We start from the raw sequence: 57,340 nt of genomic DNA, 5'->3' as shown, positions 1-57,340 counted from the left end.
CTGGCGCTGGGCAGCGGCTGGCCCGTGGTGGTGACCCTGGGTGGGCTCTTCCTGCTGACGACCCTGTTATCGAACGTGGTCAACAATGCCGCGGCTGCGCTATTGATGGCGCCGATTGCCGCCAGCCTGGCCCAGGGCTTCGAGACCTCGCTGGACCCCTTCCTGATGGTGGTGGCGATCAGTGCGTCCTGCGCCTTCCTGACACCCATCGGCCACCAGTCCAATACTCTGGTCATGGGGCCGGGCGGATACCGCTTCGGCGATTACTGGTGGCTGGGGTTGCCGCTGTCGCTGGTGGTGATGGCGGTGACACTGCCCATGGTGCTGTGGGTCTGGCCGCTGTAGGTGGGGTGTGAATAGTGAGGAGTGAAGAGTGAAGAGTGAAGAGTGAAGCGTTAGGGGGGAGACGTGAGGTGTGAGGTGTGAGGTGTGAAGGGTAAAGCGTTAGGTGTGAGGGTGGTTAGGGAAGAAACGGGTGAGGAGAGGGGCGCGAGGCGCTGGATTTCCCTCACGCCTCACATCTTCTCTCCTCACACCTGCTCCCTATGCCGGGTGGTGGCGCAGCACCTTGGACTTGTCGGTGACGAAGGCGTCGTACTCGAAGTCGTCGACGCTGAGCATGTCCAGCACCTCGGCCTCGCGCTGGCGCATGAAGGTCGCGTCGTCTTCGTTGATCAGGCCGGCCTCCAGCGCTGCGTCGACCTGCTGCTCCGGATGCAACGCCTCGGCGGGGATCTCGCCCTTGGCGTGGGCCTTGCCGACCGTGCGATACAGCGCCTCGGCGCGCTCCTGAGTGGCCAGCAGGGCATTGTAGCGGGCCAGCGGGTTGTCCTGGGGACCATCGTCGGCGTCCCAGGTATTGGCCGTCAGTTTGTGGCGCAGGGCGCTGTCATGCGAGATGGCCTGGGCGATCCCGCGTGACAGGTCATCCTCGGGGCGCGACCAGCGACGTCCGCGGGGCATGATGATCACTCGCAGGGTGCGGCCCAGGGCGCGGTTGGGCAGGTTGTCGAAGAGCTCGACGAAGGCCTGCTCGGCGCGGTTCAGCAGGAAGCGAGCGGCATAGTGCAGCACGGCGTCCTCGCCTTCCACGCGCTCGCCCTCGTGCCACTGCTTGAGCAGCATGCTGGCCAGATAGAGGTTGGACAGCACGTCGCCGAGGCGTGCGGAGAGCATCTCGCGCTGCTTGAGCTGTGAGCCCAGGCTGGCCATGGCAGCATCCGCGGCCAGGCCGAAACCGGCCGACAGGCGCGCGATGTCCTGCGCGTAGGGAGCGGCTACCTTGTCGAAGGGCACGTCCGACTTGCCGAGGCCCAGGCCCTGGGTCAGGGCGCGGGCAGCATTGCCCAGAATCAGGCCGGCATGGCTGAAGAAGGCGCGGTCGAAGGCCTTGACGTCATCGGCGTCCTTGGCGGCCAGTTCCTCGAGCACATAAGGATGGCAGCGAATCGCTCCCTGACCGAAGATCATCAGGTTGCGCGTCATGATGTTGGCGCCCTCGACGGTGATGGCCACCGGGTTGGCACTGTAACCGATGCCCAGATAGTTGCGTGGCCCGAGCGTCACCGCCTTGCCGCCATGGATGTCCATGGCATCGGCGAGGATCACGCGCTGGAACTCGGTCAGCTGGCTCTTGAGAATCGCCGAGGGCACGGCGGGTTTCTGGCCATGGTCGATGGTGTTGGCGGTCTGGTAGACCGCGGCCTGGGCGATGTAGGCCATGGCGGTCATGCGCGCCAGGGGCTCCTGGACGCCTTCCATTTCGGCGACCGGCACATTGAATTGACGGCGGATGCGCGCGAAGCCGCCGCTCCAGCCGATGGCGTAGCGGGCCGTGCCGGTGGCGCCGGAGGGCAGGGTGATGCAGCGGCCGACCGAGAGGCACTCGACCAGCATGCGCCAGCCCTGACCGATCATTTCCTCGCCGCCGATGATGGTCGACAGCGGCACGAAGACCTTGTTGCCCTTGATCGGGCCATTGAGGAAGGGGCTGCCGATGGGATGATGACGGCGGCCGATCTGCATGCCCTCGGTCTCGCGTGGCACCAGCGCCAGGGTGATGCCGCGGTCTTCCTCGTCGCCCAACAGGTGCTCCGGGTCGAACAGGCGGAAGGCCAGGCCGACCACGCTGGCGATCGGCGCCAGGGTGATCCAGCGCTTCTCGAAGGTCAGTTCGAGGCCCAGCATCTCTTCGCCGTCCACCTCGCGCTTGACCACCACGCCGACATCCGGCAGGGAAGTGGCGTCGCTGCCGGCCCTCGGGCCGGTCAGGCCGAAGCAGGGAATCTCGCGGCCGTCGGCCAGGCGCGGCAGGTAGTGGTTCTTCTGTTCCTGGGTGCCATACTTGAGCAGCAGCTCGCCCGGCCCCAGGGAGTTGGGCACACCAACGGTGACCATCAGCGTCTCGCTGACCGAGAGCTTCTGCAGGATGGTCGATTGTGCCTTGGCGGAGAAGCCCAGACCGCCATACTCTTCGGGAATGATCATGCCGAAGAAGCGCTCGCGCTTGAGATAGTCCCAGAGTTCCTGGGGCAGGTCGGCGCGTTCGCGGGCGATGTCCCAGGCATTGCACATGCCGGCCGCGACGCTGCACTGGTGATCGACGAAGGCGCGCTCCGCGTCGCTCAGGCCGTCATCCTTGAAGTCCAGCAGACGCTGCCAGTTCGGGCGACCCGAGAAAATCTCGCCGTCCCAGGCCACACTGCCGGCCTCCAGGGCGGTGCGCTCGGTCTCGGAGACCCGGGGCGCGACCTTCTTGAACAGCGCGAAGATCCGCGGTGTCAGCCATGCCCGGCGCACGCCCGGCAAGCCGCAGGCGGCGATGCCGGCGGTGACGATCAGCAGCAACACGCCGATCACCGGGGCGCCGGCCGCAACACCGATCAGGCCGGTAACGCCGGTCACCGCCAGTGCCGGCAGGGCGCCTGCCTCACGGCGCATCACGATCAGCAAGCCGGCCACGGCCAGCACGAGCAGTATCAGGGTCAACATGAGCATCTCCGGGTGTGAGATAAGATTCGAACGTCTGTTTGAATTCTTGCAGAATAGCCCACTTTCCTGCAACTGACCAGTCAGGCAAAGGTGGTAGGGACTGGATGGCATAGCCGGCGGCAGGTCCCTGGACAGCAAAACGCCCCGTGCTGTCCTGAACTCACAGCCGGGGCGTCGTGGCGCGTGCCTGGTGGCGGCGTTATGGGGTCTGATCGAGCCGGCGCATGGGCGTCTGTTGGGCCGGGGCTCCCTCGGCCACGTAATAGGGCGCATCGCTCTTCGGCAGGGGCTCGCGGCCACGGATCTTGTCGGCCATTTTCTCGGCCAGCATCAGAGTCGGGGCGTTGAGGTTGCCGGTGGGAATCACCGGGAACAGGGAGGCATCGACGACGCGCAGGCCCTCCAGGCCATGCACCCGCCCGGCACCATCGACCACGCTGTCCTCGCCTTCGCCCATGCGGCAGCTGCCGCACGGGTGATAGGCGGTCTCGGCATGCTCGCGGACGAAGGCGTCGAGCTCGGCATCGGACTGGACATCGGGGCCCGGCGAGATTTCCCGGCCACGATAGTCGTCGAAGGCCGGCTGCTGGATGATTTCCCGGGTCAGGCGAATGGCGTCACGGAATTCCTGCCAGTCCTTGTCGGTGGACATGTAGTTGAACAGGATGCTGGGCGCCGCCGCCGGATCCCGGGATGTCAGGCGAATGCGGCCCTCGCTCTCGGAGCGCATGGAGCCGACATGGGCCTGGAAGCCGTGGGCCTCGACCGCGCTCTTGCCGTTGTAGCTGATGGCGATGGGCAGGAAGTGGTACTGCAGGTTGGGCCATTCCTCCTCGTCGCGACTGCGGATGAAGCCGGCGGCCTCGAACTGGTTGCTGGCACCGACGCCCTTGCCCAGCAGCATCCACTCGGCACCGATCTTCGGCTGGTTCCACCACTTCAGGGCCGGATACAGCGAGATGGGCTGGGTGCACTCGTACTGGATGTACATCTCCAGGTGATCCTGCAGATGGGTGCCGACGTTGTCGTTGACCAGCACCGGCTCGATGTCGAACTCGTCGAGGACATCCCGCGGGCCGACGCCGGAGCGCTGCAGAATCTGCGGCGAGGCCACGGCCCCGGCACACAGCAGGACTTCACGACGCGCCCGGACCTCCTGGGTATTGCCCTTGCGGGCGTAACGTACACCCGTGGCGCGTTTGCCCTCGAAGGTGATGACGTCGGTCATGGCACGGGTCTCGATGGTCAGGTTGGGGCGGTCCTTGACCTGGTCGAGGTAGCCGCGTGCCGTGGAGGCGCGGCGGCCATTGGGCGTGACGAAACGGTCCATGGGACCGAAGCCTTCCTGCTGATAGCCGTTGACGTCTTCGGTAGCGGGATACCCGGCCTGTTGGCCGGCCTCGATGAAGGCGTGGTAGAGCGGGTTGTTGCCGGCCTTGGGAGTGGTCACGCTGACCGGTCCATCGCCGCCATGATAGTCATTGGGGCCGATGTCGCGGGTCTCGGCCTTGCGGAAGTACGGCAGGCAGTCGGCATAGGTCCAGTCTTCCAGGCCGTCACGCTTGGCCCAGTTGTCATAGTCCAGGGCGTTGCCGCGGATGTAGCACATGCCGTTGATCAGCGAGGAGCCGCCCAGGCCCTTGCCGCGCCCGCACTCCATGCGCCGGCCGTCCATGTGCGGTTCCGGGTCGGTTTCGAAGGCCCAGTTGTAGCGTTTGCCCTGCAGGGGGTAGGCCAGTGCCGCGGGCATCTGGGTCCGGAAGTCGAAGCGGTAGTCGGGGCCGCCGGCCTCGAGCAGCAGGACCTGGACATCCGGGTCTTCGGTCAGGCGCGCGGCCAGGACATTGCCGGAAGAACCGGCGCCGATGATGACATAATCGAATTCACGAATCTGGGGCATGGGAGCCTCCCAAGGCTGAAACGGAGGTGGGTTGCGGACGTCTGCGGCGGATACGTACAGGCGGCGATGAGCGGCGGGGACAAGCTGAAGCGAGGGTCATCCGCCAGGGATGGCGGATGTAGCGCCCATGGAGGGGTTTACAGCGCCCTCGCGCAAGCTTGTCGACGCAACAGCTCATCGCGTCGCCGGTTAGCCAAGGGCTTTAGAACACCGACTCGAAGGGCCCCATTTCCACCTGCACGGACTTGGTCTGGGTATAGTGGCCCAGTGTTTCCAGGCCATTCTCGCGGCCCACGCCGGACTGCTTGTAGCCGCCAACCGGCATCTCGGCAGGGGAGTCGCCCCAGGTGTTGATCCAGCAGATGCCCGCCTCGAGGCGATGAATCACCCGATGGGCGCGATTCAGGCCCTCGGTGAAGACGCCGGCGGCCAGGCCGTAGCTGGTGTCGTTGGCGCGACGAATCACTTCCTCTTCGTCATCGAAGGCCAGAATCGACATCACCGGCCCGAAGATCTCCTCCCGGACGATGCGCATGCTGTCGTCGCAGTCGGTAAAGACGGTGGGCGCCGCCCAGGCCCCGTTGGCCCAGGTGCCCTGATCCCAGGCATCACCACCGGCCAGCACGCGTGCGCCTTCCTGCTTGCCCAGTTCGATGTAGGACAGCACCTTTTCCTGATGTTCGAAGCTGACCAGCGGGCCGAAGTTGATCGCCGGGTCCAGCGGATCACCGGCCTTGATGCGTGCCACGCGCTCGGCGATCTTCGCCTCGAAGGCCTCCTTGATGGAGCTGTCGACGAACACGCGTGTGCCATTGGTGCAGATCTGGCCACTGGAGTAGAAGTTGGCCATCATGGCGCCATCGGCGGCACGATCCAGGTCGGCATCGTCGAAGACGATCAGCGGCGACTTGCCGCCGAGCTCCATGGTCACGTCCTTGAGGCTGGAGGCGGCGGAGGCCGACATCACCTTCTTGCCGGTGCCCACCTCGCCGGTGAACGACACCTTGTCGATGCCGCCGTGGCCGGTGATCAGCTGGCCGACGCGGCCGTCACCATGCACCACATTGAAGACGCCATCGGGCATGCCGGCTTCGCTGAACACCTCGGCCAGTACCATGGCGGTCAGCGGGGTTACCTCGCTGGGCTTGAAGACCACGGCGTTGCCGGCGGCCAGGGCCGGGGCGGACTTCCAGCAGGCGATCTGGATCGGATAGTTCCAGGCGCCGATGGCCCCGATCACGCCCAGCGGCTCCGGACGCGTATAGACGAAGGAGGTATCGCGCAGCGGAATCTGGCTGCCCTCGATGGCCCCGGCCAGGCCGGCGTAGTATTCGAGCACCTCGGTGCCGGTGGCGATGTCCACGGCGGAGGTCTCGCTGATCGGCTTGCCTGTGTTGCGTGACTCGAGTTCGGCAATTTCGTCGTTGCGCTCGCGCAGCAGCGCCACGGCGCGCGCGAGGATGCGGCCACGCTCGGCACCGGTCATGGCGGCCCAGGTGCGCTGGCCTTGACGGGCCGCCGCGACGGCGCTGTCGACGTCGGCTTCGGCGGCCTGCTGAACCCTGGCCAGCAGGCTACCGTCGTAGGGATTCACGACCTCGAAGGTCTCACCGGAGGTGGCGTCCACATGGGCGCCATTGATGTAGAGGGACTGGGTATCGAGCTGTGTCATGGTGGCTCCCGTCAGGATTCGGCTTGGAGGTTGGCAGTGGGCAGCGAGGCCCGGGCCTCGGGTGCTTGCAGCAGTTGGTCAAGGTAGTCGCGTGCCAGGCGCCGGGCGTGGTCCGAGTCCAGGCCCTCCGGCGTCAGGGCGCCGCGCAGCCAGAGACCGTCGATCATGGCGGCCAGGGCTCGGGCGGCATCGCGAGCGGTTTCGCACGGCATGAGCCGGCGAAACTGGTGGCAGAGGTTGGCATACAGGCGCCGGTCGTTGACGTTCTGCAGGCGCTGCAGCTGCGGCTGATGCATGCTGCTGGCCCAGAAGGCCAGCCAGGTCTTGGCCACCGGGCCGGTTACCTGGGTGCGGTCGAAGTTGCCGTCGATGATGGCCTCCAGGTGGGCCCGGGGCGAGGGCGTCGACAGGGCACGGCGGCGCGCCGCCACGGCATCTCTCAGGTCATTGAGAATCTGGCGCATGGTTGCCTCCATCAGGCCATCCTTGCCGCCGAAGTAGTGGCTGATGATGCCGGCCGAAACGCCGGCCTGCCGCGAGATGCGCATGACCGTGGCATCCGCCAGGCCGACATCGTCGATGGCGGCCATGGTGGCCTTGATCAGCTGCTGGCGGCGGATGGGTTCCATTCCAACCTTGGGCACCTTGCTGCCTCCTCTGTGAGTGCTGATCGTTGAGCGGTGAAGCGGTTGTCGCCTTGCAACCGGGTACACCGCCATGATTAAGATAGAAACAGTCTGGCACTTTTTTATTGAATGTTCAATCAATAAAAATAACCAGTCTGGCCGATAGCCCTGCCAGAGGCATCTGTCGACTCGTCGCGGATAGCACGAGTACAGAGGCCAACGTCCCGTCCCGGACGTTCGTTCAGACTGTCCACTTTGACAAGGGAGATAGCTCGATGAACAAGATGACCAAGGGTTTGCTGAGCACGACACTGGTGCTTGCCGCCGCACCCTCGATGGCGGCCGACGAGAGTTGCCAGCCGGTGCGTTTCGCCGAGGTCGGCTGGACCGACATCACGGCGACCACGGCCCTGACCACCCAGGTCCTGGAAGCCATGGGGTATGAGACGCGCATCGATACGGTGTCCGTACCGATCGCCTATTCCGGCATGAAAAACGGCGACTTCGATGTCTTTCTGGGCAACTGGATGCCCTCCATGGCCTCGATCAGCGACCCCTATGTCGAGCGTGGCGAGGTCGAACGCCTGGAGGCCAACCTGAAGGGGGCCAAGTACACCCTGGCGGTGCCGCAGTATGTGCATGACGCCGGCGTGACCTCGGTGGAGGACCTGGCGGAGCATGCCGAGCGCTTCGACAGCCAGTTGCATGGCATCGAAGCCGGCAATGATGGCAATGAGTTGATCCAGCAGATGATCGACGACGATGCCTTCGGGCTGGGCGACTGGCAACTGATCGATTCCAGCGAAGCCGGCATGCTGGCCGAGCTCAAGGCGCGGGTCCCCGACGAGAAGTGGATGGTCTTCCTTGGCTGGGAGCCGCACCCGATGAATTCCAATTTCGAGATGGCCTACCTCGAGGGTGCCGACGATTACTTCGGCCCCAATCTGGGGGGCGCCACCGTCTATACCAATACGCGGGCCGGCTACAGCGAGGCCTGCCCCAATGTCGGCAACCTGCTGGATAACCTGCGCTTCACGCTCGAGATGGAAAACCAGCTGATGGGCACCATCATGGATGAGGGCGCAGAGCCGGGTCAGGCGGCGCGTGACTATCTGCAGGCCAATGCCGGCGTGCTGGATGACTGGCTCGAGGGCGTGACCACGCGGGCCGGCGAGCCTGCCCTGCCGGCCGTCAAGCAGGCGCTGTCCATCGAGGAATGAGGCGCAACGCGGGCTTGCCAGGTGGCAGGCCCGCATGCATAATTCCCATCTCGCTGCGGCGGGAAGCAAAAAGGCTACGTAGCTCAGCTGGTTAGAGCACATCACTCATAATGATGGGGTCCCCTGTTCGAATCAGGGCGTAGCCACCAGAGATCCTCGAGAGTCGCCCGATCGGTGTTGCCGTTCGGGCGACTTTTTTGCCGCCCCGGGCGGGTGAAACTCGTGGTCACCACTTGACGTCGACGAGTCGATCCGTATACTACGCCCCGTGTTCGAGGTCGTTCCCCGATAGCTCAGTTGGTAGAGCAAATGACTGTTAATCATTGGGTCGCAGGTTCGAGTCCTGCTCGGGGAGCCAATCACCTGATCGCTTCAGGTACGAACCAGCGCCGATGATGGCGCATCAAGGGTCATTCCCCGATAGCTCAGTTGGTAGAGCAAATGACTGTTAATCATTGGGTCGCAGGTTCGAGTCCTGCTCGGGGAGCCACCTTTGCCTTGCCTTCCGCCCGTTCCGGGCAAACAGCATCATATTCCCCGATAGCTCAGTTGGTAGAGCAAATGACTGTTAATCATTGGGTCGCAGGTTCGAGTCCTGCTCGGGGAGCCATGCTGACGCTGCTGTGCGTCGTTGCCTCGATGCCATTCGTCTGAACCGACCAGCGTGCTGGTGGCTCATCGCGTCGAGTCGCGAACCTCTTTTTCGCCCCCGCAGTAAAACGCCGACCCTGGGGCCGGCGTGATGTCATGCATCATGGTGTGGTGCGGAAGATAGCCGCTCAGTCGTCGTGTTCGGCAAACTGGATGCCGCTTTCCAGCCGCGAGTAGTCGAGCAGAATCTGGGCCGACTCGGTGAGCGGGGCGCGCTCGAGTGGCTGGGTGTCATCCTCGTCATCCTGACTGCGGCTGTCGATCCAGTCGTCCAGCGGGTCCAGGCCCAGGGCGGCGCGCCTTTCGTTCTCCAGGGCGAGCTGTTCAGCCTCGCGCGCCTGGGTCTCCTGACGCCGCTGCTCCTGGTTCAGGCTGACGCTGGTATGCTGTTCGCGCAGGCGTTCGGCCAGCGTCGCGCGCTGTTCCAGGTAATGGAAATTGGGCTGATCCTCGGCACGCTGAGCGTGGCGCTGACGCAGGGTCTCCAGGAAGCGGCGCGGCTCGCCATACTGGCGGTATTGCACCTTGCGCACGCTATCCCAGGCCAGGGCGTTGTCCAGGCTGCTTTCGCCGATGGTTTCCGGGTCGACCAGGGAGGGGAACTCGATATCCGGCGCGACGCCCCGGTTCTGGGTGCTGTCACCCGAGATGCGGTAGAACTTGGCCCGGGTCAGCTTGACCTGGCCCTGGTTGAGCTCGTTGAGCGTCTGCACCGTGCCCTTGCCGAAGGTGTTGCTGCCGACCACCAGGCCGCGTCCGTAATCCTGGATGGCGCCGGCGAAGATTTCCGAGGCGGAGGCCGAGAGGCGGTTGACGAGCACCACCAGCGGGCCGTCATAGAGGCTGCCGCTGTCCGTATCGCCGTAGAGGTTGATGCGGCCCTGGGCGTCGCGCACCTGAACCGTGGGGCCGCGATCGATGAACAGGCCTAGCATGGAGTTGGCTTCCTGAAGGGCGCCACCGCCATTGTTGCGCAGGTCGAGCACGATGCCCTCGACGTTCTGGTCACGCAGCTTCTGGACCTCCTTGGCAACATCGCGGGTGGTGCTGCGATAGTCTTCCTCGCCGGCCTGCCAGGCGTCGAAATCCACATAGAAGGCCGGCACCTTGATCACGCCGACACGGTGCGTGCCGTCGTGACGCTCGACTTCCAGCACCTCGCTCTGGGCGGCCTGGTCCTCCAGCTTGACGGTATCCCGCGTGATCTCGATGACCTTGGAGCGGGTCATGTCCATGGCCTGGCCGGGGACGATTTCCAGCTTGACCACGGAACCCTTGGGCCCGCGTATCATGTCGACCACCTCGTCGAGTCGCATGCCGACCACGTTGACGACTTCCTCGTCCTCCTGGCCGACGCCGATGATGCGGTCGGCAGGCTTGAGCACGCCGGCTTTCTCCGCCGGACCGCCGGGTACCAGGCTGGATACCTTGACGTATTCGCCGTCCGCCTGGAGCAGAGCCCCGATACCCTCCAGCGACAGCTTCATCTGGATATCGAAGTCCTCGCTGTCGCGGGGTGACATATAGGCGGTGTGCGGGTCGATAGTGTCGGTCACGGCGGTCATGACCAGGCTGAAGACATCGTCGGCCTTGGTCTGGCGCACGCGGTTAAGCTGCGCTTCATAGCGCTCGCGGAGGGTTTCCTCGATGGTCTTCTGCCGGTCACTGGTGTCGTCCGCGGCGTCGTCGTCGCGCGTCTGCCGTTGTTCGGCGTCCTGGCGGTTGATGGCCAGTTGCAGGGCGGCATTCTTGAGGCGCTTGGTCCACAACTTGTCGAGTTCGGCCGCGCTGGTGGCCCAGGGCGACTCGGCCCGGTCGAGGGCCAGGCGCTGATCACCGTCGAAGCTGAAATCCAGGCCCTGATCGAGACGCGTCAGCAACCACTCGAGGCGCGCCTCGACGCGTTGCTGGTAGCGCTCGTGGAGGCCGAAGGCGGCGTCCAGCTCGCCTTCGAGCACGGCCTCATCCAGACCGGTGCGCAGTGACGTGAAATCCTCGATGTCGCTGCGCAGCAGATAGGCACGCTGGCCATCCAGAACGTCCAGGTAGCGCTGGAAGGCGCGGCGGGACCATTCATCATCGATCTCGATATCCGCATAGTGGCCGTTGAGCAGGGAGTCGGCGACTTCCTCGGCGGTCTGGCGTTGAGCATCGCTGGGCGAGAGGTCGGCCAGTGCCGGACCGGCGACCAGCAGCAGGACCAGGGCCGATACGCGCCCCAGGGTGGCAAGCAGGCTCATCAATGAAGCACTCCCTGAATCATGTACACTCTGTCTAACTGGATGGCGACCCAGCTCCCGGGTCAGTCGACCGAACGAGCATTGTAGCAGTTCCTGTGAGATGCCAAGACCCCCTGTAGAATGTCCCTTGAATTCACCGATTTTTTGCCAGTCGCCCGATGTTTCGTGAAGAGGATCCCATGACCCAGAATGCTCGACTGGAGCGTTTGCTCGATTTCCTGCGTCGCTCGCCGACGCCCTGGCACGCCACGGCCAACATGGCCGAGCGTCTGGAAGCCGCCGGCTTCCGCCGCCTCGATGAAACGGCCGCCTGGCAGCTCGAGCCGGGCGAACGTGTCTACATCACCCGCAACGACTCCTCGCTGATCGCCTTGCAGCTGCCGCACGGCCCCCTGGAGGCCCTGCGGATGATCGGCGCGCACACCGATAGCCCCGGGCTACGGCTCAAGCCGCAGGCGCCCCGGGTCGCGGCGGGCTGGTTGCAGCTGGGGGTCGAGGTCTATGGCGGCGCCTTGCTGGCTCCCTGGTACGATCGTGATCTGGGGCTTGCCGGGCGGGTTCACGTGCGGCATGCCGATGGCCGGCTGGAAGGGGTGAGGCTCAACGTCGAGCAACCCCTGGCCATCGTACCCAGCCTGGCGATTCATCTGGATCGAGACGCCAATAACGGCCGCTCCATCAATCCGCAGACCGAGATGCCGCCGGTGCTCCTGCAGGGGGGCGAGGATGCCGACCTGGACCGTCTGTTGCGCAGCTGGATTGCCGAACAGCACGGCCTGGAGGGGGTGGAAATCATCGATTTCGAGCTGGCCCTGTACGACGTCCAGCCACCGTCTCGCGTCGGCGTCAATGGCGAGCTGATCGCCAGTGCGCGACTCGACAACCTGCTGTCGTGTTTTATCGGGCTGGAAGCGCTGCTGGACAGCGACGCTCGACAGGGCGCCGTGCTGGTCGCCAATGATCACGAAGAGGTCGGCAGTGCCAGCGCCTGTGGTGCCCAGGGCCCCTTCCTCGGCGATGTGCTCAAGCGGGTCAATGCCGCCCTCGGCGAGCCCGGGGATGAAGGCTTCATTCGCCTGATCCAGTCTTCGCGGCTGATTTCCTGTGACAATGCCCATGCCCTGCACCCGAACTTCCGGGACAAGCATGACGCGGCCCACGGCCCGGCCATCAACGGCGGCCCGGTGATCAAGGTCAATGCCAACCAGCGTTATGCCACCAACAGTGACACCTCGGCCATGTTCCGCGACCTGTGCCGCCAGGCCGACGTGCCGGTGCAGACCTTCGTCACGCGTGCCGACATGGGCTGTGGCAGCACCATCGGGCCGATCACGGCCACCGAGCTCGGGGTGCCGACCCTGGACGTGGGCGTGCCGCAGTGGGCCATGCACTCGATCCGCGAGACGGCCGGCGTGCGGGATGTCGAGTACCTGACCCGGGTTCTGACCGCCTTCGTCGAGCGGGAGGAGCTGTAAGCGCGCGAGTGGCGAGATAGCGAGAAACGAGCTTCGAGAAACGAGTAACGAGCTGTTGGCAGCCAACTCGGGGTTGGTGGCTCATGTTCGGCACTTGCTGCTCGTAGCTCAAAACGAGCCGCGGGAAACGAGTAACGAGCTGTTGGCAGCTAGCTCGGGGTTTGTGGCTCATGTTCGGCACTTGTTGCTCGCAGCTCGCTGCTCGAAACTCGTGGCGAGAAACGCAAAAAGCCCGCCGGGCGAACCAGGCGGGCTTTTCGGTGTTCTGGTGGCTACGCCCTGATTCGAACAGGGGACCCCATCATTATGAGTGATGTGCTCTAACCAGCTGAGCTACGTAGCCGACAACGGAGGCGAATGATACGCATGATGCCGGGGCTCGTCAAGCGGCTCGCTAGACATTGAAGCGGAAGTGGATGACGTCACCGTCCGAGAGCACATATTCCTTGCCCTCGAGCCGCCACTTGCCGGCATCCTTGGCGCCCTGTTCGCCGCCCAGGCTGACATAGTCGTCGTAGGCGATCACCTCGGCGCGGATGAAGCCCTTCTGGAAGTCGGTGTGGATGGCGCCGGCGGCTTCCGGGGCCGTGGCCCCGATCTTGACCGTCCAGGCGCGGACTTCCTTGACGCCGGCGGTGAAGTAGGTCTGCAGCCCGAGCAGGGCATAGCCGGCACGGATCACGCGATCCAGGCCGGGTTCCGCCATGCCCATCTCGTCGAGGAACATGGCGCGTTCTTCGTCATCGAGTTCGGCGATCTCGGCCTCGATCTGGTTGCAGACCGGTACCACCACGGCCCCTTCTTCCTCGGCGATGGCCCTGACGGTATCCAGGTAGGGGTTGTCGTCGAAGCCGTCCTCGTTGACATTGGCGATGTACATCGTCGGCTTGAGCGTCAGCAGGCCGTAACTCTTGAGCTGATGCTTTTCGTCATCATCCAGGCCGAAGCTGCGCAGTGGCTGGCCTTCGGCCAGGTGCGGGTGAATGCGGTCGAGCAGGGCCTTGGTGGCCATGGCTTCCTTGTCGCCGCCCTTGACCACGCGTGCCAGGCGCTGGCTGGCGCGTTCGACGGTATCCAGGTCGGCCAGTGCCAGCTCGAGGTTGATGGTCTCGATATCGGCCTTCGGGTCCACCTCGTTGGCGACGTGGATGACATTGTCGTTCTCGAAGCAGCGCACCACATGGGCGATCGCTTGGGTCTCGCGGATATTGGCCAGGAACTGGTTGCCGAGGCCCTCACCCTTGGATGCCCCCGCGACCAGGCCGGCGATATCGACGAACTCCATGGTGGTGGGAATCACCTTGTGGGGCTTGACCATGCTCGCCAGCTTGTCCAGGCGCGGATCCGGCATCGGCACGATACCCACGTTGGGCTCGATGGTGCAGAACGGGAAGTTTTCAGCGTCGATGCCTGATTTGGTCAGGGCATTGAAAAGGGTCGATTTGCCGACATTGGGCAGGCCGACGATACCGCAGTTGAAACCCATGAGAGCATCCTGGAAAGGTGTTCGGAAATGTAATGGCCGGTATTCTACAGTGGCTACGAGCTACGAGCTACGAGCTACGAGCTACGAGCTACGAGCTACGAGCTACGAGCTGCTCGCGTCTCGTGGCTCGCCGCTCGTCCGCTATGCTGACTTGAAGCTGTGCAACCGCTGCATGGCGCGGTGCCATTCCCCGCTGATGGCGTCGGGCAGGGTGGCGCGGCATTCGCTGATGGCGTCGTCGATGGCGTGGCGTTCCTGCTTGCCGGGGCGGTTCAGCACGTACTGGGTCACCTGGCTGGCGTGGCCGGGGTGGCCGATGCCGATGCGGGCGCGTTGAAAGGTGTTGGCGTTGCCCAGGGCGCGGGCGATGTCGCGCAGGCCGTTGTGCCCGCCATGGCCGCCACCCTGCTTGTAGCGGGCACAGCCCGGGGCCAGGTCGAGCTCATCGTGCGCGACGAGGAGTTCCTCGGGCGACAGCTTGAAGAAGTTGGTTAGGGCCGCCACGGCGCCACCGGAGCGATTCATGTAGGTGGTCGGGACCAGCAGGTGGAGCTCCTGACCGTCGACCATGGCCTTGGCATAGAGCCCCAGGAACTTCTTGTCCGGGCGCAGGCTGGTGCCGGCCTCCCGGGCGACACTCTCGACCAGCCAGGCGCCGGCATTGTGGCGCGTGGCGGCGTACTGGTCACCGGGGTTGGCGAGTCCGATCAGGGCCTTGATGCGTGCCATGGCGTGTCTCCGGCGAGGTCCTCGAGGGCGAATGAAACGCATGCTTTGCGCGCTACCCGCGGGGCAGGCGGCGGGCAAAGCAGGCGTCGAGCGAGCGGGAAGGCAAACGAAAGGGGCCACCGAAGTGGCCCCAGGAAGTCGACAGGCGCTTACTCCTTGCTGTCTTCTTCCTCGTCGTCGCCCTTGGCACCGTCGTCGGCCTGGCCTTCCTCGGCAGAGGCGTCGGTGTCTTCGGCTTCTTCTTCCTCGGTCTGCATGACCTTGGCCTTGGTCACGTTGACGATGGCCTGGTCATGGTCTTCGCCGTGGGACAGCTCGACGACGGTCACGCCGGCCGGCACCTGGATGTCGGAGAGGTGCAGCGTCGAACCGATCTCGAGGTCGGCGATGTTGACTTCGAGGTAGTCGGGCAGGTCCTTCGGCAGGCAGCTGATCTCGACGTCGTTGGCCAGCTGGTGAAGCTCACCATCCTGCTCCTTGATGGCCTTGGAATCTTCCTGGCCAACAACGTGCAGCGGGACACGCATGGTGATCTCGTGGGTGGCATCGACGCGCATGAAGTCGGCGTGCGTGACCAGCGGCTTGTAGGGGTGGCGCTGGAGGTCACGGACCACGACCTGCTGCGGCTTGCCGTCGACTTCGAGGTTGATCAGTGAAGAGAAGAAGGCCTCTTCCTCGATCGACTTGTAGAAGACGGTCTTGTCGACGGCGATGGCCTGCGGTGCCTTGTCGCCACCATAGATGATGGCAGGCACTTGTTCGTTCGCACGACGCAGGCGGCGGCTCGCACCTTTCCCCAGGTCGTTGCGAACGCTGGCGGTGAGGGTATAGTCGGACATGATGTTGCCTCTTGCTGAAAGATAACAAGAGCGCCAGAGATCGCGACCAATCTCTGACGCTCTCAGGTGCCCCGGAGGGCGCTTTCCGGCGTCATGCTGGCTGAGGATCGCCTCAGTGGAACATGGCGCTGACGGATTCTTCGTTGCTGACGCGGCGGATCGCTTCGGCGATCAGGCCGGCGACGCTGAGCTGTCGAATCTTGCCGCTGCGGCGCGCGTGTTCGGACAGCGGGATGGTATCGGATACCACGACTTCGTCGAGTACCGAGCCACTGATGTTGTCGACCGCCGGTCCCGACAGGATCGGGTGGGTGGCGTAGGCCACCACGCGGCAGGCGCCGTGGTCCTTGAGCGCCTCGCCGGCCTTGCACAGGGTGCCGGCGGTATCGATCATGTCATCGACGACCACACAGGTGCGGTCCTGGATCTCGCCGATGATGTGCATGACCTGCGCCTGGTTGGCCTGGGGCCGGCGCTTGTCGATGATCGCCAGGTCGGCATTGAGCTGCTTGGCAATGGCGCGTGCGCGCACCACGCCGCCGACGTCCGGCGACACGACGACCAGGTCGTCGTAGTTCTGGCGCTCGATGTCATCGAGCAGGATCGGCGAGCCGTAGACGTTGTCCACCGGCACGTCGAAAAAGCCCTGTATCTGATCGGCATGCAGGTCCATGGTCATCACCCGGTCGACGCCGGCCTTGACCATCATGTCGGCCACGATCTTGGCCGAGATGGGCACGCGGGCGGAGCGCACGCGGCGGTCCTGGCGGGCATAGCCGAAGTAGGGAACAACGGCGGTGACCCTGGCGGCGGAGGCGCGGCGCAGGGCATCAACCATCAGGATCAATTCCATCAGGTTGTCATTGGTCGGTTCGCAGGTTGGCTGCAGGATGAAGACATCCTTGCCGCGCACGTTCTCGTTGATCTCGACCGCGACTTCGCCGTCGCTGAACTGTCCGACGGTGGCATGACCTAATCGGTTATCCAGGCTCTCGGCGACCTTTTGGGCGAGTTCGGGGTTGGCGTTCCCGGCGAAAACCATCAATTTTGACACGCGCAGCCACCTTTGCAGTGTTGGGTCTTCAGTATGTCGGATCTGGCCTTTCCCGGCGGAAAATGGCTGGGGTAGCAGGATTCGAACCTGCGCATGCTGATACCAAAAACCAGTGCCTTACCACTTGGCGATACCCCAGCAACTCGCCGCTCCGGATCGGGCTGGCGTCGCCTCGGCGAACGCTCATGGATCCAGGGCATCCTGCAAGGGGGAGCGGTTGAGGCCGCGGGCCACGAACGCCTGCCATGACGCGGGAAGCTCGCCGGCCAGTGACTCGGCGGCTTCCCGGCAGTCCAGTCGGGCAAACACGCAGGCGCCCGTGCCGGTCAGCATCGATGGCGCTTTCGAGCCAAGCCAGTCCAGCGCCCTGGCGACGTCCGGATAGAGTCGTCTGACCGTGGCTTCGCAGTCGTTTCGCCAGCTCGCCGCTCCCCCTTGGAGTGCGCGCGTAATGGTAATGGGGGGGGTGTTCCGTGTCAATTCCGGGGCCTTGAAGACTGCCGGGGTCGAGACGCCGACGCCGGGGTGAACGACCACGAACCAGGGGCAGTCGAGCTCGACAGGGGTCAGTCGCTCGCCGATGCCTTCGCCCCAGGCGGCATGCCCGTGCACGAAGACGGGAACATCGGCGCCCAGTTCGAGGCCGATCTCGGCCAGTTCCGGTGTCGTCAGGCCGAGTCGCCAGAGTCGGTTGAGGCCATGCAGGGTGGTGGCGGCATCACTGCTGCCGCCGCCGAGCCCGCCGCCCATGGGCAATGTCTTGTGCAGCCGGATTCGGGCGCCGCAGGACGTCCCCGTCCGCTGCTGCAGCCGTCGGGCGGCGCGCCGCACCAGGTTGTCGTTGCCGGCCACCTCGGGCAATTCGGTGTCGAGGACAATCTGGCCATCGTCGCGCCACGCGAAGTCGAGCGTGTCGCCCCGGTCCAGGAACTGGAACAGTGTCTGCAGCAGGTGGTAGCCGTCGTCCCGGCGGCCGATGATGTTCAGCATGCGGTTGAGCTTGGCCGGGGCCGGCAGGGTCAGCCGGGACGGGTCAGTCATCGTCAGCGAATTCCGGCTGCCAGCGTGTCACCACCAGGGTGACGTCCAGGTCGTCATAGGTCATTTTCATGCGTCGCGGCAGCCAGAGTTCGCCGACGCGTGTCCAGGCGCGGTAGTCGATGCGCCAGCCGTCCTGTTCGAGCAGGGTCGGGAAGCCCAGCGCATCCTTTTCCATCTCGTGCGGACGGTCGGCAGGCAGGCCGCGCATCCAGTCGGTCAGGGCGGATACCGGCAGCGACCAGCCCAGCTCCTGCTGCATCAGGGCCTGGGGGCTCTCGGCTTCGGCGCGACCCTCGCCGGTGGTCAGCGAGACCCGGCCTTCGCGGCCTTCCAGCACGCTGCGCCCGCTGCCGAAGGGGCCGCTGAGCAGGATGCGGAAATAGTAGGGCGTCTGTAGCCAGTCGAGATTGGCACTGGTGGAGTCCTGCGGGGTGCGCAGGCCGGCCTTGCCCTGCAGTTCCCAGCCCTGCAGTGCGTCCAGGCGTTGCTGTTGTGCCTCCCATTGTCCCTGGCTGCGTTCCACCTCGCCGGAGGTGGGCGCCTGGCTGGCACAGCCGGCGACAAGCAGCAGCCCCAGGCTCAAGACACCCAGGCGCAGAATGCGGTATGGCATGGTGGCTTCCTTTTTTCCGTCAGGCTCGTCGTGGAGCCTCGTCTTCAGTGACAGCATGGGCGTTCGTCCGGTGCGCGGGCCAGTGATCAGGGAGCCAGTTCGGGCAGCCGCTGCAGCAGCTCATCGATCCTGGGGTGCGAGGCGAAGCGTTGCCGGGCCTGCTCGAGCAGGTCGCGGGCGCGCTCGCGGCGGTCGAGCCGCCACAGCACTTCGATCAGGTGGGCCGCGACCTCCTGGTCCTTCATGCCCTGCCAGGCGCGTTCCAGCCAGGGCAGGGCCGCTTCGGGATCGCCCTGGCGATAGCGTACCCAGCCCATGCTGTCGAGGATGGCCGGGTCGTTCGGCGACAGCTGGTGTGCGCGCTCGATCAGCTGCCTGGCTTCGTCCAGGCGCTCCTCGATGTCGTGGTCGGCCAGGGTATAGCCCAGGGCGTTGAGCGCATTGGCGTTGTCCGGCTGCTGGTCGAGCAGCCGGCGCAGATCGCTTTCCATGATCTCCAGCTTGCCCTGGCGTGCCGCCCGCATGGCCCGCTGATAACGCAACTGAGTGCTGTCCGGATGGGCCTCGATCGCCTGGTCGAGGAGGGCTTCGGCCTGGGCGGTGCTGCCCTGGCTGGCCAGCAGTTCCACTTCCAGGGAGAAGAGGCCGGGCGCCTCCCGGGGGTGGCGCAGCCGCTCGACGCGCAGGAAGGTGCGGGCATCCTGAGCCCTGTCGTTGTCGAACAGCATGCGGGCGGCGCTGGCCCTGGCCGTCAGAAAGTCCTCGCCCTCGGGGACCTGCCGGTAATAAAGGAGGGCGTTATCGATCTCGCCTTGTCGTTCGGCAATGCTGCCGAGCATCAGGAAGACACTCGCAGGCGTCGTGTCACGGCCGGCGAGTGGCAGCAGCAGGCGTCGAGCGGGGGCCGTGTGTCCCTCTTCCAGGTACAGCTGGGCCAGAGCCTGACGCAGATCCGGGTTGTCGCCATGGTCCTCCAGCAGCGCATCGGTGCTGGCTTCGGCGGCCTGGATGTTGCCTTGACGAATTTCGGCCTGGGCCTGCAGCAGGACCAGACGGGGATCGCCCGGCAGGTAGGTGAGCCCGCGGCGTGCCATGGCCACGGCATGCTGTGGCTGGCCGGCCTCGAGGGCCACGGCGGCCCGGATGCGCCACAGGCCGGGCAGACGCGGTGCGGCCTCGGCCAGGCGTGTCAGGCGCTGGCGCGCCGCCTCGTTCAGGCCATTGGCGGATTCCATGAGGGCGGTGGCCAGCTCGACGTCGTGGCGCGTCGCGGGGCTGGCGGAATGATCCCGTAGACGCTCGAGCAGCGGTGCTGGTGGCGCGCCGGCCTCCACGGCCGATTCGATGAAGGGCACCAGGGAGCGGGCGCCTTCTTCGCCGGCTTGTGCCTGCTCGATGATCGCCAGTTGGTGAGCCAGCGCGGTGTCCCAGTCACCCTGTTGCACGGCGATGTCGGCCAGCAGCCGAGTGGGATCGGTGTCATCGGGGGCCAGGCGCTGCCAGCGTTGCGCGGCTTCCTCGACGAGGCTCGGGTCATCGCTGAAGCGTGCGGCCAGAGCGGCCCGCTCGGCCAGGCTGGCTGCGCCGTAGCGCTCGGCGCCGGCCAGATAGCCGCGACTGGCACGCCCGTAATCGCCGCGCTGACCGGCCAGCTCGGCGATCAGCAGCGAAGACAGTCCCGCGGCGTCCAGGCCCTGTTCGACAGGGGGCGCCTTGGCCATCGGGTCCTCGCGCGGCGGGTCCGGGGGCAGGGTCTGGCAGCTGGCCAGCAGCATGACCAGGCCGAACGGGGCACTGGAGCGGCAGCAGGCGCGAATCTTGAAAAGTCCTCGGGACATGCGAGTCTCGGTATACGGGTCGAGCCGTCAGCATAACGGCTTGTCTGCGCTGGGCAAAGGAGGAGGCGCAAGCTAGGCGCCGTCGGTCCCTGCGCTGTGATAGAATCTGGCGCCGTGGCGACACAATGGGGTAGGCTGCGGCGCCACTCCATCTCCGGATCGCTGCCGGCTCACTTTCCGCTAAGACTCCGACGCATGACGCTTGTTGCTCTGGGAATCAATCATCGAACCGCAACGCTGGATGTTCGCGAGCGGGTCGCCTTCACGCCGGCGCAGCTCGAGCAGGCGTTGAGCGAGCTGCGCGCGCTGCCTCAGGTGCATGAGGCCGCCGTGCTCTCGACCTGCAACCGTACCGAACTGTATTGCGTGACGAGCGAGGGCGGTGAACAGGCCCTGCATGAGTGGCTGGGGCGCTTTCATGACATGCCCGTCGAGTCACTGGCCCACTGCACCTATCACTTTCTCGAGGCCGATGCGGCGCGTCACCTGATGCGCGTGGCGGTCGGCCTGGATTCCATGGTGCTGGGCGAGCCGCAGATTCTGGGTCAGCTCAAGGAGGCCTATCAGGCGGCCCGCGATGCCCGGGGCCTGGGTGGTGAACTCGAGGGACTCTTTCAGCAGACCTTTGCCGTCGCCAAGCAGGTGCGTACCGAAACCGGCATCGGCCGCAACCCGGTGTCGGTGGCCTATGCGGCGGTGAGCCTGGCGAGCCGGATCTTCGACGATCTGGGCAAGTCGCGGGCCCTGCTGATCGGGGCCGGAGAAACCATCGAGCTGGTGGCACGCCATCTGCATGAGGCCGGCGTGCGCCGCCTGACGGTGGCCAACCGCACCCAGGAACGCGCGAGCCAGCTGGCCGCGCCCCTGGGAGGGCAGGCGATTTCCCTGGACGAGATACCCGATGCGCTGAGCAGTGCCGACATCGTCATCGCATCCACGGCCTCGGCACTGCCGGTGCTGGGCAAGGGCATGGTCGAGCGCGCCCTGAAGAAGCGCCGTCACCGGCCGGTGTTCATGGTCGATATTGCCGTGCCACGCGATATCGAGCCGGAGGTCGGCGAGCTGGGGGATGTCTTCCTGTACACGGTGGACGACCTCCAGGAGGTCATCTCGGAAAATCGCCGCCACCGCCAGCTCGAGGCCGATCAGGCCGAATCCCTGATCGAGGGCGGCGTCGACCGCTGGCAGCATGAGCGTCGCCTGCGCAGCGGCGGTGAGTTGATACGGGATGTGCGTGCCCACGGCGAGTCGCTGCGCGACGCAGCCCGTGATCAGGCACTGGCCCGCCTGGCCAGGGGCGAGGATCCGGAGGAGGTGGTACGCCGTCTGGCGCATCAGTTGACCAACCGGCTGCTTCACCGGCCCACCCTGGCGCTGCGCGATGCGGCCGCGGATGATCGCCGTGACCTGATGGATGCCGCCGCGACCCTGCTGCTGGACGAACCTTCTGACCCATCTCGATAGGACCTGTAGATGAAAGCTTCCCTGCGCCAGCGCCTCGATTCCTTTGCCGAGCGTTTCGAGGAGCTCGCCGCCCTGATGGCGGACCCGGACGTGATCGCCGACCAGGCCAGCTTCCGCGGTTACTCGCGTGAGTATGCCGAGCTGGAGGAGCTGGTGGCGACCTGGCATGACTACCGGGCCGCCGAGGGGGACATGGCGACCGCCGAGGCCATGGCCGACGACGCCGACGCCGAGATGCGCGAGCTGGCCGAGCTGGAACGCGCGGCCGCACAGGACAGACTCGAGACACTGGAGGCGCGCCTCAAGCAGTTGCTGGTGCCGCGTGACCCGGATGACGACAGCAATGTCTTCCTCGAGATCCGTGCCGGCACCGGCGGAGACGAGGCGGCGCTGTTCGCCGGCGACCTCTTCCGCATGTACTCGCGCTATGCCGAGCAGCAGGGCTGGAAGGTCGAGGTCATCAGTGTCAGCCATGGTGATCAGGGCGGCTACAAGGAAATGATTTCCCGCGTACGCGGCGAAGGGGTCTATGCGCGCCTGAAGTTCGAGTCCGGGGCGCACCGGGTGCAGCGTGTGCCGGCCACCGAATCACAGGGCCGTATCCATACCTCGGCCTGCACGGTGGCGGTCATGCCCGAGGCCGCCGAGGTCGGCGATGTCGAGCTCGACAGCAATGACCTCAGGGTCGACACCTTTCGCGCCAGCGGGGCCGGCGGTCAGCACGTCAATACCACGGACTCGGCGATCCGCATCACCCACCTGCCGAGCGGCCTGGTGGTCGAGTGCCAGGAAGAGCGCAGTCAGCACAAGAACCGCGCCAAGGCCATGTCGTTTCTCGCCGCGCGTCTCAAGCAGGCGGCACAGGACAGTCAGCGTCAGCAGCAGGCCGACGAGCGGCGTTCGCTGGTGGGCTCCGGCGATCGCAGCGAGCGCATCCGTACCTACAACTTCCCTCAGGGACGCCTGACCGATCATCGCATCAACCTGACGCTGTACAAGCTCAACGACGTGGTCAGCGGCGAGGGGCTCGACGAGGTCATCGAGCCGCTGATCAACGAATATCAGGCGGAGCAGCTGGCCGCCCTGCAACAGGAACCCTGATGCGCCTGGACAGCTTGCTGACAAGCGCCACGGCCCGCTTGTCGGACGCCGGTTCGCCGAGTGCCCGACGCGATGCCGAGGTGCTGCTGTGCCATGTGCTGGGGGTGGACCGCACCTGGCTCTATACCTGGGGGGATCGTCCGGCCGACACCTTCACCCGGGCGCGCTTCGATGCCCTGGTGGCCGCGCGGGCGGGCGGCCAGCCAGTGGCCTATCTGATCGGCGAGCGGGAATTCTGGGGGTTGCCGCTGTTGACGGCGCCGAGCACCCTGATTCCGCGGCCCGACACCGAAACCCTGGTGGCGGCGGCGCTGGCACGCATGCCGGCGCACGAGGGGTACCTGCTGGATCTGGGTACCGGCACCGGGGCCGTGGCCCTGGCAGTGGCCAGTGAGCGTCCCGGCTGGCGGGTGCTGGGCATCGACCTCAATCCCGATGCCGTGCGGCTGGCGCAGCGCAATGCCCGGCGGCTGTCGATCCCCAACGCCAGCTTCGTGGTCGGCGACTGGTTCGCGGCGCTGGAGGACGACGGCCTGGCGATGATCGTGGCCAACCCGCCGTATCTGGCCGCGGACGATCCCCACCTCGAACGCGGTGATGTGCGCTTCGAGCCGCGGGGGGCCCTGGTGGCCGGCGAGGCTGGCCTGGCCGACCTGCGTCACCTCGTCGAGGCCTCGTTCCGGCGGCTGCTGCCGGGCGGCTGGCTGCTGCTGGAACATGGCGCCGAGCAGGGCGCCGCGGTCCGCGAGGCCCTGCAGGCGTGTGGCTATGAGGCCGTCATGAGCGAGCCGGACCTGGCGGGGCACGAACGGGTCAGCCTGGGGCGTCGCCCCGCCTGAGCCGGGCGGACTGGAGCCCGCAGGGTCGCCTGTGTTACATCTATTGCCAGCAAATTCTACTTCTTGTCGCCGGTCTGGCATGACGGAAGACCATGAGCCCGGCTTTTCCCCCGGCGGGTTCAGGCAGATTTTCTGTCATCCGGCGCCAGACCCGTGCCCATCGCGTGTCAGGACGATAATGAAAACCAAGGCCCGCTCGCTGGATCGCATCGATCTCAATATCCTGCGTTGCCTGCAGGACAACGCCCGTATTTCCTATGTCGACCTGGCTTCTCAGGTCGGGCTCTCGACCACGCCCTGTCTGGAGCGCGTCAAGCGTCTGGAAAGGGCCGGCGTGATCCGCGGTTACAAGGCATTGCTCGACCCCGGTGCGCTCAAGGCCAATCTGCTGGTCTTCGTCGAGATCAGCCTGGAAACGCAATCGCCCGCGGTATTCGACGAATTCCGGCGCGCCGTTTCCAGCCTGCCACAGATCCAGGAGTGTCACCTGGTCTCGGGGCAGTTCGACTATATTCTCAAGTGCCGGATTCCCGAGATGTCGGCCTACCGCCAGTTGCTCGGCGACGTGGTGCTGACCCTGCCCGGGGTCAAGGAGTCCAAGAGCTATGTGGTGATGGAAGAGGTCAAGGAAGACGTGTCACTGCATGTCCCGGATATCGAGGAGTTCGACGACAAGTGAGCACCATGAATGACCAGGCCCTGTTGCGCTACAGCCGCCAGATCATGCTCGAGTCCATCGATATCGAGGGGCAGCAGCGCTTGCTGGATGGCCGCGCGCTGGTGGTCGGGGTCGGCGGGCTGGGGTCGCCGGTGGCCATGTATCTGGCCGCGGCCGGCATGGGCCATCTGACACTGGCCGATGATGACAGCGTGGAGCTGTCCAATCTGCAGCGACAGATTGCCCATGGCATGGACGACATCGGTCGCTCCAAGGCCGAGTCGGGGCGCGCCGCCGGCCTGGCGCTCAACCCGGAGATCGAGATCGTGGCGCATGCCGGGCGCCTCGATGGCGAGGCGTTGCAGGCCGCGGTGGCCGGTGTCGATGTGGTGCTGGACTGCACGGACCGCTTTGCCAGTCGCTACGCGGTCAATGCAGCCTGCCGGGCGGCGGGGGTCCCGTTGGTCTCCGGCGCCGCCATTCGGTTTTCCGGGCAACTGGCGGTATTCGATCCACGGGATCCGGCGTCGCCGTGCTATGGTTGCCTGTACCCACCGGGCAGTGACAGCGAAACGGATGACGAGCTGCGCTGCGCGGAGAACGGCGTGGTCGCCCCGCTGGTCGGGCTGATCGGCAGCTTCCAGGCACTCGAGGCGCTCAAGCTGGTGAGCGGTGCCGGCCGGGTGCACCAGGGGCTTGCCACCTTCGATGGGCTGACCGGCCAGTGGCGGCACTTTGCGCTGCCACGCGATCCGGGCTGTGCGGTCTGTGGTGATGGCGCCTAGCGGGACCGGTGGCGGCACGACATGCCGCTCGAGCGCTGGCAACGCATGACGGAGGCGATAGGCATGCAGAGTTCTGCTTCACAAGGGCGTCCTGCCTCCTGGTATCGGGATTCGATCAGTGTCGAGCTGGCGCCCCATGACGCCCTGCAGGGCGCGCAGCATGCCGATGTGTGCGTGATCGGGGGCGGTGTCACCGGCTGCTCGGCGGCCCTGCACCTCGCCGAACGCGGCTATTCGGTGATCCTGCTGGAGGCCGAAGAGATCGGCCATGGGGCCTCCGGGCGCAGTGGCGGGCAGATTCTTCCCGGCCTGGGCACCGACATCGCCACCGTCGAAAAGGCGCTGGGCCGGGAAAGCGCGCAGCAGATCTGGGACATGAGCCGTGAGGCGGTGCGCCTGACGGCGGCGCTGGTCGAGCGACACGCGATACCCTGCGAGCTGTCCTGGGGCTACCTGCACGCCGCGGTCAAGCCGCGCCACGTCAAGGAACTCGAGGCGTTCCGGCGTACCCTGGCCGAGCAGTATGGCTATCCGGCACTGGAGTGGCTGGAGGGCCAGGCCCTGCGCGAGCATGTCGTGACCGATGCCTACCCGGCGGCCCTCTTTGATCATGAAGGCGGCCACCTGCATCCGCTCAATTATACCCTGGGGCTGGCACGCGCCGCGCAACGTGCCGGTGCCCGGCTCTGCTCGCACAGCGCCGTGCGCCGCATCCGGCGGGGCGAGCCGGCGTGCGTCGAGACCGATCAGGGGAGCGTCACGGCCGATGTGCTGGTGCTCGGCACCAATGCCTATCAGCTCGGCCTGGTCCCCGAGCTGTCCGGACGCATCATGCGGGCCGCCAACTACATGGTGGCGACCGCACCGTTGAGTGACGCCCAGGCGGCACAGGTGCTGCCCCGGGGCGACGCCCTGTCGGATGCCAACTTCGTGCTCGATTATTACCGGCTGTCGGCCGACCGGCGCCTCATCTATGGTGGCGAGGTCAGCTATGATGGGCGTGAGCCCCCCAATCTCGAGGCACGCATGGACGCCAAGATCGCCGGTCTCTTCCCGATACTGGAGGGCGTGCCCATCGAGTATCGCTGGGGCGGCGATGTGGCAATCACGCTCAATCGCGCCCCGGACTTCGGCCGGTTGGGCGACAATATCTTCTATGCCCAGGGTTACTCCGGCCATGGCATGGCGCTGGCCGGCCTGGCCGGCAAGCTGATGAGCGATGCCATCGCCGGCCACGCCCGGGGTTTCGATACCTTTGCCGCCATGCCGCATCGCCCCTTCCCGGGCGGCCCCTGGTTGCGCAAGCCGCTGCTGGTACTGGCCACGCATTTCTATAAACTTCGTGATCGTATGTGAGACGCCACTGACCCACCAGGAGGGTTCCTCCATGAGCAACAGGACTCCGGCGGCCATGGCCGATGCCGCGACGCTGGCGACGGCGGCAGATCAGGAGGCAGAGACCCGCAAGGCCTCGAGCATCGAGCTGCGCGGCCTGCACAAGCGCTTCGGAGCCGATGCGGTCGCCCTGGACGGGGTCGACCTGTCGATCCGGGCCGGGGAGTTCTTCACGCTGCTGGGGCCTTCCGGCTGCGGCAAGACGACCCTGCTGCGCATCCTGGCCGGCCTGGAGGAGCCCGATCAGGGAACCCTGGTCGTCGGCGACAAGGAACTGACCGAGGTGCCGCCGCATCGACGCAGCGTGAATACGGTCTTTCAGTCCTATGCGCTCTTTCCGCATCTCTCGGTGCGTGACAACCTGGCCTTCGGCCTCAAGATGCGCGGCCTGCCGGCCGGGGAACGTGACGCCAAGGTCGACGAGATTGCCGCCTTCATCAAGCTGGGGGATCTGGTCGAGCGGCGCGTCGATCAGCTGTCCGGCGGGCAGCGTCAGCGCATCGCCCTGGCCAGGGCGCTGGTCTGCGAGCCGGACGTGCTGCTGCTGGATGAGCCGCTCTCGGCCCTCGATGCCGGCCTGCGCGCCCAGCTGCAGGTCGAACTGCAGCGCCTGCAGAAGCGGCTGGGCATGACCTTCGTGTTCGTCACGCATGATCAGGACGAGGCGATGGTCATGTCGGACCGCATCGCGGTGCTCGACAGCGGCAACATTCAGCAGGTGGGGGCGCCGAGCGAGGTCTACGAACGGCCTGCCAATGCCTTCGTGGCTCGCTTCATGGGCCACGAGAACCTCTTTGCCATACATGCCCGGGAGGATGCCTGGGTGCAGACCGACATCGGCTGGCTGCAGCTCGTGCCCGGCGAGCAGGACAGCACCCCCGGGGACTGGCTGCTGGTCCGGCCTGAGACGCTCGAGATCAGCGATACGGTGCCCGAGGGCTATAATCACCTGGCGGGCGTCGTGCAGGAGCGGCTGTATCGTGGCAGCCGTATCGAATACGTGCTGGAGGTCAATGGCCATGCGCTGATGGTGGTGGCCAGCAACCTGGGGCAGCGGGTGCACCAGGCGGGGGATGCGGTGACCATCAGCGTGTGCCCCGAGGATCTGGTCACCGTCGCCGCGTGAGGAGAATGTCATGCCCGGAACATCGCCACACCTGATGCGTCGGCGGGCCGTGGTCGCCGAAACGCGCCACCTGCTGTTCAGCGTGGGACCGGGGGCGCTGTGGATCACGCTCTTTCTGGTGCTGCCCAGCGCCTATTTGATGGGCGTGGCCTTCATGACCAATGGCCCCTATGGCTTGCCCGAGATGCCCTTGACGCTGGACGCCTTCGAGCGCCTGGCGGGCTTCGGTTTTCTCGGCTGGAGCCCGGGCAACCTGTATACCCTGTTGCGTTCGCTGTGGCAGACCCTGCTGTCCACGACACTGGTCGTGATCGTTGCCTATCCGATTGCCTACTACATCACCACCTGCCGCGAGCGCTGGCGGCCGATCATGCTGCTGGCCGTGGTGGTGCCGTCCTGGACCAACCAGGTGATCCGTACCTTTGGCTGGATGAACCTGCTGGCGCCGGGCACGCCGCTGTCGGAACTGGCCGAGTGGCTGGGCCTGATCGCCCCCAACATGGGGCTCTATCCGTCCAATTTCGCGGTCACGCTGGGGCTGGTCTATAACTTCCTGCCGTTCATGGTACTACCGCTGTATGCGGCCTTCGAGAAGCTGGATGGCGCCCAGGTCGAGGCGGCCCAGGACCTCTATGCGTCACCCGTGCGGGCCTTTCGCCATGCGGTCTTTCCGCAGACCCTGCCGGGCCTGCTGGCGGGCATCGTGCTGGTCGCCATCCCGGCCTTCGGCATGTACGTGATTCCCGAGCTGCTGGGGGGCGGCAAGGCCATGATGCTGGGCAATCTGGTGGCGACGCAGTTCTCGGGCGGTTCCAACTGGCCACTGGGGGCCGCCGGGGCGATACTGATGCTGATTGCGACCTTCATCGGGTTGTTCGCCATGCGTCGTATCGGCAAGCGCCTGGGTGGCGGTGAAGAGGTGGTGATATGAGCAAACGGGGACTGAAGCGCGGGCTGACCGGGTTCTGGTGGTTGACGCTGTTCTTTCTCTACCTGCCGCTGGCGGTGGTGGTGCTGTTCTCGTTCAACTCGGCCAACAGTTCGGCCAGCCTGGCCGGCCTTTCCCTGCGCTGGTATCGGCGCCTGCTGGGCAACGAGCAGATCCTCTCGGCCTTTGCCAACAGCATGGTGCTGGCCATCGTGTCGTCGGTGATTGCCCTGGGCATCGGTTGCCTGATCGGCTACGGCATGTATCGCCATCGTCACCGCAAGCTGGGGTGGCTGATCGTGCTGATCTATCTGCCCATCGTGCTGCCGGACATCGTCTTCGGTATCTCCGAAATGGCCTTCTTCGTCCAGGTTCACGAGGCCACCGGCTGGCTTCAACCCGGTCTGGCGACCATGATCATCGCCCATGTCACCTTTCAGATTCCCTTCGTGGCGCTGATCATCTATTCACGCTTCGTGGGCCTGGACCCGACGCTGTTCGAGGCGGCCAAGGATCTGTATGCCTCGCCTCTCAAGCGCGTCCGGCACTTCATGCTGCCGACCATCAAGCCAGCGTTGATATCGGCCTTCTTCCTGTCCTTTACGCTGTCCATCGATGACTTTGTCATCAGTTTCTTCACGTCCGGACCGGAAAGCGCCACGCTGCCGATCTATATCTGGGGGGCGATCAAGAAGGGCGTGTCGCCGGAGATCAATGCCATTGCATCCTTGATGATCGGGGCCGTCGCGCTGGCGGCGGTCCTGAGTCTCATCTTCAATCGTCGCCGGCCCGACTAGGCCGGTACCCCGTCGCGGTGAAACGAGGAGTCGAACATGCAGATCCACAAGACCCCCCTGGCGCTGTCGCTGGCCAGTCTGATGCTGGCAGGGCATGCCCAGGCACAGGACAACAAGCTCTACCTGTTCAACTGGACGGAGTACATGGACCCGGCGATCATCGAGGCCTTCGAGGAAGAGCACGATGTGGACGTGGTTCAGAGCTACTTCAACTCCAATCCCGAGATGTTCGCCAAGCTGCAGGCCGGCGGTACCTCGCAGTACGACATCATCGTGCCGTCCAATTACTACATTCCGCGATTGATCGAGACCGGACTGGTCCAGGAGCTCGACAAGTCGAAGCTCGACAACCTCGATAATGTCATGCAGCAGTTCGCCGACCCCGCCTATGACCCGGGGGCGCGTTACTCCGCCCCGTATCAATGGGGCGTGACCGGCCTGATCTACAACACCGAGACCTTCCCCGATGCCCCCAAGAGCTGGTCGCTGCTGTTCGATGACGAGACCAATGCGCAGCATCCCTTCGGCCTGATGGGCGATGGCCAGGTCTCGATCGGCAGTGCCTGTGCCTATCTCGGCCATGGCTACGACTGCACCTCCATGGATGCCTGGCGCGAGGCGGCGCAACTGCTGCTCGACACCAAGGAACGCGAGACCTTCAGCGGCTTCACCGACGGCACACCGGCGCTGCAGCAGCTGGCCCGCGGCGTGACGCACGCCGGCATGTCCTACAATGGCGACTTCCTGTTCTTCAAGGAAGAAAACCCCGACGCCTTTGCCGAGATGGCCTTCATGATTCCCGATGAAGGGGCGGAGATGTGGGTCGATGCCATGATGATTCCCGCGGATGCGCCGAATCCCGAGATGGCCCACGAGTTCATCGACTTCATCCTGGATGCCGAGGTCGGCGCCCAGCTGTCGAATTACAATTACTATGCCAGCCCCAATCAGGCGGCCCGTCCGCACCTGGACGAGGCCCTGGCGAAACCGCCCGTGCAGCCCAGCGAGGCAGACATGGAGCGTTTGCACTTCACGCCGACCCTGGAAGGCGAGCAGCTGCAGATGTTCCAGCAACTGTGGTCCGAGGTGAAGTCGCGCTAGATCGTGAGCCACGAGCCACGAGCCACCGAGCCACGAGCCACGAGATGCGAGCTCCAGGGGCAGGGGATGTCCCGGGGCTCGCCGCTCGCCTACTTCGAGTGACGAGATCCGGCGCCCGTTGTCATCAGCAAGGATTTTTCCATGAGTAATCGTCAGGAACTCCCGTTCCTTAACGAGTGGTTCGAACAGCACGGCATCACCGAGGTCGAGTGCCTGGTCACCGACCTGACCGGTATTCTCAAGGGCAAGATCATGCCGGCCGGCAAGTATCTGAACGGTGGGCGGCCGCGACTGCCGGACTCGCTCTTCATCCAGACCGTGACCGGGGGTTACCCGGATGATGAGGACACCCAGTTCTGGAATCCCGCCGAGCGCGACATGGAGCTGCTGCCGGACCCCAATGCCGTCTACCTGGTGCCCTGGGCCGAGGATGCCACGGCGCAGATCATCCACGACTGTCACTATCTGACCGGTGAAGCCGTCGAGCTGTCGCCGCGCCATGTGTTGAAGCGCGTGTTGTCGTTGTATGAAGCACGCGGCTGGAAGCCGGTGGTGGCGCCCGAGGTGGAGTTCTTCCTGGTCAAGACCAACACCGACTCGGATTATCCACTGGAGCCGCCGATCGGTCGTTGCGGTCGCCAGGAGAGTAGTCGCCAGTCGTTTTCCATCGATGCGGTCAACGAGTTCGATCCGCTGTTCGAGGAAATGTATGACTACTGCGAGGCCATGGACCTCAACCTGGACACCCTGATCCACGAGGAAGGGGCCGGGCAGATGGAGGTCAACTTCGAGCATGGGGACCCGCTGACCCTGGCCGACCAGGTGGTGATCTTCAAGCGCACCCTGCGCGAGACCGCCCTGCGGCATGGCATGTACGGCACCTTCATGGCCAAGCCCATGGCCAAGGAGCCCGGCAGTTCGATGCATCTGCATCAGAGTCTGGTCGATATCAAGACCGGGCGTAACCTCTTTGCCGGCGAGGAGGGGCAGCACAGCCGTCTGTTTCATCATTTCATCGGCGGCATGCAGCGTTATCTGCCGGCGTCCTTGCCGTTGCTGGCGCCCAACGTCAACTCCTACCGGCGCCTGCTGCGTACCGAGAACAGCGGTTCGGCCCCGGTCAATGTCGAGTGGGGCATGGATAACCGCACCGTGGGCTTGCGGGTACCCATGGCGCCACCCGAGGCCACGCGTATCGAGAACCGTCTGGCGGGTGCCGATGCCAACCCCTATCTGGTCATGGCCGCCTCGCTGGCCTGTGGCTACCTGGGCATGCTGAGCCAGCTCGAGTCGCGGCCACCGATGGTCGGTTCGGCCTGGTCCAGCGGCGGCAAGCTGCCCGACGATATCGGTCCGGCCCTGGACATGCTGCGCGACTGCAAGCCGTTGGCCGATATCCTCGGCGAGCGTTTCACCAACAGTTATCTGGCCGTCAAGCGCGCCGAGCATCGCGAATATTTCCAGGTCATCAGCTCCTGGGAACGCGAGCATCTGCTGCTGAGAGTGTGAGAGCCGGGCCCCGAGGGGCTCGGGCCGGTTTCAACAACAAGCACCAAAACTCTGGAGATCGACATGCGATATCGACTGACAGGCCTGCTGGGCGCGTGCCTGCTCGGCGCCGGCACGGCCGCGATGGCCGCCGAGGCGGACAAGCTCTACGTTTTCAACTGGACCGAGTACATGGACCCGGGCGTCGTCGAGGACTTCGAGGCGAAGTACGACGTGGAAGTGGTCGAGAGTTACTTCACCTCCAATGCCGAGATGTTCTCCAAGTTATCGGCGGGCGGCGATGCCCAGTTCGATGTGGTGGTACCCACCGACTATTTCGTGCCCCGGCTCATCAATGCCGGCCTGATCCAGCCGCTCGACCCGTCGCTGATCGAGGGCCGCGACAACCTCATGGAGGCGTTTCGCGAGCCATCCTACGACCCGCAGGAGGAGTACAGCGTGCCCTATCTGTGGGGGGCCACGGGTATCGTCTACAACACCCGGACCTTCCCCGATCCGCCGGAGTCCTGGGGCCTGCTGTTCGACCCCGAGCTCAACCCCGACCAGCCTTTCGCGCTGCTGGGCGGCGATCCCCAGGTGGCGCTGGGCATGGCCTGTGCCTATCAGGGCGCCGGTTTCGACTGTGTCGGCCAGGAGCCCTGGGTCGAAGCGGCACGCCTGGCCGGCAAGACGCTGGACCGTCCCAACTTTACGGGCTTCGTCGACAGCACGGCCGCCGTCGAACAGGTCGCGCGGGGCGTCTCGCAGGTTGCCGTGACCTACAGCGGCGATGTGGACTATCGCAAGGCTGCCTCGCCGGAGACCTATGAGGATCTGGAATTCTTCGTGCCGGAAGAAGGCTCGCAGCTCGGCGTGGATACCCTGGTGATTCCGGCGCGTGCGCCGCATCCGGAACTGGCCCACAAGTTCATCAGCTTTCTGATGCAGCCGGAGAATGCGGCCCGTTCGGCGGATTTTGCCTACTATCGTTCACCCAACAAGGCGGCTCTGGAGTATCTGCCCGAGGACCTGGCCGAGAGTTCGCGGCTGGAAGACGAGCGGCGTGACCAGCTGGTCACCACACCGCTCATCGAGGGTGAACAGCTGCAGATGTTGCAGCAGATCTGGACCGAGGTGCGTAGCCGCTAACCAGGCCCGGGGGGAGCGGGCCGAGGCGGGGCATGGTCAGGCGGTGTCAGAATGTGGTGATTATAATTTACGCCGGATTTGCCAATTCATGAATTGGCCCCTAGAATCTGCGTAATATTGTAAAATAAAATCGCCATTCGGAGGCCCGCATGACTGTTACCTCGCCCATGGAGCATGTCGCATCCTGGTATGCGGCATCGGCCAATCCCACCCCGCGACGCCCGGCGCTGACCGGGGATATCCAGTGTGACGTCTGTGTGGTGGGAGCCGGCTTCACCGGCATCTCCGCTGCACTGCATCTCGCCGAGCAGGGGTTTCAGGTCGTGTTGCTCGAAGCCTCCCGTGTCGGTTTCGGCGCCTCGGGGCGCAACGGTGGCCAGATCGTCAACAGCTACAGCCGCGACATGGACATGATCGAGTCCCGCTACGGCAGCGAGACGGCTCGCGTTCTGGGCGACATGGCCTTCGAGGGCAACCGCATCATTCGTGAGCGCGTGGCGGATTACGGCATCGACTGCGACCTGCGTGACGGCAACCTCTTTGCCGCCTGCAACGGCAAGCAGATGGCCGGCCTGCGCGAGCACAAGGCGTTGTGGGAGCGCTATGGCCACCAGCAGCTGGAGCTGCTGGAAGGCGAGGCGGTCAAGCGTGAAGTCGGTTCGGATCGTTATAGTGGTGCCCTGGTCGACCATTCCGGGGGGCATCTGCATCCGCTCAATCTGGTCCTCGGTCAGGCGGCCGCCTTCGAGTCACTGGGGGGCGTGATCCATGAGCAAACGCCGGTCGACCGCCTGACGCATGGCGAACGGGTGCGACTCGAAACCCCGGGCGGAGTGGTGAGCGCGGCGCGCGTGGTCATGGCCGGCAACGCCTACCTGAACGGTGTGCTGCCCGAACTCGAGGGCAAGTCGATGCCCTGTGGCACCCAGATCATCGTCACCGAGCCGCTGGGCGAGGAGCGGGGACGCGCGCTGCTGCCCAATGGGCTGGCCGTGGAGGACTGCAACTATCTGCTGGATTACTATCGGCTGACGGCCGATAACCGGCTGCTTTACGGAGGTGGTGTCAATTATGGCGGCCAGGACCCGGCGGACATCGAGGCGGTCATCCGGCCCAAGATGGAAAAGACCTTTCCCGGCCTGAAGGGGGTGTCCATCGATTACGCCTGGAGCGGCAACTTCCTGATGACGCTCAACCGGCTGCCGCAGTTCGGCGTCATCAACGACAACGTCTACTACGCGCAGGGCTATTCGGGCCATGGTGTGACCTGCACGCACCTGGCCGGCCGCCTGATCGCCGAAGTCATGACCGGCCGCGAGGAACGCTTCGATGCCTTCGCCGGCCTGCCGCACTTGCCCTTTCCCGGTGGGCGAATGTTGCGCGTGCCGCTATCGGCCCTCGGTGCCTGGTACTATTCGACCCGCGACCGCCTGGGCGTTTGACACTGGCCCGGCCAGACCGGGGCGAACGCCAGGCAAGGTGTCAGCAAACGAAAGCGCCAGGAGGGCCTGACCCTCCTGGCGCTAACTTTTCACTTCTTACTGTTCACTTTTCACTTTTCAATTCTTACCTCTTACCTCTTACCTCTTACCTCTTACTTCTCACCCCTCGCTTCCAAGGCTCAGCTCTTGGGGCGCAGGTTCTCCGGATCGTACAGCGGCTTGTAGCCGACCGACTCGACCTGTACCGAGTAGATCTCGTCGAAGTACTGGACGTTGAGGGTGCGACCCTCTTCGCAGTACGCGTAGGGCAGATAGCCGAGGCAGATGTTCTTGCCCACCGACGGGCCGTAGGCAACGCTGGTGACGTAGGAATTCCGACCGAGCTCATCGACCAGGGTCTTGCCGGTCTGCGGATCCATGATCGGCAGATGCCCGACCGGGTAACGCGCGACGCCGTTGGCATCGGTGTTGTCGATCATCGTCATGGTGCACAGATAGGCCGGCTGATGCGCACGCTCGCGCTGGGCGACGTAGGCCTCCTTGCCATGGAAGTCGGCCGGCTTGACCTTCGGCCGGGCCAGGCCCGCTTCCAACAGGTTGTAGTCGGTCTTCAGGTCGGCATTCTGCAGGCGCAGGCACTTCTCCAGACGGCGGCTGTTGGCGTAGGTCTCGATGCCGACCGGGGTGACGCCCTGGTCGTACAGGGTGTCCCACAGCGCCAGGCCATCGTCGTACTTGAAGTGCAGCTCCCAGCCCTGCTCGCCGACGTAGGAGATGCGGAAGGCGGTGACCGGGGTGCCGTTGACCGTGATGTCCCTGACGGCGGCGAACGGGAAGTTGTCCACCGTGAGGGCATCCGGGTCGTCGACGACGGACTGCAGCGTCGTGCGGGCGTTCGGGCCCCACAGGCCGATGCAGCCGAAGTCGGTGGTGCGTTCCTGGATGTCGACGCTGAAGCCCTTGTCCTCGGCCATGCGCTTCATCCAGATGTAGTCGCGGTTGCCCGCGTCACCGCCGTCGATGACGCGGTAGTGGCTCTCGCCCATGCGCAGGACCGTCAGATCGGCGCGCACGCCGCCCAGATGGTCGAGGAAATGGGTATAGACACCCTTGCCGATCGGCATATCGCCGCCGACCTTGGCCACGCTGGTGTACTCCATCAGCGCCTCGGCATCACGGCCCGTGACGTCGTAGATGGCGAAGTGCGACAGGTTGATCATGCCGACGTTCTCGGACAGCTCGAGGTGCTCGGCGTTGGAGACACGCCAGAAGTGGCGGTTGTCCCACTCGGCGTTGCGTTCCGGAATCCTGTCGCCCCATTTCGCGAGCAGGTGCTCGTTGCTGGCGTAGCCGTGCGCCCGCTCCCAGCCGGCGGCTTCCATGAAGTAGCCACCGAGCTCGACCTCGCGCTCGTAGAAGGGGCTCTGGCGCAGGTTGCGCGCCGCCGTGTACGGCTCGCGGTTGTGGACCGGCGGGTTGTAGATCTTGAAGGCGGTCTCGTAGCAGCGGTCGTGGATGTAGTCCGTTTCCTTCTGGAAGGGATAATAGCGCGTGAAGTCGATGCCGTGCGGGTCGATGTCGACGCGCCCGTCGGTCATCCAGTCGGCGACGACCTTGCCGGTACCCGGGCCGTCCTTCACCCAGACGGACTCGACGTACCACAGGCCACGCACCTGGGCGGACTCGCCGATGGACGGGCCGCCGTCGGCGGTCACCTGCAGCAGGCCGTTGAACGAGTGCTTCTCGTCGTAGCCGAGTTCACCCAGGATGGGGGTCAGCTCCATGGCCCGCTCGAGTGGCTCCATGATCTGCTCCATCTCCAGGTCGCGCTGCGAGGGCGACAGGCGCGCTTCTTCCTTCTCGAGGATGTCGCGCGGATGGACCATGCGCGGAGACTTTTCCTCGTAGTAGCCCCACTCGATCTGGCCACCTTCGGTGGTATTCGGGTCGCCGGTGTCGCGCAGGTAGGCCGAGTTGCCCTGGTCGCGCAGCAGCGGGTAGCCGATGTCCTTGCCGGTGCCGGCGAATTCCTCGTACGGTCCGAACCACAGCAGCGGGTGGTCGACCGGCATGATCGGCAGGTCCTCGCCGGCCATCTCGGCGATCATGCGGCCCCACAGGCCGGCGCAGCAGACAACGTACGGCGCTTCGATGTAGCCGCGATGGGTATACACGCCCTTGATGCGGCCGTTCTCGATCTCGAGGCCGGTCGCCGGGGTGTTGGCGAAGGCCTGGAGCTTGCCCGTCTCTTCCGACTTCTTCACCAGTTCGCCACTGAAGATCTGCGAGCGCGGGATGACCAGGCCGGCGTCCGGGTCGTACATGGCGCCCTGGATCTGGTCTTCCTCGATGAGCGGCATGAGCTCCTTGGCTTCCTTCGGACCGATCATGCGCACGTTGGTACCGAAGGCGCGTCCGGAGTCGACCTTGCGCTTGAGTTCCTCCATCCGCTCATCATCGCCGACCCGCGCGACCTCGAGGCCACCGACACGATCGTAGTGCCCCATCTTGTCGAAGAACTCGATGGAGTAGGTGGTGGTGTAGCACGTCATCTCATCGTGCGCGGTGGCGAAGCAGAAGTCGGAGGCGTGCGAGGTCGAGCCGATATCGGTGGGGATCGCCGACTTGTCGATACCCACGATGTTCTCCCAGCCACGCTCGATCAGGTGATGGGCCACGGAAGCACCGACGATGCCCCCCTGACCAATGATGACGACGTCTGCCTGAGTGGGGAAGGTTGCCATGGTTGTTCCTCCGTTACCTTGGGATCGAGCGCTATCCTGTCACGCTAATGCACGTCGATGAAGCGGGCTGTCCCATCACGACGCCGTCATGTGTCATGGCGACAGCCGAGGGCAAACCGGGCTGGCTATCGGCAGAACGAGTGACTTATTCACGACGCCTGGCGTCGTTGCTCCGCCAGCTGTTCGACGGCCTGGCGGGCGATGGGGGTGAAGTCGCCGTCGGCATCATCCAGGTAGCTGATGATGCGTTCCTTCATGCTGCGCGCCCAGAATTTTTCCAGGTGATTCTTGACGCCGGTGGCCGGGTCGCTGGAACTCTGGAGGTTGTGGGCGATCTGATTGGCCATGTGAATCAGGGTATCGCGTTGGTCGGACATGGAGAGCTCCTCAAGCGTGCTGCAGGGCAGGTGATGGCTGGCTGACGGGTCGATGGTAGACCAGGTGACGCCCCGGCCGCGCGAAGCCGATCAACAGCAGGTCGGCGGCCCGCGCCTGCTCGACCGCCAGGCTGGTGGCCGCCGAGACGGCGACCAGGGCCCCGATGCCGGCGCTGGCGCACTTGTGCACCATCTCGTAGCTGGCGCGACTGGACACCAGGGCAAAGCCATCCTGTCGGTTCGTGCGTTGTCGGGCGAGGGCGCCGATCATCTTGTCCAGGGCATTGTGACGGCCGACATCCTCGCGGGCGATCAGCACCTCGCCATCCTCATCGCACCAGGCGGCACCATGGCTGGCGCCGGTGGCGGACTGTGCCGGCTGGTGATCGCGCAGGCGTGACAGGGCATGCTGGACGGTAGCGTCATCGAGCTGCGGGGGGCTGACCCTCGGGATCGGCCGGATGGCCTGTTCCAGCGACTCGGCGCCGCACAGGCCGCAACCGGTCTTGCCCGACAGACTGCGGCGACGTTGCCGCAGTTCGGCCATGCGCTGGCTGGCGATGTCCAGGTGCAGGGCAATGCCGTCGGCCTCCTGATGAAGCGTCAGGTCATACAGCTCGTCGGGATGCTCGAGGATGCCCTCGGTCAGGCTGAAGCCGAGGGCGAAGTCCTCCAGGTCGACGGGACTGGCCATCATCACGGCATGCGAAATGCCGTTGTAGACCAGCGCCACCGGCGTCTCCCGCACCAGGTCATCATCATGAAGTTCGGCCTCCCAGGCCGGTTCGCGGTGCTCCTCCACCGCAAACCGGCCCGACCATGCGGCTTCCTCGGTCACTGCGTGACCCCGTGCGCCACCGGTTCACGGGCGGAATCGAGGTATTCGCGCTGGGCGCGATCGAAGTCGTCGTAGCGTTTCTGCCAGGCCGAGGGCTGACTGACCTTCTCCACCTGTACCGCCGTGACCTTGTACTCGGGGCAGTTGGTGGCCCAGTCGGAGCTGTTGGTGGTGATCACGTTGGCACCACTGCCCGGGTGGTGGAAGGTGGTATAGACCACCCCCGGCTGCATGCGCTCGCTGAGCCGGGCGCGCAGCACCGTCTGGCCGGAGCGGCTGGTAATGCCCAGCCAGTCGCCGTCGCTGATGCCGCGCATTTCCGCATCCGAGGGATGGATATCCAGGACGTCCTCGTTGTGCCAGGTCTGGTTGTCGGTGCGTCGCGTCTGAGCGCCGACGTTGTACTGGGAGAGGATGCGCCCGGTGGTCAGCAACAGCGGGAAGCGCCGGTTGGTGCGTTCCTCGGTGGCCACGTACTCGGTGATGGCGAAGCGTCCCAGGCCGATCGGGAAGTCGAATTCGTGCATGGTCGGCGTGCCCTGCGGATGCTCGTCATTGCAGGGCCACTGCAGGCTGCCGAGTTCCTCGAGCTTGTCGTAGCTGACGCCGGTGAAGGTCGGCGCCAACTGCGCGATCTCGTCCATGATCTCCGAGGGATGTTGATAGTCCATCGGATAGCCCAGGGCACGCGCCAGGTCGGCGGTGATCTCCCAGTCTTCCTTGCCGGCACGTGGCGGCATCACCTTGCGCACCCGGTTGATGCGCCGCTCGGCATTGGTGAAGGTGCCGTTCTTCTCCAGGAAGCTCGAGCCGGGCAGCAGCACATGGGCGTACTTGGCGGTCTCGTTGAGGAAGATATCCTGCACGATCAGGCAGTCCAGCGAGGTCAGGGCCGCTTCGACGTGCTGAGTATTGGGGTCGGACTGCGCAATGTCCTCGCCCTGCACGTACATCGCCTTGAAGGTACCCTCGATGGCCGCGTCGAACATGTTGGGAATGCGCAGGCCGGGTTCGTCGTCGATGGGCACGCCCCAGACGTTCTCGAAGCGGTTGCGGGCTTCGTTGTCGGCGACATGCTGGTAGCCCGGCAGCTCATGGGGGAAGGAGCCCATGTCGCAGGAACCCTGGACATTGTTCTGGCCGCGCAGCGGGTTCACGCCGACGCCCTCGCGGCCGATGTTGCCGGTGGCCATGGCCAGGTTGGCGATGCCCATGACCATGGTCGAGCCCTGGCTGTGTTCGGTGACGCCCAGGCCATAGTAGATGGCGCCATTGGGAACGCTGGCATAGGTGCGCGCCGCCTGACGGACGGCTTCCGGCGATACGCCGGTGACGTTCTCGACGGCCTCCGGCGAATGACGCTCCTCGCTGATGAAGTCGCGCCAGGTCCGGTAGGCCTCGGTGTCGCAACGCTCGGCGATGAAGTCATGATCCTCGAGCCCCTCGGTCACCACCACGTGGGCCAGGGCATTGACCAGCGCCACATTGGTGCCCGGACGCAGCGGCAGGTGCTGAGCGTCGCTGCGATGCGGTGTGTCCAGCAGGTCGATGTGCCGCGGGTCGGCGACGATCAGGCTGGCCCCTTCGCGCATCCGGCGACGCATCTGGGAGGCGAACACCGGGTGGGCGTCGGTGGGGTTGGCGCCGATGACGATGATGGCATCCGACTTCATCACCGAGTCGAAGGTCTGGGTGCCGGCGGACTCGCCGAGAGTGGTCTTCAGGCCATAGCCGGTGGGCGAGTGACAGACCCGGGCACAGGTATCGGTGTTGTTGTTGCGGAAGGCGGCGCGGATCAGCTTCTGCACCAGGTAGGTTTCCTCGTTGGTGCAGCGCGAGGAGGTGATGCCACCGATGCTTTCGCGGCCGTACTTCTCCTGGGTGGCCGTGAGGCGTTCGGCGGCAAAGCCGATGGCTTCCTCCCAGCTGACCTCGCGCCAGGCTTCCTCGATGGAGTCGCGAATCATCGGGGTGGTCAGGCGATCCTGGTGGGTCGCATAGCCGAAGGCGAAACGGCCCTTGACGCAGGAGTGGCCGTGATTGGCGTCACCGCCCTTGTAGGGCACCATGCGCACGACCTCGCTGCCCTTCATTTCGGCCTTGAAGGAGCAGCCGACGCCGCAGTAGGCGCATGTGGTGATGACGCTGTGATCCGGCACGCCCTGCTCGACGACGCTCTTTTCCATCAGGGTGGCGGTCGGGCAGGCCTGGACACAGGCGCCGCAGGACACGCACTCGGAATCCATGAAGTCTTCCATCTGGCTCGGCGAGACCTTGGAGTCGAAGCCGCGGCCGTCGATGGTCAGGGCGAAGGTACCCTGGACCTCCTCACAGGCGCGCACGCAGCGCGAGCAGACGATGCACTTGCTGGGATCGAAGCTGAAGTAGGGGTTCGACTCGTCCTTTTCGGCGTCGAGGTGGTTCTCGCCGGAATAGCCGTAACGGACTTCGCGCAGGCCTACGGCACCGGCCATGTCCTGCAGCTCGCAGTCGCCGTTGGCGGCACAGGTCAGGCAGTCCAGCGGGTGGTCGGAGATGTACAGCTCCATGACATTGCGGCGCAGACGAGCCAGCTTGGTGTTCTGGGTCGTGACCTGCATGCCGGCTTCCACCGGCGTGGTGCAGGAGGCCGGATAACCGCGCTTGCCCTCGACCTGCACGGCACACAGGCGGCAGGAGCCGTAGGCTTCGAGGTTGTCACTGGCACACAGCTTGGGGATGTTGATATCGGCAAGCGCCGCGGCGCGCATCACCGAGGTGCCCTCGGGTACGGTGATCTCCACGCCATCGATTTCCAGACTGACGTGGTTCTCCGACAGCCGGGCGGGCGTGCCGTAATCCTTGTTGGGGTCGTAATAGCCGAGCATGGCGTTCTCTCCCTCAGCGCTCAACGCTGCAGGTCGTCAGGAAAATGGTTGATCACACTCTTCACCGGGAAGGGCGTCATTCCGCCCATGGCGCACAAGGAGCCGTCTTCCATGGTTTCGCAGAGTTCTTCGAGCAGTTCCAGGTTGGCGGCGCGATCCTGGTTGGCGACGATGCGGTCGATGACTTCCACGCCGCGGGTCGAGCCGATGCGGCAGGGCGTGCACTTGCCGCACGACTCCACCTTGCAGAACTCCATCGAGAAGCGCGCCTGCTCCGCCATGTCGACGCTGTCATCGAACATCACGACGCCGCCGTGGCCCACGCCCGCGCCGACTTCGGCGAAGGTCTCGTAGTCCAGCGGCATGTCCCACTGGCTGTCGGGCAGGTAGGCACACAGCGGACCGCCGACCTGTACCGCCCGCAGCGGTCGCTCGGTGAAGGTGCCGCCGCCGAAGGACTCCATGACCTCGCGCAGGGTGGTGCCGAAGGCCAGCTCGATCAGGCCGCCGTACTTGACGTTGCCGGCCAGTTGAATCGCCAGGGTGCCGCGGGAACGGCCCATGCCGAAGTCGGCGTAGGCCTGACTGCCCCGCGCGAGGATGTAGGGCACGGCGGCCAGCGAGAGCACGTTGTTGACCACGGTGGGGCAGCCGAACAGGCCGACGATGGCCGGCAGCGGCGGCTTGTAACGCACCATGCCGCGCTTGCCCTCGAGGCTTTCGAGCAGCGAGGTTTCCTCGCCGCAGATATAGGCGCCGGCGCCGAGGCGGACCTCCAGGTCGAAGTGCCGGCCGCTGCCCCGGATGTCGGCCCCCAGGTAGCCGGCCTGCTCGGCGCGGGCGATGGCCTCGTCGAGGATGCGCTTGGCCAGCGGGTATTCGGAACGCAGGTAGATGTAGCCCTGGGTGGCGCCCACCGCCAGGCCTGCGATCGCCATGCCTTCGATCAGCATGTAGGGGTCGCACTCCATCGCCAGGCGGTCGGCGAAGGTGCCGGAGTCGCCTTCATCGGCATTGCAGACGATGTACTTCTGCTCGCCGGCGGCGTCGTGCACCGTCTGCCACTTGATGCCGGTGGGGAAGGCCGCGCCGCCCCGGCCGCGCAACCCGGATTCCTTGACCTCGTCGACGATGGCCTGGCCACTCATCGCCAGGGCATTTTCCAGGCCCTGGAAGCCTTCCAGGGCGCGGTAATCGTCCAGCGACAGCGGGTCGGTGACGCCGATGCGCGAGAAGGTCAGACGCTGCTGACGGGCGAGATAGGGAATCGCGTCGGTAGGACCGCAGGCCAGGGCATGGTCGTCATTTCCCTCCAGCATGCCGGCATCCAGCAGGCCGGGAACGTCACCAGCGCTGACCGGGCCATAGGCGACGCGCCCGGAGGCTGTCTCGACCTCGACCATGGGCTCCAGCCAGGCCAGCCCGCGGGAGCCGTTGCGAACAAGCTCGATGTCGCTGCCCCGGGTACTGGCTTCGGACTCCAGGCGTTCGGCCACGGCATCGGCACCCATCGCCAGCGCCGTGGTATCACGCGGCACATAGACACGGACCATTATTTGACCTCCAGCGGCACGGTGCGCATGTCCTCGACCAGGCGGTCGAAGCTTTCCGTCGTGACACGCCCGTGGACCTGATCATCGACGCTGATGGACGGCCCGCAGGCACAGTTGCCCAGGCAGTAGACGGCTTCCAGGGTGATTTCCCGGTCACGGGTCGTCTGGTGATAGTCGATCTCGAGGCTCGTCTTGGCGTGGGCTTCCAGCGTGCGCGCGCCCAGGGCCTGGCAGGCCTCGGCACGACAGATGCGCACCACATGGCTGCCCGGCTGCGAGGTACGGAAATGGTGGTAGAAAGTGATGACACCGTGCACCTCGGCGCGCGTCATCAACAGGGATTCGGCGAGCAGGGGCACGGCCCCCTCCGGCACGTAGCCGACCCTGTCCTGTATGGCGTGAAGAATGGGCAGAAGGGCACCGGGCTTGTGCTTCAGGGCGTCGATCTCGTCCTGGATCAGCTGCGGCGTCCAATCGGCGGATGTGCTCATCGGACATCACCTGATGGTTGTTGTCGTCTATATAGGCACGCTCTTTCATATTTTAGCAGTTGAGCGTGCGTCACGGTTGCATTAAAGCTAGCATTGGATGGCCACTTTCAAAATATGAAACTTGCATCATATGAAGCGCATACGCATCACGCCGGCCTGGTATTTCAGCGACGAGGCGGGCAATCAACTGGACCCTCAGGTGTTCGTGCTGCTGGAAGGCGTGCATCGCCATGGCAAGCTCACCGAAGCCGCGCGGATGGCCGGTGTTTCCTACCGCCATGCCTGGAACCTGCTCGGCAAGTGGCAGGAGTTCTTCGGTATCAGCCTGGTCGAACTGCAGCGCGGCAAGGGGGCGCATCTGTCGCCGCTCGGGGAGAAACTGCTGTGGGCCGAGCAGCGCGTCATTGCGCGCCTGGGTCCACAGCTGGAAAGCCTCGGCTCGGAGCTCAACCTGGCCATCCAGCAGACCCTGGAAGGCGTGAAGCCGGTACTGCGCCTCTATGCCAGCCACGGCTATGCCGTGGAGCTGCTGCCGGAATACCTCGATGAGCTGCGCCTGGACCTGCAATATTGCAGCCCCCGCGAGGCGCTGGTCGCCCTGAATCGCGGAGCCTGTGACCTGGCCGGTTTCCATCTGCCCCAGGGCGCGGTCGGGACGCGCCTGGCGCGGGGCTATCGACATCTGCTCAAGCCGCGCAGCCATCGGGTGCTGCGCTTCATCACGCGGCGTCAGGGGCTGATGCTGCGACCGGGCAACCCCTGCGGGGTCCACGGGCTGGAGGCGCTGGTCGAAGGGCAGGCGCGCTTCATCAACCGCCAGCCCGATTCCGGCACCCGCGCCCTGCTGGACGGGCTGCTGCGTGACGCCGGGCTGTCATCCCGCCACATCCAGGGCTACGAGCTCGAGGAATACACCCATTCGGCGGTGGCCGCCTACATCGCCGCCGGCATGGCCGATGTCGGCTTCGGTGTGGAGGCGGCGGCGCGGCGCTTCGGGCTGGATTTCGTGCCGCTGGCCAGCGAGGACTACCTGCTGGTCTGTCATCATCGCAGTCTGAGCGAACCGAGGCTCGAGAGCTTTCGGGAGGTCCTGGCGAGTGACGCCTTTCAACAGGCGGTGTCGGCATTGCCGGGCTACAGCCTGAATCGCTGCGGCGAGGTCGAAGGCGTCGAGGCGCTGATGGCGGGGTGAGTCCGGCCACGCTCAGCGCGAGCGTGGCCGGGAGAGGTCAGCCAAAGACGAAGCCGAGGGCCAGAAAGCCGGCGGCGGTCACCAGTGCGCCCAGCAGGGCATAGGGAAACTGCGTCAGGCCGTGTTGCATGGGCAGGCAGCCGCTGCCCTGGGCGGAGAGGACCGACGAGTCCGAGAAGAAGCAGGCATGGCTGCCGAAGCTGGAGGCCGACAGCAGGGCGCCCACCACCAGCGGCATCGAGGCATCCAGGTGTTGCGCCATGGGCACCACGATGGGGATCGAGATCACGAAGACGCCCCAGGAGGAGCCGGTGGCGAAGACCACGACCGCCATGGACAGGAATACCAGGGCAGGCAGCAAGGCCTTGGTCAAGTAGGGGGCAAGCGCGTCGATCATGAACTGCGTCATGCCCAGCTGGTCGTTGATCTCGCGCAGCACGAAGCCCACGGCGACGATGGCGAGTGGCAGCATCATGGTGCGGAAGCCGTCCATGATGGCGTCCATCAGGGTGTTGAAGGTCGCCAGGCGCTGGATGAGATACAGGCCCAGAGTGAACAGCGTGGCCACGATCACGCCCTTGAGCAGGTCGATCTCGAAGTAGGCGCTGGCGCCGATCAGCACCGCCATGGGCGCCAGGAAGTTGAATACGCCGACCCAGGGACGTCCACGCGGGGCGTCATCATCGGAGAGCGTCTTGTCCGGTGCGCCATCGGGGATCGGCTGCCCCTGCTTTGCCCGTGCCTCGGCGGCCTTCATGGGTCCCATGTCGGGCAGCAGCCCCAGGGCGACCAGGACCACCAGTCCCATGGCGACCCAGCCATAGAGCATGAAGGGGATCGACTGGATGTATAGCCACATCCCCGAGCCCTCGGTGGCGGAGTTGGTTTCCAGCAACTCGGCGAAGTAGACCGCCCAGGTCGACAGCGGCACCAGAATGCAGATCGGCGCCGCCGTGGAGTCGACGATGTAGGCCAGCTTTTCGCGTGACACGCCGAAGCGGTCGGTCAGGCGTTTCATGGCCGCCGAGGTCGCCAGGGCATTGAGGTAGTCGTCGATGAAGATCACCACGCCCAGTGCGGCGGTGCTCAGCAGCGACTGACGGCGGGTCTTGACCAGGCGTGTCAGGCAATGACTGAAGCTCAGCGTACAGCCGGAGATCTCCAGCATGGCAATGAAGCCGCCCATCAGGCCGCAGACCAGAATCAGCCAGGCGATGGTTTCATTCGACATCACCGACAGGGAAATACTGGCCAGCTCGCCCACGAAGTCATCGGGCTGAAGCATGATCAGGCCGCAGATCGCGCCGATCGCCAGGGCCTCGAGGGTTCGATGGGTGGTGATGGCGACGATCAACACGATCAGGGAGGGCACGAGGCTGGCCCAGCCATAATCGCTGGCATCCTGGTGGGTCAGCGTCAGGCTGGTGACGGTGGCCAGTATGCCGACGATCAGCAGCAGGGTGCGCCCCGTGCCGCGCTTCAGCGGCAGGCTGGGAGCGAAAGGATGGGGTGACTGGCTCATTGGAGGCCTCCTTCGGCATGCAGGGAAAGCCGTTGTGCCATGGTCGAGGCGTTGCAGTTTGTCATTGTCATGTTGCCTGTCCTTTGGGGTGGGTGAGTGAAACAGAAGGTCGGGGCAGCGGTTTCAGGACACAGGGGCCCCGGCCCGGCCGCTTGCGCGGCCGGGAGTCAGGGAATTGCCGGGGAGAAAACGGTCAGACGTGCCGCAAGTACCAGTCGTATTCCAGCTTGCTGACCGATTGCAGGCTCTGGTCGCGCTCGGCACGGCGATTGGCGATGAAGACGCGCAGGAAATCGGGTCCCAGTGCCTCGGCCAGTGGTTCGCTGTGTTCCAGCAGGTCCAGTGCCTGGCGCCAGCTGTTGGTCAGGGACGGCGCGACCTGGTCATAGGCATTGCCGGTGATCGCCGGCGGCGGTGTCAGGTGCTGGTGAAGGCCGTGGTCGATGGCGGCGAGCAGGGTGGCCACCAACAGGTAGGGATTGACGTCAGCGCCGGCCACCCGATGTTCGATGCGCCTTGCCCGGTTGTCCCCGGAGGGGATGCGCACCGCGACGGAGCGGTTGTCGTAGCCCCAGGTCGGCGCCATGGGCACGTAGAGGCCCGGCTGGAAACGCTTGAAGGAGTTCAGATTGGGGGCGAGCAGGCCCATCGAGGCGGGCATGGTGTCCAGCAGGCCGGCCACGGCGCGGCCGAGTTCCGGCGTGCCGAGCGGCGCCCCGTCCTCATCGGCAAAGATGTTGCGGCCGGCCTCGTCGAGCAGGCTGATATGCACATGAGTGCCGCTGCCGGCCTCGCTGCCGTAAGGCTTGGCCATGAAGGTGGCCTCGAAACCGTGCTTGAGGGCCACGCCCTTGATCAGACGCTTGAGCAGCACGGCGCTGTCACAGGCCGTCAGTGCGCTGTCGCAGTGCAGCAGGTTGATCTCGAACTGCCCCGGGGCGCATTCCTTCAGGGCGGTGTCCAGCGGCAGCCCCTGGGTGTCGGCGGCCGCTTGGATGGCTTCGAGGAAGTCGGCGTATTCATCCAGCTCGTTGATCGAGTAGAGCTGGCTTTGCGTGGCCCGTTCCTGGCTGCATGGCGATAGTGGCGGCTGGATCACGCCCAGTTCGTTGCGCTGTCGGTCGACCAGGTAAAACTCCAGCTCCAGGGCCACGACCGGTGTCAGCCCGGCCCGCCGGAAGCGTTCGAGCACACCATCCAGGACCTGACGGGGATCGGCGAAGAAGGGCCGGCCGTCGGCTTCCGACATGCTCATCAGCAGTTGCGCCTGCCGACCGTCGCGCAGCCAGGGGCTCGGCATCAGACTGCCGGGTACCGGGTGGCAGACACGGTCGCCATCGCCGGTCTCGAGTCCCAGGCCGGTTTCCTCGATGGTATTGCCATGAATATCCAGTGCAAAGACGGAGGCAGGCAGGTTGACCCCGTCACGGTAGACCTTTTCGAGATTCTCCCGGGGAATGCGTTTGCCGCGCAGCACGCCGTTCAAGTCGCTGATCAACAGATCGATCGTGGCGATCTCGGGATGCTGCTCGAGAAAGGCTGTGGCTTCATCGACGGAATCGGGTGACATGTGGCACCTGTTGGAATCGGGTTGTTGATGATGGTGTCATTCTTGGATCAACATTCTCTGTTGTCAAATATTTTATACCAGCGCTCATCGGGCGTAGCCATGTCATGTCCTTTAATCGTTTAGTATCAGTGGGTTATATAGATGGTTGGTAGGCCGAGTGATCACGATTTGGCAAGACCGTTCAAGCCGTGTATGTTGATTAAAGCATAACAATCGTGCTCTCGATTCGATCAAGGAGGCTATCATGCCGACGCGTCCTCTGGTGGGCGTCATCGCCTGTCGCCGTGAGGTGGAGGGGCATCCATCCCACATGGTCACCGACAAGTATTTGAGCGCCCTGCGCGACTACGGGCTGGCACCGGTCATGCTGCCGGTCTGGGAGGATATCTCGCCGGCAGAGGTGGCGGCCCTGACCGGCCGTCTCGATGGCCTGGTGCTGACCGGCAGCCACACCAATGTGGCGCCTCAGCGTTACGCGGCCGAGCGGATACCCGAAAACACCCGGGCGGATCATGATCGCGACAGCCTTGCCATGGCGCTGGTGTCGGTGGCGCTGGAGCGCGACCTGCCTTTGCTGGGCATCTGTCGAGGCTTCCAGGAGATCAATGTGGCGCTCGGTGGCAGCCTTTACCAGGCCGTGCAGAACCAGCCGGGCAAGCTCGATCACCGCGAACCGGAAGGCGACAAGGCAAGCCGCTATGCGCCGGCGCACGATCTGGCTATTCGGCCGGGGGGCGTCCTGGCACGGCTCTTCGACGGTGAGCAGGCGCGCGTCAATTCGCTGCATCAGCAGGGGGTCGATCGCCTGGCCGAGGGTCTCAGGATCGAAGCCGTGGCACCCGATGGCCTGGTCGAAGCTGCATCGGTGACCGGGGCCAGGAGCTTCGCACTGGCGGTTCAATGGCACCCCGAGTGGCAGCCCGGGACGCATGCGCTCTACGACGCCATCTTCCGCGGCTACGCCAGGGCCTGTGAAGCGCATCAAGGTCAGCTGACCGAGGCGTCAATCTGACATCACCGTATGGCGAATGGAGGGTATCAGCATGCTGACCCACGAATACCAGGCTCGGGATGGTGCCCATCACCTGCACCCCTTCACCGATTTCAAGGCGCTGGCGGACCAGGGCAGTCGCGTCATCACTCATGGTGAGGGAGTCTACATCCACGACAGCGAGGGCAATCGCATCCTCGACGGCATGGCCGGCCTGTGGTGCATGAACCTCGGCTATGGCCGCCGTGAGCTGGTCGAGGCGGCAACCGCGCAGCTCGAACAGCTCCCTTACTACAATACCTTCTTCAAGACCACGCACCCGCCGGCCGTGCGCCTGGCCGAGAAGCTGTGCGCTCTCGCACCGCCACATATCCAGCATGTCTTTTTCACGGGCTCGGGTTCCGAGGCGAACGATACCGTGCTGCGCATGGTGCGTCGCTACTGGGCCCTGAAGGGGCGACCCGAAAAACACTGGGTCATCGGGCGAGAGAATGGCTATCACGGCTCCACCCTGGCCGGCATGAGCCTGGGCGGCATGGCGCCCATGCATGGTCAGGGTGGCCCCTGCGTGCCGGGCATCGCTCATATCCGCCAGCCTTACTGGTTTGGCGAGGGGCGCCTCGACGAGGCGCATGGCATGTCGCCGGAGGCGTTCGGGCAGGCCTGTGCCGCGGCGCTGGACGACAAGATTCGCGAGCTGGGCGCCGAGAATGTGGCGGCTTTCATCGCCGAGCCCGTGCAGGGCGCCGGTGGGGCCATCATGCCACCCGAGAGCTACTGGCCGGCGGTCAAGGCGGTACTGGCGAAATACGATATCCTGCTGGTCGTCGATGAAGTGATCTGTGGCTTCGGGCGGCTCGGTGAGTGGTTCGGCAGCCAGCACTATGGCCTGGAACCCGACCTGATGCCCATCGCCAAGGGGCTGTCTTCCGGTTACCTGCCGATCGGCGGCGTGCTGGTGGGCGAGCGTGTCGCCGAGACACTGGTTGAAGAAGGGGGGGAGTTCTTCCATGGTTTTACCTACTCGGGGCACCCGGCCTGTGCCGCCGTGGCACTCAGGAACCTGGAGCTGCTCGAAGCCGAGGGGATCGTCGATCGGGTGCGTGACGACCTCGGCCCTTATCTGGCCGAGCGCTGGGCCAGCCTGGCCGATCATCCCATCGTCGGTGAGGCCCGTTCCCTGGGGCTGATGGGCGCCCTGGAGCTGGTGGCCGACAAGGCAACCGGCCAGCGCTTCGACAAATCGCTGGCGGCCGGCAATCTGTGCCGTGACCTGTGCTTCACCAGCGGCCTGGTGATGCGTTCGGTGGGCGATACCATGATCATTGCGCCACCGCTGGTCATCCGTCGGGAAGAAATCGATGAACTGGTGGAGCTGGCGCGCCACGCTCTGGACGAGACCGCCCGCCGGCTGACGCGCACCGCGCAAACACAAGAGGAGCCATTCGCATGAACGTTCAATCTTCGCCGCTCGCCGCCTCGGTGCCCGAGACCCATGCCGACTGGCAGGCGCTGGCCGAGCGGCTGCAAGCCGAAAGGGGCTTCGAGACGCGGGCCTATCTGGACAATGACTTCGTCGCTGCCGTCAGCGGGGAGACGCTCACGACCATCAATCCGGCGACCGGCGAGCCGCTGGCCGAGGTCGCCAGTTGTGACGTGGCGGATGCCGAGGCGGCGGTGACGGTGGCGCGTCGTGCCTTCGACGGCGGCGCCTGGTCACGCCTGGCGCCGGGCGAGCGCAAGGCCGTGCTGCTGCGCCTGGCCGACCTGCTCGAGACGCATCGCCACGAGCTGGCCCTGCTCGACAGTCTGGACATGGGCAAGCCGGTTTCCAGTGCCCTGGGTGACATGGCCGGTGCCATCGGGTGCATTCGTCATCATGCCGAGTCCATCGACAAGCTGTATGGCGAAGTGGCCCCGACCGGCGAGGACAGTCTCGGCCTGGTGCTGCGCGAGCCGCTGGGAGTGGTGGCCTCCATCGTACCCTGGAACTTCCCGATGATGATGACCGCCTGGAAGATCGGCCCGGCGCTGGCCGCCGGCAACAGCGTCATCCTCAAACCCTCGGAAAAGTCGCCGCTGTCGGCGTTGCGCCTGGCCCAGCTGACCCGTGAAGCCGGGTTGCCGCATGGCGTCTTCCAGGTGCTGCCAGGCTTCGGTCATACGGTGGGCAAGGCGCTGGCCTTGTCGATGGAAGTCGACTGCCTGTCCTTCACCGGCTCCACCGGCGTGGGCAAGCAACTCATGCAGTATGCCGGGCAATCCAACCTCAAGAAGGTCTACCTGGAGTGTGGCGGCAAGAGCCCCAATCTGGTGTTTGCCGACTGCAAGGATCTGGAGCGGGTGGCCGAGCATGCCGCTGCCGCCATCTTCCACAACCAGGGCGAGGTGTGCATCGCCGGTTCGCGACTGCTGGTCGAGAACAGCATTCGCGAGGCCTTCGTCGACAGGGTGCTGGCGGCGGCCGAACGCATGCAGCCCGGTGATCCGCTGGATCCGGCCAGCTTCATGGGCGCCATGGTCGACCGGGCACAGTATCAGCGTGTGCTCGACTATATTCACCGTGGCGTGGAAGAGGGCGCCGCGCTGCGTACCGGTGGCCAGGTCGAGGCCGGCGACGGGCTCAACGGTCAAGGGCTCTTCATCCGGCCGACGGTCTTCGATGGCGTCACCGATGGCATGGCCGTGGGTCGCGAGGAAATTTTCGGGCCCGTGCTGGCGGTGTTCGGCTTCGACACCGAGGAAGAGGCACTGCGGCTGGCCAATGACAGTGACTATGGCCTCGCCGCAGGTGTCTGGAGTCAGGATATCGATCGCATCATGCGGGTTTCCCGGCGCCTGCAATCCGGCCAGGTCTTCGTCAACAACTGGGCCGACATGGATCAGACGGTGCCCTTCGGGGGCGTCAAGCAGTCCGGCAATGGTCGCGACAAGTCCCACCACTCGCTGGAAGAGTATTCCGACCTTAAGACGGTGTGGATGACGTTGACCCCAACCTCCTCCCTCTGAGGGCCGGCTGCTTTACGTGTTGCGCCCTGGGCCGGCGTCAGCGTCAGAAGCTGCGCGCCGGAGTGGCGCAACTGACCAGGCGGCAGGCGACCTCGCCGATGTTGCGGAAGCGGTGGGGGACATTGGTGTTGAAGTAGTAGGCTTCGCCGGTGCCCAGCACACGCGTGCTGCCGCCGATGGTGATCTCGATTTCGCCCTCCAGCACGATGCCGGCTTCCTCGCCCTGGTGGGCGATCATTTCACGGCCGGTATCGGCGCCGGGCGGGTAGGTCTCGACCATGAAGCCGAGCGCCCGGTTGGTGCGATTGGCGCCCACCAGCTTGTAAATGACGTCGCCACTGCCCACGTCGGCAAGTTCTTCCGCCGAATAGAACACCTGGTCACGGCTTTCCAGGTTCATGGTGAAGAAATCGCCGACGCTCATGGGAATGGCGTCGAGGATCTTCTTCAGTGAGCTCACCGATGGGCTGACCTTGCCTTGCTCGATCAACGACAGGCTGGAGTGGGTCACGCCACAGCGCTTGGCGAGCTCCCGCTGGGATATGTTGCGCAGGTTGCGCAGGGCTCGCAGGCGCGCACCGACATCGTCGGCCATGGTGTCTTCCTCGGTGGTCATCTCGGTCATGTCGTTGGCAATGAGTCGCTTGAGTGGGGGGGAGTGGCGGGTGTCAGTGGCGCACACCCTGTAATATCCAGGCATCGCGCGGGATCGGCGTGCCGTGGCCGTGGAGCACGCGCAGCCCGCCAGTGCCTTCCATGATGATCGCCTGAACGCTCTGCGGGTCGATGACGTTGGCCGCGCGCATGGCGGTGCGCAGGTCGTCCTCGGTGACCCGGGCGCAGTCCATGTTGTCCCACAGGATTTCGCCGCCCGCCTGCATCAGCAGGATGGGCGGCGAATCGATGGTGCGCCGCACGGCATCCTGGCGGCGGCGCCAGCCCGATACCACGACCTGCAGGCCGTAGAGGGTGGTGAGTCCCACCAGGCCGGGAAGCAGGGCGCTGGGTCCGGTGACCACCGTCGAGGCCATGATCGAGCCGATGGCGATGGTGGCGGCGATATCGAAGGACGACAGCTGGGCAAAGCTGCGCACGCCGCACAGCTTGGCCAGCACCAGGATGAGCAGGTACATGGCCAGCGCCGTGCCCATGGTCTGCAGCATATCGATGACTGCCGTGGGTAGGGCGCTTGTCATGCAACCTCCTTCAATGGGTCAGGTGAGCCGTCGAACGGACTGGCGTACCCGTATCGCGCACCCATTCGCCGGGAGCGAATGGCAACGCCAGATGGGCGAGCGCAGCAGGTTTGGACACCCTCTCAGCAGAGGGCATCGAGTTTCTCCTTGAGCAGGCCGTTGACCTGCTGCGGATTGGCCGTGCCGCGCGAGGCCTTCATGACCTGGCCGACGAAATAGCCGATCATCTTGCCGCGTTTTTCCGGCTCGGCATCGCGGTACTGCGCCACCTGTGCCGGGCTGTCGGCGATGACCTGGTCGATCATGGCCTCGATGGCGCCGGTGTCGGTGACCTGCTTGAGCCCCTTGGCCTCGATGATGGTATCGGCGCTGTTGTCGGCGTTGCCGCCTTCACCCTGCCACATGGCCTGGAAGACTTCCTTGGCGGCCTTGCCGTTGATGGTGTCATCGAGCACCCGGGTGATCAGCAGACCGAGCTGTTCGGCGGACACCGGGCTGTCAGCGATGGCCAGGCTTTCGCGGTTGAGCGCCCCGGAGAGGTCGCCCTGCACCCAGTTGGCGGCCTGCTTGGCGTCGCCGCAGACTTCCTTGACGCGCTCGAAGTACTCGGCCATGGCGCGGCTGGCGGACAGCACACCGGCATCATAGGCGGACAGCCCCAGCTCATGCTCGAAGCGTGAGCGCTTGTCCGCCGGCAGCTCCGGCAGGTTCGCGCGCAGGTGGTCGACATAGGCCTGATCGAGCACCACCGGCAGCAGATCCGGGCAGGGGAAGTAGCGATAGTCGTTGGCTTCCTCCTTGGTGCGCATGCTGCGGGTTTCATCGGCCTCGGGGTCGAAGAGGCGGGTTTCCTGCACCACCTCGCCGCCGTCCTCGATGAGGTCGATCTGGCGTTCGACCTCGAATTCGATGGCGCGCTCGACGAAGCGGAAGGAGTTGACGTTCTTGATCTCGGCCCGGGTGCCGAAGGCGTCCTGACCCTTGGGCCTGACCGAGACGTTGACGTCACAGCGCATCGAGCCCTCGGCCATGTTGCCATCCGAGATGCCCAGGTAGGTGACGATGGAATGGATGGCCTTGAGGTAGGCCGCGGCTTCCTTCGCCGAGCGCATGTCGGGTTCCGAGACGATCTCCAAAAGCGGCGTGCCGGCACGGTTGAGGTCGATGCCGGTCATGCCGTGGAGGTCTTCGTGCAGGGACTTGCCGGCGTCCTCTTCGAGGTGCGCGTGGTGCACGCGAACCCGTTTGGTCGTGCCGTCCTCCAGACTGATCTCGACTTCCCCGGGCCCGACGATGGGGTGGTACATCTGGCTGGTCTGGTAGCCCTTGGGCAGGTCGGCATAGAAGTAGTTCTTGCGGTCGAAGACCGAGACTTCGGGGATCTCGGCGTTGACGCCGAGGCCGAACTGGACCGCCATGGCCACCGCGGACTCGTTGAGCACCGGCAGCACCCCGGGCAGGCCCAGGTCCACCGCGCAGGCCTGACTGTTGGGCTCGGCGCCGAAGGCGGTGGAGGCGCCGGAAAAGATCTTGGAACGGGTGGCGAGCTGGACGTGGACCTCCAGACCGATCACGGTTTCCCATTGCATCAGGCGGACTCCTCGGCGAAGGCGGGACGGCGCAGGTGCCAGTCGGTGGCTTGCTGGAATTGATGGGCGACGTTGAGCAGCTGGGCCTCGGCGAAGTGCGTGCCGAGAACCTGCAGCCCCACGGGGCGGTTCCCGGCGAAGCCGGCCGGTACGCTGATGCCGGGAATGCCGGCCAGGTTCACGGCAATGGTGTAGATGTCCTGCAGGTACATCGACACCGGGTCCTTGTTGGCGCCCAGATCGAAGGCCGGGGTGGGGGACGCCGGCCCCATCAGCACGTCGACTTCGTCGAAGGCATCCAGGAAGTCCTGGCGGATCAGGCGGCGTACCTGCTGCGCCTTCTTGTAGTAGGCATCGAAGAAGCCTTCGGACAGGGTGTGGGTGCCGATCAGGATGCGGCGCTTGACCTCGTCGCCGAAGCCCTCGGCACGGCTGCGCTTGTAGAGGTCGACCAGATCCGTTGGCGCCTCGCAGCGGTGGCCGAAGCGCACGCCGTCGAAGCGTGACAGGTTGGACGAGGCCTCGGCCGGCGCGATGACGTAATAGGCCGGAATGGCGTAATGCGTATGCGGCAGGCTGACCTCGCGCACCGTGGCGCCCAGGGATTCATAGACCTGGATGGCCTCGCGCACGGCGGTTTCCACGGCCGGGTCGAGGCCGTCGCCGAAGTATTCCACCGGCAGGCCGATCTTCAGCCCGCTCAAGGGCGCGTCAAGCTCGCTGCTGTAGTCGGGCACGCCGCGGGCCACGCTGGTCGAGTCGCGACCGTCGTGGCCGGCCATGGCACCCAGCAGCAGGGCGCAGTCGGACGCCGAGCGGGCCATCGGGCCGGCCTGGTCGAGGCTCGAGGCATAGGCGATCATGCCGTAGCGCGAGACGCGGCCGTAGGTCGGCTTGAGGCCGGTGATGCCGCAGAAGGCCGCCGGCTGGCGAATCGAGCCGCCGGTATCGGTGCCCATGGCAGCCGGTACCAGGCCGGCCGCCACGGCCGCGGCGCTGCCGCCCGAGGAGCCGCCGGGCACGGCGCTCGGGTCCCAGGGGTTTTTCACCGGGCCGTAGTAGCTGTTCTCGTTGGACGAGCCCATGGCGAACTCGTCCATGTTGGTCTTGCCGAGGCTGACCGTGCCGGCCTCGGTGAGCTTCTCGACGATGCTGGCGTCATAGGGGGCGACGAAGTTGTCGAGCATGCGCGAGCCGCAGCTGGTCTTGACGCCACGCGTGCAGAAGATGTCCTTGAGGGCCAGCGGCAGGCCGTTCAGCGGGCCGGCTTCGCCGCCGGCGCGAGCGGCGTCGGCTCGGTCCGCGGCGCTCAGGGCCTGCTCCGCGGTGACGCTGATGAAGCTGTTGAGTCGACCATCGAGACGGTCGATGCGCCCGAGCAGATCCTGGGTCAGCTCGCGGCTGGAAAACTCGCCGGCACGCAACCCGGCGGCGAGTTCGGTCAATGTCTTATCGTGCATGGGGCCTGGGCTCCGTGATGACATGGCGTTGACGGCGGCCGGGGATCATTCGACGACCCTGGGCACCAGGTAGAGGCCGTTTTCCACGGCCGGCGCGCATTGCTGGAAGTGATCGCGCTGGTCGCTTTCGGTCACCTCGTCGGCGCGCAGGCGCTGGGTGGCATCCAGGGGGTGCGCCATGGGGGTGACGCCCTCGGTGTCCAGTGACTGCAGCTGGTCGACCATTTCCAGGATGCGCCCCAGGTCGTCCAGGTAGTGCGTGGCATCACCTTCGTCCAGGCCGAGGCGGGCCAGATGAGCGGCCCTGAGAACGTCTGCGTGTTCGATCGCCATGATCGGGTGTCCTCGCGAGGGTGGAACAATGTGTCGGAGAAAGAGCGTCAAGTTACCACATCCAGGCTGATGCTGGCAGGGGCCCGGCGAGGCGTTGACGCGCGAAGCGCTTGCCGCTTGCGGGGTGCAGTGATACCGTTTGCTCCCGCACAGGGCTTCCGGACTGCACTAGGTAACGAGTTCATGTTCAAACGTTTGAGGGGGCTGTTTTCCAGCGATCTGTCGATCGACCTGGGTACGGCCAACACACTGATTTATGTTCGCGGTCGCGGTATCGTCCTCGACGAGCCCTCGGTCGTGGCAATTCGCCAGTCCGGCAGCATGCGCAGTGTCGCCGCGGTTGGCGCCGACGCCAAACGGATGCTGGGGCGCACCCCGGGCAACATCACGGCCATCCGGCCGCTCAAGGACGGCGTCATCGCGGATTTCACCGTCACCGAGCAGATGCTGCAGTACTTCATCCGCAAGGTTCACCAGAGCACCTTCCTGACACCCAGTCCGCGGGTGCTGGTCTGCGTGCCCTGCATGTCGACCCAGGTGGAACGCCGTGCCATCAAGGAGTCCGCCGAGGGGGCGGGCGCCCGTGAGGTCTTCCTGATCGAGGAACCCATGGCCGCGGCCATTGGCGCCGGGCTGCCCGTCGAGGAAGCGCAGGGCTCCATGGTGGTCGATGTCGGCGGCGGCACCAGCGAGATCGCCATCATTTCGCTCAATGGCGTGGTCTACTCGGAATCCATCCGCATGGGGGGCGATCGCTTCGACGAAGCCATCACCGCCTATGTGCGCCGCCACTACGGCAGCCTGATCGGCGAGTCCACGGCCGAGCGCATCAAGGAAGAGATCGGGTGTGCCTATCCCGGCGGCGAGCTGCGCGAGATCGACGTTCGCGGACGCAACCTGGCCGAGGGCATTCCGCGCAGCTTCACGCTCAATTCCCACGAGATCCTCGATGCCCTGCAG

At 65.2% G+C, this 57,340-nt stretch carries 46 protein-coding genes and 6 tRNA genes (2 of these 52 cut by a window edge); 25 read left to right on the top strand and 27 right to left on the bottom strand.

Annotated elements, in window-relative coordinates; genetic code table 11:
• Positions 1–345, top strand: partial view of an SLC13 family permease gene (locus QWY79_RS09970; RefSeq protein WP_290272318.1) — the end only. 1,449 nt of this gene lie to the left of the window's left edge; only the last 345 of its 1,794 coding nucleotides appear in the window; the start codon falls outside the window, past its left edge; its stop codon occupies positions 343–345.
• Between the two features lie 198 nt (positions 346–543).
• Here QWY79_RS09970 and QWY79_RS09965 read toward each other — a convergent pair whose 3' ends face one another.
• From QWY79_RS09965 to betI, 4 genes are all read right to left on the bottom strand, one after another.
• Positions 544–2,991 carry an acyl-CoA dehydrogenase gene (locus QWY79_RS09965; RefSeq protein WP_290272316.1) on the bottom strand — a complete coding sequence of 816 codons (2,448 nt, stop codon included), beginning with the start codon at positions 2,989–2,991 and terminating at the stop codon, positions 544–546.
• Between the two features lie 199 nt (positions 2,992–3,190).
• Positions 3,191–4,891, bottom strand: coding sequence for a choline dehydrogenase (gene betA, locus QWY79_RS09960; RefSeq protein ID WP_290272313.1), 1,701 nt, complete (start codon positions 4,889–4,891; stop codon positions 3,191–3,193).
• Positions 4,892–5,093: 202 nt separating this feature from the next.
• Complete coding sequence (gene betB, locus QWY79_RS09955; protein WP_290272311.1) at positions 5,094–6,563, bottom strand: betaine-aldehyde dehydrogenase; 1,470 nt, start codon at positions 6,561–6,563, stop codon at positions 5,094–5,096.
• Between the two features lie 11 nt (positions 6,564–6,574).
• Entirely contained in the window at positions 6,575–7,207 is a 633-nt protein-coding gene (betI, locus tag QWY79_RS09950) for a transcriptional regulator BetI (RefSeq protein WP_290272310.1), read from the bottom strand.
• A gap of 317 nt (positions 7,208–7,524) precedes the next feature.
• Between betI and QWY79_RS09945 the strand changes: the two genes are divergently transcribed.
• From QWY79_RS09945 to QWY79_RS09925, 5 genes are all read left to right on the top strand, one after another.
• Entirely contained in the window at positions 7,525–8,409 is an 885-nt protein-coding gene (locus QWY79_RS09945) for a choline ABC transporter substrate-binding protein (RefSeq protein ID WP_435389782.1), read from the top strand.
• A gap of 72 nt (positions 8,410–8,481) precedes the next feature.
• A tRNA-Met gene (locus QWY79_RS09940) sits at positions 8,482–8,558 on the top strand.
• Positions 8,559–8,691: 133 nt separating this feature from the next.
• Positions 8,692–8,767, top strand: a tRNA-Asn gene (locus tag QWY79_RS09935).
• Positions 8,768–8,823: 56 nt separating this feature from the next.
• Positions 8,824–8,899, top strand: a tRNA-Asn gene (locus tag QWY79_RS09930).
• 44 nt (positions 8,900–8,943) lie between these two features.
• A tRNA-Asn gene (locus QWY79_RS09925) sits at positions 8,944–9,019 on the top strand.
• A gap of 169 nt (positions 9,020–9,188) precedes the next feature.
• Here the strand turns inward: QWY79_RS09925 and QWY79_RS09920 are convergent.
• Positions 9,189–11,300 carry a carboxy terminal-processing peptidase gene (locus QWY79_RS09920; protein WP_290272305.1) on the bottom strand — a complete coding sequence of 704 codons (2,112 nt, stop codon included), beginning with the start codon at positions 11,298–11,300 and terminating at the stop codon, positions 9,189–9,191.
• A 179-nt stretch (positions 11,301–11,479) separates the two neighbouring features.
• Here QWY79_RS09920 and QWY79_RS09915 point away from each other — a divergent pair, with 179 nt between their 5' ends.
• Positions 11,480–12,775 carry a M18 family aminopeptidase gene (locus tag QWY79_RS09915; protein WP_290272303.1) on the top strand — a complete coding sequence of 432 codons (1,296 nt, stop codon included), beginning with the start codon at positions 11,480–11,482 and terminating at the stop codon, positions 12,773–12,775.
• Between the two features lie 266 nt (positions 12,776–13,041).
• Here QWY79_RS09915 and QWY79_RS09910 read toward each other — a convergent pair.
• The 9 genes from QWY79_RS09910 to QWY79_RS09870 all read right to left on the bottom strand — a co-directional run bounded on the left by QWY79_RS09910 (position 13,042) and on the right by QWY79_RS09870 (position 20,375).
• Positions 13,042–13,118, bottom strand: a tRNA-Met gene (locus QWY79_RS09910).
• A gap of 51 nt (positions 13,119–13,169) precedes the next feature.
• Positions 13,170–14,261 carry a redox-regulated ATPase YchF gene (gene ychF / locus QWY79_RS09905; RefSeq protein WP_290272301.1) on the bottom strand — a complete coding sequence of 364 codons (1,092 nt, stop codon included), beginning with the start codon at positions 14,259–14,261 and terminating at the stop codon, positions 13,170–13,172.
• 141 nt (positions 14,262–14,402) lie between these two features.
• On the bottom strand, positions 14,403–14,990 hold the full coding sequence (pth, locus tag QWY79_RS09900) for an aminoacyl-tRNA hydrolase (protein ID WP_290272299.1): 588 nt from the start codon (positions 14,988–14,990) through the stop codon (positions 14,403–14,405).
• Positions 14,991–15,139: 149 nt separating this feature from the next.
• The gene (locus QWY79_RS09895; protein ID WP_290272296.1) at positions 15,140–15,829 is read right to left on the bottom strand and encodes a 50S ribosomal protein L25/general stress protein Ctc; all 690 of its coding nucleotides are present in this window, start codon (positions 15,827–15,829) and stop codon (positions 15,140–15,142) included.
• Positions 15,830–15,941: 112 nt separating this feature from the next.
• A complete protein-coding gene (locus QWY79_RS09890) occupies positions 15,942–16,883 on the bottom strand; it encodes a ribose-phosphate pyrophosphokinase (RefSeq protein ID WP_170214838.1) in 942 nt (313 codons plus the stop codon).
• Positions 16,884–16,946: 63 nt separating this feature from the next.
• A tRNA-Gln gene (locus tag QWY79_RS09885) sits at positions 16,947–17,021 on the bottom strand.
• A gap of 45 nt (positions 17,022–17,066) precedes the next feature.
• Complete coding sequence (gene ispE / locus QWY79_RS09880) at positions 17,067–17,924, bottom strand: 4-(cytidine 5'-diphospho)-2-C-methyl-D-erythritol kinase (RefSeq protein ID WP_290272288.1); 858 nt, start codon at positions 17,922–17,924, stop codon at positions 17,067–17,069.
• Positions 17,917–18,537, bottom strand: coding sequence for a lipoprotein insertase outer membrane protein LolB (lolB, locus tag QWY79_RS09875; RefSeq protein ID WP_290272286.1), 621 nt, complete (start codon positions 18,535–18,537; stop codon positions 17,917–17,919). The genes ispE and lolB overlap by 8 nt, the downstream gene beginning before the upstream one ends.
• 86 nt (positions 18,538–18,623) lie before the next feature.
• Positions 18,624–20,375 carry a tetratricopeptide repeat protein gene (locus tag QWY79_RS09870; RefSeq protein ID WP_290272284.1) on the bottom strand — a complete coding sequence of 584 codons (1,752 nt, stop codon included), beginning with the start codon at positions 20,373–20,375 and terminating at the stop codon, positions 18,624–18,626.
• Positions 20,376–20,570: 195 nt separating this feature from the next.
• On the opposite strand from QWY79_RS09870, the gene hemA reads away from it, so the two are divergent.
• The 13 genes from hemA (at position 20,571) to QWY79_RS09805 (ending at position 34,648) form a co-directional block, all read left to right on the top strand.
• Positions 20,571–21,839 (top strand): glutamyl-tRNA reductase, encoded by a 1,269-nt coding sequence (hemA, locus tag QWY79_RS09865; protein WP_290272282.1) that lies wholly within the window; start codon positions 20,571–20,573, stop codon positions 21,837–21,839.
• A 9-nt stretch (positions 21,840–21,848) separates the two neighbouring features.
• Positions 21,849–22,940 carry a peptide chain release factor 1 gene (gene prfA / locus QWY79_RS09860; protein ID WP_290272280.1) on the top strand — a complete coding sequence of 364 codons (1,092 nt, stop codon included), beginning with the start codon at positions 21,849–21,851 and terminating at the stop codon, positions 22,938–22,940.
• Positions 22,940–23,779, top strand: coding sequence for a peptide chain release factor N(5)-glutamine methyltransferase (gene prmC / locus QWY79_RS09855; RefSeq protein WP_290272277.1), 840 nt, complete (start codon positions 22,940–22,942; stop codon positions 23,777–23,779). Before prfA ends, prmC begins: the two co-directional genes overlap by 1 nt.
• A 178-nt stretch (positions 23,780–23,957) precedes the next feature.
• Positions 23,958–24,458: an Lrp/AsnC ligand binding domain-containing protein gene (locus tag QWY79_RS09850; RefSeq protein ID WP_290272275.1), complete on the top strand. Its 501-nt coding sequence runs from the start codon at positions 23,958–23,960 to the stop codon at positions 24,456–24,458.
• A 5-nt stretch (positions 24,459–24,463) separates the two neighbouring features.
• On the top strand, positions 24,464–25,222 hold the full coding sequence (locus QWY79_RS09845) for a HesA/MoeB/ThiF family protein (protein ID WP_290272554.1): 759 nt from the start codon (positions 24,464–24,466) through the stop codon (positions 25,220–25,222).
• Between the two features lie 63 nt (positions 25,223–25,285).
• Positions 25,286–26,578, top strand: a complete 1,293-nt coding sequence (locus QWY79_RS09840) for an NAD(P)/FAD-dependent oxidoreductase (RefSeq protein ID WP_290272272.1) — start codon at positions 25,286–25,288, stop codon at positions 26,576–26,578.
• 31 nt (positions 26,579–26,609) lie between these two features.
• Entirely contained in the window at positions 26,610–27,743 is a 1,134-nt protein-coding gene (locus tag QWY79_RS09835; RefSeq protein ID WP_290272270.1) for an ABC transporter ATP-binding protein, read from the top strand.
• Positions 27,744–27,753: 10 nt separating this feature from the next.
• Positions 27,754–28,674 carry an ABC transporter permease gene (locus QWY79_RS09830; protein WP_290272268.1) on the top strand — a complete coding sequence of 307 codons (921 nt, stop codon included), beginning with the start codon at positions 27,754–27,756 and terminating at the stop codon, positions 28,672–28,674.
• Positions 28,671–29,468, top strand: coding sequence for an ABC transporter permease (locus tag QWY79_RS09825; protein WP_290272265.1), 798 nt, complete (start codon positions 28,671–28,673; stop codon positions 29,466–29,468). The genes QWY79_RS09830 and QWY79_RS09825 overlap by 4 nt, the downstream gene beginning before the upstream one ends.
• Positions 29,469–29,504: 36 nt before the next feature.
• Entirely contained in the window at positions 29,505–30,569 is a 1,065-nt protein-coding gene (locus tag QWY79_RS09820) for an ABC transporter substrate-binding protein (protein WP_290272263.1), read from the top strand.
• A 141-nt stretch (positions 30,570–30,710) separates the two neighbouring features.
• Positions 30,711–32,078: a glutamine synthetase family protein gene (locus QWY79_RS09815; protein WP_290272262.1), complete on the top strand. Its 1,368-nt coding sequence runs from the start codon at positions 30,711–30,713 to the stop codon at positions 32,076–32,078.
• Between the two features lie 63 nt (positions 32,079–32,141).
• A complete protein-coding gene (locus QWY79_RS09810; RefSeq protein WP_290272258.1) occupies positions 32,142–33,206 on the top strand; it encodes a polyamine ABC transporter substrate-binding protein in 1,065 nt (354 codons plus the stop codon).
• A 149-nt stretch (positions 33,207–33,355) separates the two neighbouring features.
• Positions 33,356–34,648, top strand: coding sequence for an NAD(P)/FAD-dependent oxidoreductase (locus tag QWY79_RS09805; protein ID WP_290272255.1), 1,293 nt, complete (start codon positions 33,356–33,358; stop codon positions 34,646–34,648).
• A gap of 179 nt (positions 34,649–34,827) precedes the next feature.
• On the opposite strand, the gene QWY79_RS09800 is transcribed toward QWY79_RS09805, so the two are convergent.
• The 6 genes from QWY79_RS09800 to QWY79_RS09775 all read right to left on the bottom strand — a co-directional run bounded on the left by QWY79_RS09800 (position 34,828) and on the right by QWY79_RS09775 (position 43,518).
• Positions 34,828–37,392: a GcvT family protein gene (locus tag QWY79_RS09800; protein WP_290272253.1), complete on the bottom strand. Its 2,565-nt coding sequence runs from the start codon at positions 37,390–37,392 to the stop codon at positions 34,828–34,830.
• 149 nt (positions 37,393–37,541) lie between these two features.
• Positions 37,542–37,769: a formate dehydrogenase subunit delta gene (locus QWY79_RS09795; protein ID WP_141318581.1), complete on the bottom strand. Its 228-nt coding sequence runs from the start codon at positions 37,767–37,769 to the stop codon at positions 37,542–37,544.
• Positions 37,770–37,779: 10 nt separating this feature from the next.
• Positions 37,780–38,607: a formate dehydrogenase accessory sulfurtransferase FdhD gene (fdhD, locus tag QWY79_RS09790; protein ID WP_290272250.1), complete on the bottom strand. Its 828-nt coding sequence runs from the start codon at positions 38,605–38,607 to the stop codon at positions 37,780–37,782.
• The gene (gene fdhF, locus QWY79_RS09785; protein WP_290272248.1) at positions 38,604–41,474 is read right to left on the bottom strand and encodes a formate dehydrogenase subunit alpha; all 2,871 of its coding nucleotides are present in this window, start codon (positions 41,472–41,474) and stop codon (positions 38,604–38,606) included. The genes fdhD and fdhF overlap by 4 nt, the downstream gene beginning before the upstream one ends.
• Positions 41,475–41,494: 20 nt before the next feature.
• Entirely contained in the window at positions 41,495–43,027 is a 1,533-nt protein-coding gene (locus QWY79_RS09780; protein ID WP_435389780.1) for a formate dehydrogenase beta subunit, read from the bottom strand.
• Positions 43,027–43,518: a formate dehydrogenase subunit gamma gene (locus tag QWY79_RS09775; protein ID WP_290272245.1), complete on the bottom strand. Its 492-nt coding sequence runs from the start codon at positions 43,516–43,518 to the stop codon at positions 43,027–43,029. Before QWY79_RS09775 ends, QWY79_RS09780 begins: the two co-directional genes overlap by 1 nt.
• Before the next feature lie 130 nt (positions 43,519–43,648).
• On the opposite strand from QWY79_RS09775, the gene QWY79_RS09770 reads away from it, so the two are divergent.
• Positions 43,649–44,710, top strand: coding sequence for a substrate-binding domain-containing protein (locus tag QWY79_RS09770; RefSeq protein ID WP_290272244.1), 1,062 nt, complete (start codon positions 43,649–43,651; stop codon positions 44,708–44,710).
• Between the two features lie 37 nt (positions 44,711–44,747).
• Here the strand turns inward: QWY79_RS09770 and QWY79_RS09765 are convergent, their stop codons facing one another.
• On the bottom strand, positions 44,748–46,232 hold the full coding sequence (locus QWY79_RS09765; protein ID WP_290272243.1) for a Na+/H+ antiporter NhaC family protein: 1,485 nt from the start codon (positions 46,230–46,232) through the stop codon (positions 44,748–44,750).
• A 193-nt stretch (positions 46,233–46,425) separates the two neighbouring features.
• Positions 46,426–47,802, bottom strand: a complete 1,377-nt coding sequence (locus QWY79_RS09760) for a glutamine synthetase family protein (protein WP_290272242.1) — start codon at positions 47,800–47,802, stop codon at positions 46,426–46,428.
• Positions 47,803–48,046: 244 nt separating this feature from the next.
• On the opposite strand from QWY79_RS09760, the gene QWY79_RS09755 reads away from it, so the two are divergent.
• Genes QWY79_RS09755 through QWY79_RS09745 form a run of 3 tightly spaced genes read left to right on the top strand, consistent with a single transcriptional unit; the run spans position 48,047 to position 51,802 of the window.
• Entirely contained in the window at positions 48,047–48,814 is a 768-nt protein-coding gene (locus tag QWY79_RS09755; RefSeq protein ID WP_290272241.1) for a gamma-glutamyl-gamma-aminobutyrate hydrolase family protein, read from the top strand.
• Positions 48,815–48,845: 31 nt separating this feature from the next.
• Positions 48,846–50,246, top strand: coding sequence for an aspartate aminotransferase family protein (locus QWY79_RS09750; protein ID WP_290272240.1), 1,401 nt, complete (start codon positions 48,846–48,848; stop codon positions 50,244–50,246).
• Positions 50,243–51,802: an aldehyde dehydrogenase gene (locus tag QWY79_RS09745; protein ID WP_290272239.1), complete on the top strand. Its 1,560-nt coding sequence runs from the start codon at positions 50,243–50,245 to the stop codon at positions 51,800–51,802. Before QWY79_RS09750 ends, QWY79_RS09745 begins: the two co-directional genes overlap by 4 nt.
• 43 nt (positions 51,803–51,845) lie before the next feature.
• Here QWY79_RS09745 and QWY79_RS09740 read toward each other — a convergent pair whose 3' ends face one another.
• The 5 genes from QWY79_RS09740 to gatC form a co-directional block, all read right to left on the bottom strand.
• Entirely contained in the window at positions 51,846–52,397 is a 552-nt protein-coding gene (locus QWY79_RS09740) for a cupin domain-containing protein (RefSeq protein ID WP_141318637.1), read from the bottom strand.
• A gap of 73 nt (positions 52,398–52,470) precedes the next feature.
• On the bottom strand, positions 52,471–52,998 hold the full coding sequence (locus QWY79_RS09735; RefSeq protein WP_290272237.1) for a DUF421 domain-containing protein: 528 nt from the start codon (positions 52,996–52,998) through the stop codon (positions 52,471–52,473).
• A 122-nt stretch (positions 52,999–53,120) separates the two neighbouring features.
• A complete protein-coding gene (gene gatB / locus QWY79_RS09730) occupies positions 53,121–54,587 on the bottom strand; it encodes an Asp-tRNA(Asn)/Glu-tRNA(Gln) amidotransferase subunit GatB (protein ID WP_290272233.1) in 1,467 nt (488 codons plus the stop codon).
• Positions 54,587–56,047, bottom strand: a complete 1,461-nt coding sequence (gene gatA, locus QWY79_RS09725) for an Asp-tRNA(Asn)/Glu-tRNA(Gln) amidotransferase subunit GatA (protein WP_290272231.1) — start codon at positions 56,045–56,047, stop codon at positions 54,587–54,589. Before gatA ends, gatB begins: the two co-directional genes overlap by 1 nt.
• A 45-nt stretch (positions 56,048–56,092) precedes the next feature.
• Positions 56,093–56,380 (bottom strand): Asp-tRNA(Asn)/Glu-tRNA(Gln) amidotransferase subunit GatC, encoded by a 288-nt coding sequence (gene gatC / locus QWY79_RS09720; RefSeq protein ID WP_141318611.1) that lies wholly within the window; start codon positions 56,378–56,380, stop codon positions 56,093–56,095.
• A 183-nt stretch (positions 56,381–56,563) separates the two neighbouring features.
• Between gatC and QWY79_RS09715 the strand changes: the two genes are divergently transcribed.
• Positions 56,564–57,340, top strand: partial view of a rod shape-determining protein gene (locus QWY79_RS09715; protein ID WP_141318613.1) — the 5' portion only. Its footprint extends 261 nt past the window's final position; the window shows 777 of its 1,038 coding nt (coding positions 1–777); its start codon is at positions 56,564–56,566; the stop codon falls past the right edge of the window.

The sequence above is a fragment of the Halomonas sabkhae genome, assembly GCF_030409265.1.
Taxonomy (GTDB): Bacteria; Pseudomonadota; Gammaproteobacteria; order Pseudomonadales; family Halomonadaceae; genus Halomonas; species Halomonas halmophila.
This window is presented reverse-complemented; position numbering and strand designations above follow the sequence as displayed.

What these genes read in the sequence shown, in the direction of transcription:
- lolB (WP_290272286.1), bottom strand. Translation starts at nt 18,537, where the DNA reads ATGCCATACCGCATTCTGCGCCTGGGTGTCTTGAGCCTGGGGCTGCTG.
- QWY79_RS09850 (WP_290272275.1), top strand. Translation starts at nt 23,958, where the DNA reads ATGAAAACCAAGGCCCGCTCGCTGGATCGCATCGATCTCAATATCCTG.
- QWY79_RS09770 (WP_290272244.1), top strand. Translation starts at nt 43,649, where the DNA reads ATGAAGCGCATACGCATCACGCCGGCCTGGTATTTCAGCGACGAGGCG.
- prfA (WP_290272280.1), top strand. Translation starts at nt 21,849, where the DNA reads ATGAAAGCTTCCCTGCGCCAGCGCCTCGATTCCTTTGCCGAGCGTTTC.
- QWY79_RS09845 (WP_290272554.1), top strand. Translation starts at nt 24,464, where the DNA reads ATGAATGACCAGGCCCTGTTGCGCTACAGCCGCCAGATCATGCTCGAG.
- pth (WP_290272299.1), bottom strand. Translation starts at nt 14,990, where the DNA reads ATGGCACGCATCAAGGCCCTGATCGGACTCGCCAACCCCGGTGACCAG.
- QWY79_RS09820 (WP_290272263.1), top strand. Translation starts at nt 29,505, where the DNA reads ATGCAGATCCACAAGACCCCCCTGGCGCTGTCGCTGGCCAGTCTGATG.
- QWY79_RS09775 (WP_290272245.1), bottom strand. Translation starts at nt 43,518, where the DNA reads ATGAGCACATCCGCCGATTGGACGCCGCAGCTGATCCAGGACGAGATC.
- QWY79_RS09920 (WP_290272305.1), bottom strand. Translation starts at nt 11,300, where the DNA reads ATGAGCCTGCTTGCCACCCTGGGGCGCGTATCGGCCCTGGTCCTGCTG.
- QWY79_RS09805 (WP_290272255.1), top strand. Translation starts at nt 33,356, where the DNA reads ATGACTGTTACCTCGCCCATGGAGCATGTCGCATCCTGGTATGCGGCA.
- QWY79_RS09750 (WP_290272240.1), top strand. Translation starts at nt 48,846, where the DNA reads ATGCTGACCCACGAATACCAGGCTCGGGATGGTGCCCATCACCTGCAC.
- QWY79_RS09965 (WP_290272316.1), bottom strand. Translation starts at nt 2,991, where the DNA reads ATGTTGACCCTGATACTGCTCGTGCTGGCCGTGGCCGGCTTGCTGATC.
- QWY79_RS09755 (WP_290272241.1), top strand. Translation starts at nt 48,047, where the DNA reads ATGCCGACGCGTCCTCTGGTGGGCGTCATCGCCTGTCGCCGTGAGGTG.
- ychF (WP_290272301.1), bottom strand. Translation starts at nt 14,261, where the DNA reads ATGGGTTTCAACTGCGGTATCGTCGGCCTGCCCAATGTCGGCAAATCG.
- QWY79_RS09870 (WP_290272284.1), bottom strand. Translation starts at nt 20,375, where the DNA reads ATGTCCCGAGGACTTTTCAAGATTCGCGCCTGCTGCCGCTCCAGTGCC.
- QWY79_RS09800 (WP_290272253.1), bottom strand. Translation starts at nt 37,392, where the DNA reads ATGGCAACCTTCCCCACTCAGGCAGACGTCGTCATCATTGGTCAGGGG.
- hemA (WP_290272282.1), top strand. Translation starts at nt 20,571, where the DNA reads ATGACGCTTGTTGCTCTGGGAATCAATCATCGAACCGCAACGCTGGAT.
- QWY79_RS09830 (WP_290272268.1), top strand. Translation starts at nt 27,754, where the DNA reads ATGCCCGGAACATCGCCACACCTGATGCGTCGGCGGGCCGTGGTCGCC.
- gatB (WP_290272233.1), bottom strand. Translation starts at nt 54,587, where the DNA reads ATGCAATGGGAAACCGTGATCGGTCTGGAGGTCCACGTCCAGCTCGCC.
- QWY79_RS09895 (WP_290272296.1), bottom strand. Translation starts at nt 15,829, where the DNA reads ATGTCCGACTATACCCTCACCGCCAGCGTTCGCAACGACCTGGGGAAA.
- QWY79_RS09915 (WP_290272303.1), top strand. Translation starts at nt 11,480, where the DNA reads ATGACCCAGAATGCTCGACTGGAGCGTTTGCTCGATTTCCTGCGTCGC.
- QWY79_RS09840 (WP_290272272.1), top strand. Translation starts at nt 25,286, where the DNA reads ATGCAGAGTTCTGCTTCACAAGGGCGTCCTGCCTCCTGGTATCGGGAT.
- QWY79_RS09740 (WP_141318637.1), bottom strand. Translation starts at nt 52,397, where the DNA reads ATGGCCGACGATGTCGGTGCGCGCCTGCGAGCCCTGCGCAACCTGCGC.
- gatC (WP_141318611.1), bottom strand. Translation starts at nt 56,380, where the DNA reads ATGGCGATCGAACACGCAGACGTTCTCAGGGCCGCTCATCTGGCCCGC.
- QWY79_RS09825 (WP_290272265.1), top strand. Translation starts at nt 28,671, where the DNA reads ATGAGCAAACGGGGACTGAAGCGCGGGCTGACCGGGTTCTGGTGGTTG.
- QWY79_RS09815 (WP_290272262.1), top strand. Translation starts at nt 30,711, where the DNA reads ATGAGTAATCGTCAGGAACTCCCGTTCCTTAACGAGTGGTTCGAACAG.
- betB (WP_290272311.1), bottom strand. Translation starts at nt 6,563, where the DNA reads ATGACACAGCTCGATACCCAGTCCCTCTACATCAATGGCGCCCATGTG.
- betA (WP_290272313.1), bottom strand. Translation starts at nt 4,891, where the DNA reads ATGCCCCAGATTCGTGAATTCGATTATGTCATCATCGGCGCCGGTTCT.
- gatA (WP_290272231.1), bottom strand. Translation starts at nt 56,047, where the DNA reads ATGCACGATAAGACATTGACCGAACTCGCCGCCGGGTTGCGTGCCGGC.
- ispE (WP_290272288.1), bottom strand. Translation starts at nt 17,924, where the DNA reads ATGACTGACCCGTCCCGGCTGACCCTGCCGGCCCCGGCCAAGCTCAAC.
- QWY79_RS09745 (WP_290272239.1), top strand. Translation starts at nt 50,243, where the DNA reads ATGAACGTTCAATCTTCGCCGCTCGCCGCCTCGGTGCCCGAGACCCAT.
- QWY79_RS09760 (WP_290272242.1), bottom strand. Translation starts at nt 47,802, where the DNA reads ATGTCACCCGATTCCGTCGATGAAGCCACAGCCTTTCTCGAGCAGCAT.
- QWY79_RS09735 (WP_290272237.1), bottom strand. Translation starts at nt 52,998, where the DNA reads ATGACAAGCGCCCTACCCACGGCAGTCATCGATATGCTGCAGACCATG.
- QWY79_RS09765 (WP_290272243.1), bottom strand. Translation starts at nt 46,232, where the DNA reads ATGAGCCAGTCACCCCATCCTTTCGCTCCCAGCCTGCCGCTGAAGCGC.
- QWY79_RS09945 (WP_435389782.1), top strand. Translation starts at nt 7,525, where the DNA reads ATGGCGGCCGACGAGAGTTGCCAGCCGGTGCGTTTCGCCGAGGTCGGC.
- prmC (WP_290272277.1), top strand. Translation starts at nt 22,940, where the DNA reads ATGCGCCTGGACAGCTTGCTGACAAGCGCCACGGCCCGCTTGTCGGAC.
- fdhF (WP_290272248.1), bottom strand. Translation starts at nt 41,474, where the DNA reads ATGCTCGGCTATTACGACCCCAACAAGGATTACGGCACGCCCGCCCGG.
- QWY79_RS09795 (WP_141318581.1), bottom strand. Translation starts at nt 37,769, where the DNA reads ATGTCCGACCAACGCGATACCCTGATTCACATGGCCAATCAGATCGCC.
- QWY79_RS09780 (WP_435389780.1), bottom strand. Translation starts at nt 43,027, where the DNA reads ATGGTCCGTGTCTATGTGCCGCGTGATACCACGGCGCTGGCGATGGGT.
- QWY79_RS09810 (WP_290272258.1), top strand. Translation starts at nt 32,142, where the DNA reads ATGCGATATCGACTGACAGGCCTGCTGGGCGCGTGCCTGCTCGGCGCC.
- QWY79_RS09835 (WP_290272270.1), top strand. Translation starts at nt 26,610, where the DNA reads ATGAGCAACAGGACTCCGGCGGCCATGGCCGATGCCGCGACGCTGGCG.